Below are 57,671 nucleotides of genomic sequence, written 5' to 3' on the forward strand. Positions count from 1 at the left end.
ACGCTGAACTGCAGCTGGCGATCCAGCGAGTTGACCACGTTCTCAAGATGGGTGTGCTGAGTCGCGGCGTAGGCGTCTTCCAGCACCACAGCCTCGCGCCAGGTCAGTAACGTGGAGACGATGAGGACAGCAATAAAGCAAATATTTACAACCCGGCCCGGATGAAAACGATGACGTGCCGAAAAAACCTCTTTTCTTACAATATCGTCGGGCTGCACACACACTCCCTGAAAGCCACCTGCGCCATCCGCATGGGCGGGGACGGCAATGTTACTGCCTGTAAGCGATTATAGCGCACAAAAACGCCCGGCATTGCCGGGCGTAGCGTGACTTAAGCCTTGTCCTGTCGCCGGGTGCCGTCACCATGCTGAAGCTCTTCTTCACGAAACGCTTCCTGCTTGATGCCGTAACCGTCGTACCAGCGACACTCCACCATTCCGCTTGCATAGCCGGTGACGACCATACGTGGACCGCCGTTTTTTGGCTTAACTTCATCGCTGACCAGAAAGACCATAACCGCCTCCTTTATCAGTGTGAAACTGTATCAATTTAGTCGAGGAATAACAGTTATGCCTGGTATAGCCAGAAGTTATTAATGTGAGCGACCTCGCATTTTTTCCACGAGTTTCACCACCGCGACCACCACGAGGCCAATAATCAACCCGAGCACCAGATTCAGTAAGGTGGGTAAAACAGTTGCAATAACAGCACCTTGAGCCTCAGAAAAATGCTCGATGGCATGATGCAGCGGCGCAATGCCATGCACCACAATCCCGCCGCCGACGAGGAACATGGCCAGGGTGCCGATTACCGACAGGGACTTCATCAGCCAGGGGGCTACCACCAGCAGGGCTTTACCCGTCATCTTCGCCAGCGCGCTGGTTTTATCACTCAGCCAGTAGCCGACGTCATCCAGTTTGACGATGATGCCCACCAGGCCGTAGACGCCCAGGGTGACCACAAAGGCGATCCCGGACAGCACCAGCACCTGGTTCAGCAGCGGCGCATCCGCCACAATCCCCAGGGTAATAGCCACAATTTCCGCCGACAGGATAAAGTCGGTACGGATCGCGCCCTTGATTTTATCCCGCTCAAAGGTGACAGGATCTTGTGCGGCCAGCGCTTCCAGACGCTGTTGCCGCGCTTCCGGGCTCTCCTTCCCTTTATTTTTACGCGATTCGAGGGAGTGCAATATTTTCTCTGCCCCTTCAAAGCAGAGAAATGCCCCGCCAACCATCAGCAGCGGCGTAATGGCCCACGGAATAAAGGCGCTGATCAGCAACGCCAGCGGCACGAGGATCACTTTATTGAGCAGTGAACCCTTCGCCACGGCCCAGACTACGGGCAGCTCGCGATTGGCGCGCACGCCCGAGACCTGTTGGGCATTGAGAGAGAGATCGTCCCCCAGCACGCCCGCGGTTTTCTTGGCCGCCAGTTTTCCCATCAGCGAAATATCGTCCAGCAGCGTGGCAATATCATCCAGCAGTGTTAATAAGCTACTTCCCGCCAAAATAACGTTCCTTCTTTTTTGTTAATAACCTGAACAGTATGGAGTAAAACCCGGAACCCCGAAACTATCCCGTTTAAGTCAACAAATAATTCACTTATGTAACACAATTAAAGCGCTCGCCAGCGCGATAGTTTTCACGTTAACTCTATGCGACCGAATTATTTCATTGTGAGGGAGTATGCGTTTCAGGCACGTTTTACCATTAGCGGGCGCGCTGTTTGCGCTCTATATCATCTGGGGTTCCACCTATTTCGTGATCCGTATCGGCGTGGAGAGCTGGCCGCCCCTGATGATGGCCGGAGTGCGTTTTCTTTCTGCGGGCGTGCTGCTGCTGGCGTTTTTATTCCTGCGCGGCCATAAGCTGCCGCCGCTGCGCCCGCTTCTCAACGCCGCTCTGATCGGCGTCCTGCTGCTGGCTGTCGGGAACGGCTTTGTTACCGTCGCGGAACATCAAAACGTGCCCTCCGGGATCGCGGCGGTGGTGGTGGCGACCGTTCCGCTGTTCACCCTCTGCTTCAGCCGCCTGTTTGGCATCAAAACGCGCAAGCTGGAGTGGCTGGGGATCGCCATCGGGATGGCAGGCATTATTCTGCTCAACAACGGCGGAAACCTGAGCGGCAATCCGTGGGGTGCGCTGCTCATCCTGATCGGGTCGATGAGCTGGGCGTTTGGTTCGGTGTACGGCTCGCGCATTGAATTACCCACCGGGATGATGGCCGGGGCCATTGAGATGGTCACCGCGGGGATTGTGCTGCTGGTAGCGTCAATGCTTTCCGGCGAGAAGCTGACTGCCCTTCCCGACCTGTCAGGCTTCCTGGCGGTGGGCTATCTGGCGATATTCGGCTCGGTGATCGCGATTAATGCCTATATGTTCCTGATCCGCAATGTCTCTCCGGCGGTTGCCACCAGCTATGCCTACGTGAACCCGGTGGTCGCCGTGCTGCTGGGTACGGGTCTCGGTGGGGAATCGCTCTCCCCGGTTGAGTGGATGGCGCTGGGGATCATTATTATGGCGGTGGTGCTGGTGACCTTAGGCAAGTATCTGTTCCCGGCCAAACCGGTGGTTACGCCGTGTCAGGCGGAGAAACCCTAAGCGGGCGAATGCCCAGGGTGTCGATCTGCGCGGTCTCGCCGCCGCCGCAGATCCACTCTTCCAGACGCTCAGTAAGCGCCCTGTCATCCAGCTTCAGCCTGCCGCGCAGCGCGCATTCCCACACTACCAGCACCCGCCAGCCCTGCTGCTGTAACAGCGCGATATCGCGGTTGTCGCGAATAACGTTTTTACCAATCTTCTCCAGCCAGAAGTCGGTGCGGGTCGCCGGGACCTTAAACAGATAGCAGTCGTGGCGATGCCAGAAACAGCCATGCGTGAAGATCACGCACTGGTGGCTATCAATCACAAAATCAGGCCGTCCGGCAAGGCTGGTATCCTGCACGCGGAACTCAAAGCCGACCTGCGCCAGCAGACCAGCCAGCCGTTTTTCAATGGCCGTATCCCGCGTGCCGATGGCGCGCATGTTCTTGCTGCGGGTGGCCTTATTATGTACGTCCGCCATTGACAGTCTCAGCCTTACGTTGCGCTACCGCCTGCAGAATACGCGACTCCAGCAGTCGGGCGACGGCGGCAAACGCCGGTACCACTACCGAATTGCCAAACTGGCGGTAGGCCTGGGTGTCAGATACCGGGATGCGGAATTGGTAGCCCTGCGGGGTTTCAAAGCCCATCAGACGAGCACATTCGCGCGGCGTCAGACGGCGCGGCCGATGACGCTGGTTTTCAGGATCGTCGAAATCCCGCTCGCCAAGGGCTTTGTCCCAGCCCCGGTCGATAAGGATCTCCGCGCCATCTTTGTAATAGCGTGCCGACAGGGTGCGGGCGACGCTGTTCGGGTTCGTCGGATCGACCATCCCGAAGCCAAACCCGTTACCCTTCGCCTGATGCTTCTGCGCATAGCGATAGAGATACTTCCACAGCACCGGGGTGAGAATGAATTTTGCGTCCACGACGGGCTCGAGCAGATCGGCAATTGTGGGTCGCCGTGCCGGCCACAGCCCCGGGAGATCGCGCAGGGTGAAGTTGCCCCGCAGGTTGAGATCGCGACGAAAGCCCACCAGCACAATGCGCTCGCGGTGCTGGGGCAGGAAGTGTTTTCCATCGATAATCTTCGGATCGTCTGGCCCGCTCTCCGCGGCATCCGCCACGTCATACCCCAGGTCGTCCAGGGTCTGCATGATGATGCGGAACGTTTTACCGCCGTCATGGCTCTTCAGGTTTTTCACGTTCTCCAGCACAAAGATTGCCGGGCGGCGGGCGTCAATAATGCGCGCCACGTCAAAGAACAACGTGCCCTGAGTGTCACAGGCAAAACCGTGCGCGCGACCCAGAGCGTTCTTCTTTGATACGCCAGCCAGCGAAAACGGCTGGCATGGGAAGCCTGCGAGCAGCACGTCGTGCGCCGGAATGGCGTTGCGGATGTGCTGCGCCGCCTCGTCGTCCGTCACGCCGCTCTGGTGGCTGAGCGTCACTTCGCGGATGTCATCATTAAACTGGTGCGCATCCGGATCGCAGTACCAGTTGGCCTTGTAGGTGCGTACCGCATGTTTGTTCCACTCACTGGTAAATACGCACTGGCCGCCAATCGCCTCAAATCCATGACGGATGCCGCCGATCCCGGCGAACAGATCGACAAAGCGGAACGCATAGTGAGGATGACAGGCCGGAGGACGCGGCAGCAGGTTTTGCAGGAAGCGGTATTCACCGTCGCTAAGGCGATGTCCTGCCCGCTCGCTGGTCACCAGTCGTTTGAGGATCGCCGGACTCCAGTGGCTGTCACCCTGAGCAACCAGAAGATGAGCCAACGTTCTGGCATCGTAAATTTCCAGAAGCTGGCTCAATAACGCCTGAACTGACGCCGTTGATTTATCTGCCAGCACAAGCGCCGACTCCGTCACTGATACATTTTCCTGCATACATTTAACCGGGCCAAAAAAGACTTAAGAGAGAGTAACACAGAAAGGCATTACAGACTGTCGCGGAAACGCTGCACTACCGCGGCGTCAATACCCTCGTAATCGCCGCGTAGCTCGGCGCTGAGCCGGGCCATAAACTGAATCAGCACATCGGCACTCTGTCGCGCAAGCTGGCGACCGGCGGTGGTCTGCATCGTCCCGGGCAGGCGGAGCAGTTTGCTCTGGAAATGGTCCAGGGCGTACGCCCGGTCGTTCAGCTCGCGCGCATCAGCAAAGGGATCCTCCGGGTCGAACAGCGGAACCCCCAGCGCGCCGGACACGGCAAAGACGCGCGCCAGGCCAATCGCGCCCAGGGCCTCCAGCCGGTCGGCGTCCTGCACGATTTTGGCTTCATCGGTAAGCGGCGTAATGCCCGCGCTGAAGCTGTGCGCCTCGATGGCATGCTGGATCGCGGCATAGTGATGGGCAGGAAAATCGGCAAAGTCGTCGCGCAGGATGGCCATCGTTCTTTCGGCGGCCAACTGCGACGAGCGGCCGCGCTGCGGATGGTTTTTCGGCAGGCTGACGATATCGTGAAAATAACAGGCCGTCAGGATGACCAGGGGATCGACCGGCAAATCTTTCATCAACCGCTGTGCGGTATTCCAGACACGACGGAAATGGGAGATATCATGGGCGGTATCATCGGTGGCATGATGCGCCTTCAGCCAGTTTTCAAAACGTTGCTGCCACTGCACGAGTTCCATATCGGCTTTCCAGAAAGTGAAAAGCCGTACAATAGCAATTATTTACTCTTCTGACACATCACGCGGCCGGGTGTACCAGGCAATGGCGCCCAGGATTCCCCCCACCGCGCTTAAAAGCAGAAAACCGCACAGGGCACTAAGCCATTTCCCGGACGTTGAGCCGAGATCGTCCTCAATCAGCGGCCCTGATACCGAGGTGACTTTGCTGACGATCCACAAATAGCGCGCCATCGCCCAGATGAAATAGCCGCAAAAGGCGTAAAAAACCCACAGGGCCAGCTTGCCTCCCAGGCTGCGATCGTGTTTTTGTTCCATGTTGTCCTTTCCTTTTTCACGGCACGTTGGCCGTCGCATTCACATCGCCAATTCGAACCGGTAAATAAATCACATTTTCTGATGAAAAACACGCTACCTGTAAAACTTTCCCCTGTCGATTTGCGTTAAGTTGATCTTTCGCAATTTTGTATTGATTATAATTATAATTCCACAGTATTTATGCAGTCAGGGAAATGTCATAGCCTAAAACAAGGCTGTAAATGCGTTATTTCACTCTTATTATTCAAGGAACATATTTTCCAAAGCGGATAACTGTGCAATGATGACGGGGTTATGTGCTTTTTTATCGCTTCACTATTAAATACTCTTAAATTACCCCTTTATTTTTGCCCGATACTATTATCGGGCTTTTTATTGTCTTTTCCGCAGGACCCCTTCTTCATCAATAGATCCGTGAAAATAAATAACCACTTGAAATACATATCAATAAAAAGCAATAATACATTTTTCAGAACCATAAATATAAAATATAATGACACCGTAATTAATATTTTGAAATAATCTAAATGATTTAGTTACATTTATTTTTAAACAGTAAAAACCCACCCTGAAATAGTATTGAGCCCGTAACCCGGAGGGGGTTGCGTATATTCATTAAAAAAATACATTCAAGGGAATATATAATGAAAAGAAAAGTTCTGGCAGTTCTCGTCCCTGTTTTGTTGAGCGCTGGCGCGGTAAATGCGGCTGAAATCTACAACAAGGACGGCAATAAATTCGATCTTTACGGAAAAATGGTCGGAAAGCGCATCTGGAACAATACCGACGATAGCAACAGCGAAAACTTTGATGACTCTTACGCCCGTTTCGGCATTAAAGGCGAAACACAAATCAACAACGACCTGACCGGTTTCGGTCAGTTTGAGTACAACATGGGTGCCAGCGCCCCGGAAGGCGAACAGGATGAGAGCAGCCGTCTGGCATTCGCAGGTCTGAGATTCGGTGACTACGGTTCGTTTGACTATGGCCGCAACTACGGTGTGGCTTACGACGCCGGGGCGTACACCGATATGCTCGTGGAATGGGGTGGCGATTCCTGGGTTCACACCGATAACTTTATGACTGGCCGTACCACCGGCGTGGCGACTTATCGCAACACGGACTTCTTCGGCGCGGTTGAAGGGCTGGATTTTGCGCTGCAGTACCAGGGTAAAGACCACGATAGCCAGGTGAAAAAAGCCAACGGTGACGGTTACAGCACCTCCCTCGCCTACAACTTCGATGGCTTTGGCTTCGTCGGCGTCTACGGCAAGTCTGACCGTACCAACAAACAGTCCCTGGACGGCTTTGGCGATACCGCTGAAGTCTGGTCGCTGGCCGCGAAGTATGATGCCAACAATCTCTACGCTGCGGTGATGTACGGTGAAACCCGCAACATGACCTACGTGAGCAATAAAGGTTTTGCCAACAAAACGCAGAACGTTGAAGCCGTGGTGCAGTACCAGTTTGACTTTGGCCTGCGTCCTTCCCTGGGCTACGTCTACTCCACAGGCAAAGATCTGGGTGAACGCAACGGCGTTCGCGGCGTGAATGCCGACCTCGTGAACTATGTTGAACTGGGTACCTGGTACTACTTCAACAAGAACATGAATGTCTACACTGCGTATAAATTCAACCTGCTGGATGATGATGACGCGGCCCGTACCGGCATGCCTGCTGACGACCAGTTCGCGCTGGGTATCGTTTACCAGTTCTGATTGTCCGGCAAGACTCTGTTAAGCCCGCTACGAAGCGGGCTTTTTGCTTTTTAACCGCCACCAGATTTACATAGCTTTAACAAATTAGCGCCATCAGCCATAATGCCCACTTTCTGTATGTCCTGGAGTTTCAATGCGCGATTTGCCGCCCCTCCCCCCTACGCGCAAGCGCCCAATGAAACTGAACACCCTGGTCACGCTGATGGTCTACAGCGTGACGGGCGCGATTCTGCTGGTGATTTTTGTCCTCTATTTTGCGCAAATCACCCGGGCTACGCGCGATGGCGTGCGGGATACCGCCCTGGCGGTCGCCAGAACCCTGGCTGATAGCCCGGAGGTGACCCGCGGCTTGTCCCTGCCCCCGGACAGTAACATCATCCAGCCTGTCGCCCGGGCGGTGATGCAGCGCAACAACCTGCTGTTTGCCGTTGTCACCGACATGCGGGGGATCCGCTATTCGCATCCCAACAGCGCCCTGCTCGGCAAAGCCTTTATTGGGGACGACCTTCGGCCTGCGCTGGAAGATAAAGAGAATGTTGCTGTCAACCACGGGGTACTCGACGAGGCGCTGCGGGTGTTTACGCCTGTCTATAACGCACAGCATCAGCAGATTGGCGTGGTTGCGGTGGGGATCTCCCTGATTAAAGTAGAGCAGCAGATCGCCCGCAACCGCTGGGATGCCATCTGGCTGGTGCTGTTCAGCGCCCTGATGGGCGCGCTCGGCGCATGGGGGCTGGTGCGGATGCTGAAGCGCGTGCTGTTTGGCCTCGAACCGTATCAAATATCAGCCTTGCTGGAGCAGCGCCAGGCGATGCTGCAATCCCTGCGCGAGGGGGTGATCGCGGTGGATCAGCAGGGGCATGTGACGATGATAAACCATGCTGCCCGGCAGATCCTGAATGCCAGCGCCAGCAGTCATACCCTGCACGAGGCGCCGCTGCTGGCGAACCTGCGCGAGGTATTACAAACCGGGCTGCCGCGTCAGGATCAGGAGATCAACTGTCACGGCCGGCTGTTGCTCTGCAACACCCTGCCCGTCAAAAGCGAGAATCAGCTGATGGGCGCCATCACCACCTTCCGTGATAAGACCGAGATCAGCCAGCTGTTGCAGAGGCTGGACGGGATGGTGAGTTATCTGGATGTGCTGCGCAGCCATTCCCATGAGTTTATGAACAAGCTGCATGTGATCCTCGGGCTACTGCATATGAAGCACTATGCCAAACTGGAAGAGTACGTCCTGTTGACCGCCAATGCCTGGCAGAGCGACGTCGGCACGCTGCAGCGCAACGTGAAATCGCCGGTGGTGGCCGGTTTTCTGCTGAGTAAGATCAGCCGCGCCAGAGAGCTGGGATTTAGCCTGACGCTTTCGGATGCCAGCCTGGTGCCGGATAACCCAAATGAACAGCAGGTCGCGGGGCTGATCACCGTGCTCGGTAATCTGATCGAGAATGCGCTGGATGCGATGGCCGCGCAGTCCGAGGGGGAAATCAGCCTCCTCCTGCACTATCAGCAGGGCTGGCTGAGTGCCGAAGTGAGTGACGACGGGCCGGGCATCGCCCCCGACCATCTGCAGGCCATTTTTAACAAAGGATTTTCCACCAAAGGGGAAAACCGGGGGGTGGGGCTATTCCTCGCCCGCCAGCAAATCGAAAACCTGGGCGGGGAGATCGCCGTAGAATCTGAGCCGGGCGTATTTACCCAGTTTTTTGTTCAGCTCCCCTGGGACAGTGAAAGGAAAAGCGCGTGATACATGTTTTGATTGTTGATGATGATGCCATGGTGGCCGATCTTAACCGCCTGTACGTAAACCGGGTCGACGGTTTTTGCTGCTGCGGCATTGCCACGTCGCTGGCAGAGGCCGGGGCCGTGCTGAACGCCCCCGCCCGGCAGGTCGATCTGATCCTGCTGGATGTCTACATGCAGCGTGATAATGGCCTGAGCCTGCTGCCGGTTATCCGGGCATCCGGCCGTGACACCGATGTCATCATGATCACCTCGGCTTCCGATGCCGCGACTATTCAGACCGCCATGCATTACGGGGTGGTGGACTATTTGATCAAACCGTTCCAGTTCCCGCGCTTCGAAGAGGCGTTGAACGGCTGGCGTGAGAAAAAAGCCCTGATGGGATCGCATCAGTATCATGACCAGGCCGATGTTGACCGGCTGCTGCGCGGCGGCGCGCCAGGGCTGGCGGACAGTCGACGCCTGCCGAAAGGGCTCACCCCGCAGACGCTGCGCACGCTGTGCCTGTGGATTGACGCCCATCCGGGGACGGAATTTTCGACCGACGATCTGGCTAGCGCAGTCAATATTTCCCGGGTGTCCTGCCGCAAATACCTGATTTGGCTGGCCCAGGTCAACATTCTGCACACCAGCATTCACTATGGTGCCACCGGCCGGCCCGTGTATCGCTATCGTCTGCGCCCCGAGCAGGTTGCCCTGCTTCGGCAATATTGCCACCAGGAGTAACGCCCGCAATACAACCTCTTCAGGTAAACATCCTGATTTAGTTCACATATATTGTTTTGAAGCGGTAAAGGGCTGTTACTACCCGTAAGTGGAATGATAAGGTACCCAGCGCACAGGATGTCTGACGAGAAAGCTAGCAGGAAGACTGACTGAAGAGATGAAGTGGCGGAGAGAGGGGGATTTGAACCCCCGGTAGAGTTGCCCCTACTCTGGTTTTCGAGACCAGTCCGTTCAGCCGCTCCGGCATCTCTCCGTTTTGATGGTTGCCATCATGCCGGGTAATTTGGCATTTTAACAGACCATAACCGGTCAATTTTGTTCAAGTGACGAGTTTGCGAGCAAAGCGATGATTAAGTGGCCCTGGAAATCGAATGAATCCGCCCGAAGCGCGGCGCTGCCGTGGGAAGAGGCGCTGGCGATCCCCGTCCTGTCCACTTTATCGGATGAGGATAAATCGCGTCTGGTGCAGCTTGCCGTGCGATTCCTACAGCAAAAACGCCTGGTCCCGCTGCAGGGTTTTGAACTCGACGATCGCAAGAGCACCCGCATTGCCCTGCTCTTCTGCCTGCCGGTTCTGGAACTGGGTATCGAATGGCTGGACGGTTTCCATGAAGTGCTGATCTACCCGGCGCCGTTTGTGGTGGACGACGAATGGGAGGACGACATTGGGCTGGTGCACAGTCAGCGAATGGTGCAGTCCGGTCAAAGCTGGCAACAGGGACCGATCATTCTTAACTGGCTGGACATTCAGGACTCGTTCGACGCCTCCGGTTTTAACCTCATCATTCATGAAGTGGCGCATAAACTGGACACCCGCAACGGCGATCGCGCCAGCGGCGTGCCGTTTATCCCCCTGCGTGAAGTGGCGGGCTGGGAACACGATTTGCACGCTGCGATGAACAACATCCAGGATGAGATCGATCTGGTGGGCGAAAGCGCTGCCAGCATTGATGCCTATGCTGCCACCGATCCTGCTGAGTGCTTTGCGGTGTTATCAGAATATTTCTTCAGCGCACCCGAGCTTTTCGCCCCCCGCTTCCCGGCGCTTTGGCAGCGTTTTTGTCAGTTTTACCAGCAGGACCCGCTGCAGCGGTTACGTGAAAATGACGGCCAGGGCGATGATCCTGCCACGCAAGTACACTAAATCAGCACTCTGAAGCTTAATTAATCAATTGAATCAGCGCGTTGAATTTAGTGTTGACACAAACTAGCGGGGCCATTAACATGCGCCTCGTTCACACGATTCCTCTGTAGTTCAGTCGGTAGAACGGCGGACTGTTAATCCGTATGTCACTGGTTCGAGTCCAGTCAGAGGAGCCATATTTAAGAAGCCCGCTCAAGGAAACTTAAGCGGGCTTTTTGCTATTCTGGATATTTCTAAGCACGACATCAGGTTAACAAAGCACCCAACTTCGCAAGTACCTCATTCATTACGCTATCCGGCACACGCTCCAACTTTATGCCATGCCGTGCTCCCATATCTATGGTACGAGGCTGATCGCAGCGAATCACGCCCCTGGTTTTTGAGCCCGCTTCATCCAGGGATACGGCAAAACCCGCAGTACGGGCAAACTTGCCGCCAGTGGTGACAGGAACCACAACAGGCAGGCGGGTGAGATGATTGAACGCAGCCTTCGATACGATAAGCACCGGACGTTTTCCGCTTCGCTCATGCCCGGCAATAGGATCAAGTGAAACGAGCCAGATTTCCCCTCTATCCATTTACAGGATCTCCTTGCCTGCAGCTGGCGCATCAACCCATTCTCGATCTTCTTCACTGAGTTCGGCCTGCGGATCGCACTGCGCCAGCAGTTCAGCAAGTGAATAATGCGGGCGTTTTTGCGGTTCAACTATCAGGCAGCCGTTGTCGATAGTGACGCCGACCTCGCTGTCTGGTTGCAGGTCGAGCGTTTTCAAAATCGCTGGAGGGACTGCCAGCATGACAGAGCCGCCCACTTTTTTCAGACGTGTTATGTACATAGAACTCCTCCAGATATTATATTTAAATATAACATTGGAATTTAATGATGTACATTTTCCAGGCAGAATCAGGTTTTACAAGAAATGCGAAGACGCTTCAGAGAAAAAACCCCGCGATGCGGGGTTGGTTGGCCTAAATCTGGTAGTCAATCGCCACTTCTTCCGGCTCCATGACCTGGCGTTTGATCTCATCCACCGAGAGCCCGGCGTTGCACAGTTCGATAAAGCGCCAGACATAGTTGCGCTGCAGCTGGCCGCGCTTAAGCCCGAGCCAGACGGTGTTGGCATCAAACAGATGACGGGTATCAAGGCGCACCAGGCTCCCCTGTTCGCGCTCGCCGCCGGACTGTTCCGCCACCAGCCCAATCCCCAGTCCCAGCTCGACGTAGGTGCGGATCACGTCGGAATCCTGCGCGCTGAGCACCACATCCGGCGTCAGGCCTTTACGGTTAAAGGCCTCATCAATACGGGAACGCCCGGTAATGCCCTGACGATAGGTAATGAGCGGCCATTTGGCGATAGCCTCCAGCGTCAGCGGGGAGACCTGGGTCAGCGGATGTTCGACCGGCAGCAACAGGCTGTGATGCCAGCGGAACCACGGGAACGCGGCCAGCAGCGGGTCGTTGCTTAAGCGCTCACTGGCGATGCCGATATCCGCCCCGCCGTTTTGCAGCAGGACTTCAATCTCCTGGGGCGTACCCTGGATCAGCTCCAGACGCACGTCCGGGAACAGCTCGCGGAACGCCTTGATCACCGGCGGCAGGCTGTAGCGGGCCTGAGTGTGAGTGGTGGCGATGGTCAATACACCGGAGGCATCATTGGTAAAGAGATCGGCCAGCCGACGCACGTTGCTGGCTTCATTGAGAATGCGTTCGGCAATGGTCAACAGCGCCTTGCCGGGCTCGGTCATCCCCAGCAGGCGCTTGCCACGACGAATGAAGATCTCAATGCCCAGCTCTTCCTCCAGCTCGCGGATATGACGGCTGACGCCCGACTGGGAGGTATAGAGCATGTTGGCGACCTCGGTCAGGTTGTAATCCCGACGGGCCGCCTCACGAATAATTTTAAGTTGCTGGAAATTCACGGTTCACTCCGGCGCATCTGACATAACGCTATTGTTAGAGTGTGCTCGTCGTGAGAACAAATAATAAAAACCCGCAACTTATACCTTTATGGAATATCAGCTGACCAGTTGTAGCTCACGGTTCTCCAGCGATGGACGACTTACCAGCGACATCAGGATCTCTTTTACCGCCTGCGCCTGCGGTGACAGCGCGCCGCGTGCAGAGACGTTCAGCGACAGCGGCAGGCTCATCGACGGCGAGGAGATCCTTGCCATCCAGCCGTTTGCGGCGCTGGAGAGCGATCGGGCTGCCGATTCAGGCAGGACAGTCACGCCCATCCCGCTGGCGATAGCGGCGGTCAGCGTGGAGATAGAGTCAATCTCACCAATGATTTTGGCCGTCAGACGGCGCAGGGAGAAAGCTTCATCGACGCGTAACCGCACGGCGCTGTAATCGCGAGGCAGAAACAGATTCATCTCGGCCACCGCGGTCAAATCCACGCTCTGCCCCGGGCAGTCGCGCGTTCCCACCAGGAAGAGATCTTCCTTCAGCAGCGGCTGGCTGGTGATCCCCGCCACGGGCGAGCGATCGTAGAGCACCGCCATATCCAGTTGCCCACCGAGCAATTTATCGTTCAGCGCCGAACCGCTGTTTTCGTGCAGATAGACCAGCACCTCCGGCAGCTCCGCGCGCACCGCCTGCAGCAGCGGCATGGTGACTGACGAGGCTGCCGTGCCCGGTGCCAGTCCGATCGACACCTGCCCGCTCAGCGTCTGCCCGACATTACCCACCGCCAGCTGCGCCTGTTCGCACTGGCGCAGAATGGTACGTGCGTGGGTGTAGAGGATCTTGCCCGCTTCGGTAGGAGTCACGCCGCGTTTCGTGCGGATCAACAGCTGCTGATCCAGCTCACCTTCCAGAGTGGCCACCTGCTGGCTCAGTGCCGGCTGTGCGATATGCAACACCTCAGCGGCCTGGGTCAGGCTGCCGATATCGACGATTTTTACGAAGTATTTCAGTCGTCTTAAGTTCATTTTGCCCCCTGTACGAAATGCGTTGCCGGTTCCGGCGCGAATGTACTGAGGGTTTTGCAAGATGCTTGCCAGTTTTGCGAAGAGGTCCGATATGTGCGCTAAGCGGCGGAAAATAAGGAAATCTAATCACTGCCGTCGGTTTCAAACATGAAACAACGGTTTATGATCTGCCCCATTCGGGGTATAGGCGCACCAAAAACGTGCAATTCGTTGCTGAAACCGCCACCTTGCTGATTTTGTCAGCAAACGATCCACCCAGGCGGGATCACCCTTTGACAAGTGCAGGTGACGCCGCTAATATTCGCCCCGTTCACACGATTCCTCTGTAGTTCAGTCGGTAGAACGGCGGACTGTTAATCCGTATGTCACTGGTTCGAGTCCAGTCAGAGGAGCCATATTTAAGAAGCCCGCTTAAGGAAACTTAAGCGGGCTTTTTGCTTTTACATTACGCGTTTACCCATCCTTTAATCTTGTCCCCTGATTGTGATGCAAGAGTCAGACACCGCTCTTTGGATAGGGAAAGGCCGCAGGTTCAGGCAATTCGGGATCAACATAAGTGCGTAATGCAGCATCGGTGATGGCGTAGCCCCAATTAATTAACCTCTCCTGCAGTTCATCATCCAGTTTCTTTAAACGCGTCGCGATAGTAGCCAGCTCCTGAATACGTTCCGGCGTACAATGCAGGTTCAGCGCTCGCCTGGCATAATGATCATATTCCGCACCGATCCCCCAGTAAGCCCCTTTGCGTTTTGCGGGATCGTCAGGCAGGGCCTGATAGCTTGCAATGAGCGTGCGTTTTCGCAAGCTACGTACCTGATTATCAATGATATCAAGAATACGATAAGCATGACGTGCCCAGTCTTTTTTAGGCTCTTCCTCCGGTTTTATTTTGGCCCCCGCATCACTGACCAGTACCGTCTCGTAACGTTTCCAGACCGTCTCCAGGCCCAGGTTGTCATAAACGCCGCCATCTGCCAGTACGACATCAGATGTATAGGGGAACCGCTGCAAATCATCGCCCGAACCGGATTTAAAGGAGGCTGGAGAAAGTCCAATAGTAAGCGGTGATAACACAGGCGGAAATGCGGAGGAAGCGGCAACTGCGCTGGCTAGCGAGAATTCAGGATTCTCAATACGGCCAACCCGATAGTCTCCCATATAGGGCCTGGAAAAACGCCACAGTATGCCGGATTGCACATTCGTTGCATTAATAATAAAACGCGGCGTAACGGGCAGGTTCTGCAATGTTGCACCATGAAACAGGTACTTGTCGTACGCAGCAGCGATTTGCTCGCCAATGGTACCAGGCAGCAGCAGTCCCGTCAGGATTGCTTCAGCATCGAGGGTCCGTCGGGCAAGATCTCTTATCGGAATAATTATTCGGGCTTCGAATGACGCTCGTTCGCCATCAAACGGGAGATGCCTCCAGGCCAGCGCCAGAACTGCACTGGTGATTGATCCCCCTGAAACGCTAGAAATACGTTGCAGGGAGTAAAGATGACCCGTTTCATAAAGCCGAAGCAAACTTCCCGCATGAAAAAGCATGGCCCGGTAGCCACCACCTGACAGGCACAGACCGCCGCCGGGTTGTATTAAAAGCGGCACCTGTTCCGGCTGTTTGTGCACGGCAGCATTAACGGGTTCGACAGTGTCCGTATTCGCATCGCCAACGTCCGCATGATCGTCCATGATCGCGAACGCTGCGTCGCCGTCCATCGCGATCGGTTGCTGCTCCAGAGCGAGTACGGCGGGATCCTGCGCATTGATGAGTTTCCCGGCAGCGTCAAATCTTGCGGCCATCAGATAAGCGGCTTCAGTCTTCGTATAGGCAGGATCCCAGTGCGTATTTTCAGGCACATGGCAATGACCAAAATGCCCGCCTTTTGCCCATGCCTCGGTGCTACGCACATGTCCCCCCGGATCTTTGCCATTCCGGGCTGGTTTGGGGAGGCCAGCAGGCCAAACTAAAGGAATATGATGCGTTTCTTCGAGCCAACGGCACAGACGAGCAAGATTCTTCATCGTCGCCTTGTTCTTTGTCTTCCCGGCAAAACCTACAACTTCAATCTGTAATGCACGATCCCGGTTGGTCTCTACCCCACCGGCCGCATTTCGTAATGAGCGCGCCGCCACGTCAGTATCAATGTGCTGATAGATTTTGTTGGCATCAACGGTGAAGTGCGGATCGGATCGATGAGCCTTAAACGCAGCAAATGCACCTTCAGCGCTTCCGCCTTCTGTCGTGTGATGAACAATTTTGAATATACCTCCCGTATATTTTCCACTGCTACCGGTGATGGTATGCTGTTCAGCAAATGGGCAAATTGCCATGATCTTTCTCCTCTCAAAGAGTGCCAAGTTCAACATTAGCTATATACGCGCTGCGATATGCTCCCAATTTCGCTTTCAGTTGTGATTGCAGCGTTTTCATTGCGTAAGCATCAATAGAAAGCACGCCTGTGCGTTGGCGCAATGAGGCCTGACCTTTTTGCAGTTTAAAAAACAGAACCTGCGTCAAGGTATTATTCGCTCGAAGAGAAAAAGCCATTGCACTTGCTGTGAGACCTTGATTCGGCCTGGAATATATACAGGTGAACTGGAAACGGCCAATATTGTCATGTCGACTTTGTTGATTAAAAAGGGTGATGAATGGCGCATGGTTGGTCATGCTACGCAATCCATTCAATACAGCGAGAACAGCTTCTACTGCTCCGGCTACAGGGCTTAAAAAAGAAGTAATCACGCCAATTATCGCCTGATGAACGTCGAGCGTATCTCCCTCATAATGAAGCTCCATACTTTCTTTTTCCTCAATAACCCAGCCAAGTACCGCCAGATTGGTGAAATAGGCATCAAAGAACTTCAGCGGATCAGGATCCGCGTTAACGCTTTTCGCCGCGGCGAGCTGTGCAAAAAGGGACGAGTCTGTAATGGCCTGCCGCAATTCCGCCTCTACCCCAGCCATGAAAGAAACAACATTTGAGCCGACAACCAGCGACTGTTTGCTGGATGTTTTTAAATCCGGCATTCCCATTCCTTTATCAATACCGAACAGCTCGGGTTTTGAGGGTAAAGAGGCATTCACAATAAAACGCTGTGCATACTCTTGATCGAAGACCATGATGTCTACTCCGTTGCGTTATACACGGTGTACTCAAGGTAGAGTTCGCAGGAACTCAGCCGATTATCGAAATGCGGGTAAAGCGTATCTGTTGGGTCATCGTTACGAAAAACTCGCCCTTTCGTTGCTGCCAGAAGAGCATCATTTAACCGCGCGTCTGGCATATGCCATCCCTTAACACCCTGTTGCTTGCCAAAAGCCTCATCCGTAGAGATTGCCGCGACCAGATCGGGGTGAGTCATCAGGCCAAGGCCTCTCTCCTTGATCGTGGCGTTATCGCTGCCATGATGCGAAACCTTGTAAAATCGCACGCGGCCAAGAATGTCAGCCGCAGTAAGCTCCTGATGTCCATATAGGTATGATTGGTCGTGCCACGATAACCAGTTACCTACCTGAGCATCCCCCGGGAAAAGCATAAACGTTCCGTCAGGAAGCTCAAAAGCCAGGACAAGGCTGGTATTATTGGTATCAGCGTCGAGCTTGAGGGCCAGTTGACCCGCTGCGCCCATCCAGTCCGAATCAATCGTTCGGCGCGACAGATCGCATCCGTCTTCGGATGTCTGAGCGAAATAGTGTTCTTTGAACCAGAGAAAGGTACTCCAGTCGCTGCCTGCAGATGCCTCATTCGACGCATGCACCTGCTCAACATGGAAACAATTGAAACGTTTGGCGAAAGGCTGGTCGTTATCCGGATCGAGAGGCGTATTGTCAACAATTCGGAACAGCCTTTCCTCTAACGCCTGATTATCGAAATAGGTCTCTTTTGCTGTACCTGACGGCTTGTCCTTTTTCAGTCGAGAAATATTACGTGGTGGCCCCAGCACATAGGTTTTCATTCCTCCCGGTGCGGTAACCACCTGACCGGGCGACAGGAATGCCTTACTTACCGCCTCGGTTTTTAATTTAGCGATAATCTCCCGGCTTTGAAGGCGTCGTGGTGCGGTAGTTCTGGCGGCCAGCCCGTTATCCGCCCTTTCTTGCTCAACCGGTTCTACCAAAGGACCTAAAAAGGCATCAAGCCCGGAAAGCGCAATCTGCCTGTCAGCCGCCAGTGGTGAGGGATTCAGACCCTCCGCAACCTTTTGGATCATTTCAGAAAGAGCGGCTAATGAAAGTGTGCGTCGGTCCCGCTCCTGACGTAACTGATTGGCTAAGGCATCATTATCATCCTCGGTCCAGGCCATCCAGAGTTGCTGGATCGCCAGACCGCTAAAAATAATATCCTGCGCCTGTGAAAAGCCTGAGAGATGATCCCAGTGTTCATGGGTTATCACTAACAGATCCAAAGTCCCTTTTTGGGTTATCTTGCCCTCATCATCGAATTTTCCCCCGGTCATAATGACGATATCAGTCGCGATTTTCCGCATTCGCTCATGGGCTTGTGTCGTGCCCATCAGAACGCCAAAATCGATCAATATATGCGCAGGGGGATTACGTTCGTTCGCCACCCTAATGAGAAAGCAATCGCCCAGATAACCGCGATAATCACTACCCTCACCGCCTAATGCGCGGTACATGCGAACCGTTATTGTTGGTTGCGTCATCATAGCCCCCTGTGCAGGAAGGCGAATGGCTCGCAGTTCGCATGTGAATATAACCCTGGTGCCAGCCCCAGGGTTTGCCCCGTCCTGAATGCCCGCTGAACCGCTAACCTTTTGTTGTCGCAAACATTCTTTCTAATGATGCGGATTAATTTTCCATCTCGCAGGTCGATGTGGATCGTCGCACCGCCGCGGAACCAGAAATCAGGATCCCGAGTTAAAAGTGCGATATTCCCCGCATCCGCTTTCTCCTGATCGGCCGGATCATCAAATCCACGCCGTTTCTGGGTGATCTGTATGATAAGTTGATGCGTCTCTTGACCTTCCGGCCCAACACGACGCGCAATACGTGCAGAATGAACCTCGAAAGTGGGGACGTTAGAAAATTCACCATTCTGTGTTGCTCTCCCCGTCCACAGGGTAGCAACAAGGGGGACGGGCGACTTACGTATAGGATTATCGAAAGCAATGAGCCGCATACCCAACAGCTTTTCCCATCCTTCGTCAAACGGGCTATCCTGCTCGAACCAGGCGTGAATGCGTGCCTGATTGCGCTGGATTGATAACATTGCGGCTTCCCGGAGATTACGTCTCCCGCCGCCCGTCGCTCCCGGCTCCCCTGGCTTGATCGAACCTGATAATTCGAGTGTATTCAGCAGCCCGGAGAAAACATTACTCAACCCCTCTTCAGGGCTACGACCCCTGGAACCAAATTCGGGAGCTTCCGTAAGATCAGGTTCATCCCATAACAGACTCTCAGGTGCCATCGAAATGCAGCCAGGCACAGTTATGCCTCGTTTTTTAAAGGCTTCAACGAAAGCAATGCGATAGCGCATTGGATCATGCGCCACCAGATCGGTATCAGCCGTAATAATTGCGCGTAAATATTCGCCAAAATGTAAATCGACGGGCGGAATATAGTCCAGGGCTCGCACACACATACGTAGCACTTGATCCGCAGCTTTTGCTGCTTCAATGGCAAGGCGATTAACCAATTCCGTTGGGAGATAATCCTGGTTTGAGGCGGCCCCAGAGAACGCCAGGCGAAAAAGGTCGGCGGTCCTTTGCTCATAAATCGTGACGAAGGCATCGAAGATAGCAGCAACGAGAAACCCGCCCCGCTCATGCGACTCAAAGGTTTCAGACAATTTTTTGGGCGGGCTGAGAGCGTTATGCTCTCCTCCTTCAGGAGCTGTCGCAGAGGTACTCAAGTATTGCAGCGCATAACGTAAAGCACCGTGGCAACCCGTTGCATGACCGAACTGAAGCGCAAGTCCGTTTAATAATCCAGGTTCACGCAGCGAACCTTTATTCTGCGCCAACTGGTGCCGGACGACGTTTGTCATGCTGAAATGCTGTAGTAATGCGATGATATCTGCGAAGGCTTCATGAAAAGCCAGAGAGTCCAGATTGGAGGCTTCAATCGAACGCTGTTGCATGCCATGGAGAATGGCATGTGTGGTCTCATGGGCAATGATATCCTGCGAAAGGCAGGTAAAAACCCAGGAGCAGAAGGCGACATCGCCTTCCGGGTGCTTAAAGTATCCAAATAATAAAGCCCGCTTAGTGGGGCTGTAATAGGCATTCATTTCACGCAGAGCATGGGGATAAATACGTAGCCGTCGCGTAAAATTACGTTCCGGTGAGGATTTCGGTGCGTTACGATCGCCCGCCCACAAAACAAGGCGTCCTAGCGCACGCTCGAAATTACGTATAGTTCGCATTGCAACGGCGAATACCATCTGCTGATGGTACTGCGGGTTGCCTTCGGAAGGGGGTAATCCATCCTGTGCCAGCAAAAAAGGATCATTGAGATCGGTTGGAGTGTAAAAGAGTCCTGAGCTGGGATCGTAATCAATTACTTCAAGATAATCATTGATGGGGCCGGTTTCTAACTGATCCTCCCAACGGGTTTCCCAGGGAAGCTCAATAACCGTATTGTTAATAACCGCGGTTTTAAGCTCCACGGAAGATTGTGGATCGAAAGCATAAACATTGAGTCGCCGCACAGGGGGTTTTGGCAGCGGGGAGATCGGCTGGTAACTTTTCATCGTATCTCTTCTCACTGATGTGGTAGAGGAATACTTGCGATGCCGTCAGTTCCAACAGCTGACAAACAACCTGCAATATCTCAACGCTAAAAATGACGTAATGAGAGTGGCCCACCGATTTAAGGTGAGAAAGAGGAGCCAACGGTAATTCTGAATAATAGATATCCGTCAACTATACGCCGTAATCAATATGTATGAATTCTTAATCGTGCCTGGAAATAGGCAATCGTGGGTACAAGCGCGGCATGAGTCGCCTGAATTCAGGCGACGACTCAGCGAGTACTCCTATAGCAGTGGCGCACTCCGGGCACCCCAACTGATATTCACCGGCATTCCCGACCGGCGCTCCAGCGCCTCGCTAACGCGCACGGCGTCCACATCCCCACCGTTAATCTGCGCGCGTAATCCTGGCGTCATCGGCAGCGGCACTTTATTCGTCGATTCAAACTCTGCACGATTACGCGACAGCGGTTCGTGGACTTCCACCCAGCGACTGCCATCCGGCTCGGTGGTGACTTTCACCGGCTGATCGATCAGCTGGACACGGGTTCCGACCGGGACATTATCGAACAGATACTTAATATCGTCGTTCCGCAGACGAATACAGCCCTGGCTGACGCGCAGCCCGATGCCAAAGTTCGCATTGGTGCCATGAATGGCATACAGCCTGCCGATATAGAGAGCATACAGCCCCATCGGGTTGTCCGGGCCCGCGGGAACAAATGCGGGCAGGGTCTTGCCCTCTTTGGCGTAGGCGCGACGGGTGTTTGGCGTTGGCGACCAGGTTGGCCCGTCCTGCTTACGCTCGACGGCAGTGACCCAGTTACGCGGCGTTTCCCGTCCGGCCTCGCCTATGCCGATAGGGAAGATTTCAACGGTATTGCCCTCTTTGGGGTAGTAGTACAGGCGCATTTCCGCCACGTTCACCACAATCCCCTCCCGCACGGTCGGCGGTAAGATGATCTGCTGTGGGACGATCAGCTGCGAGCCTGATTTAGGTAAAAACGGATCGGCTCCCGGGTTGGCCTCCAGCATATTGCTCAGCCCCTGCCCGTACTGCGCCGCAAAGGCTTCGAGCGGCAACCTGTTGTCAGCCGGAACGGTGATCGTTTGTGGGCTTCCCACCAGACGACTGCCTTCAGGCGGCAACGGGTAGCTCACCGCCAGCGCGCTCTGACTGACCAGTAATGCTGCAAAACAGCCCAAAATAGTACTACGACGCATCATTCCCTTCCTCTGTCGCTCCACGTATCAGACAAGCATAGCCTTGTTGCTGCGTTTATCGCCAGATAACAAATCATCATGTTGATAAATATCACCCGTTTAGCTCACTCGGGGATAAAAACGTTTTCACCTGCCCGCTGTCGGGGTAGTCTCATACCCGTCGCTATTTTCAGGCGACCGCATTGTGAGTGATCTTCTTCCTATACCAATAAAAAAATAACGTCAGACAGGACCACTATGGACACCACCCTCGCATCCTCGTCCCCCGACGGGGCAACACCATCGCTAAATCGTGCGCGCCGCGCGGCCCTCGGCAGTTTTGCCGGTGCGGTAGTCGACTGGTACGATTTTCTGCTGTACGGCATTACCGCCGCGCTGGTCTTTAACCGCGAATTTTTCCCGCAGATTAGCCCGGCAATGGGTACGCTCGCTGCCTTTGCCACCTTTGGCGTCGGCTTTCTGTTCCGCCCGCTCGGCGGGGTGATCTTTGGCCATTTTGGCGACAAGCTGGGGCGCAAACGGATGCTGATGCTGACGGTGTGGATGATGGGCATCGCCACCGCGCTGATTGGTATCCTGCCCTCCTTTGCTACGATTGGCTGGTGGGCACCGGTTCTGCTGGTCACCCTGCGCGCCGTTCAGGGCTTCGCCGTCGGCGGCGAATGGGGCGGCGCAGCGCTGCTGTCGGTGGAAAGCGCCCCGGCACGAAAAAAAGCGTTCTACAGCAGCGGCGTGCAGGTGGGATATGGCGTTGGCCTGCTGCTCTCCACCGGGCTGGTGTCGCTGATCAGCACGCTCACCACCGACGAGCAGTTCCTGAGCTGGGGCTGGCGGATCCCGTTCCTGTTCAGCATCGTGCTGGTGCTGGGTGCTTTATGGGTGCGTAAGGGGATGGACGAGTCCGCCGAATTCGAGCAGCAGCGTCAGCAGCCCGCTGAGAAGCGCCGCCTGCCGGTGATGGATGCGTTGATCCGCCATCCGGGCGCCTTTTTAAAAATCATCGCCCTGCGCCTGTGCGAGCTGCTGACCATGTACATCGTCACGGCCTTTGCCCTGAGCTACTCCACCCAGAATCTCGGCCTGCCCCGCGAGCTGTTCCTCAATATTGGTCTGCTGGTGGGCGGTATCAGCTGCCTGACCATCCCCTGTTTCGCCTGGCTGGCGGACCGCTTTGGCCGCCGCCGGGTCTATATCACCGGTGCGCTCACCGGCGCCCTGAGCACTTTCCCGTTCTTTATGGCGCTCGAAGCCCAGTCGGTAGTCTGGATTGTGGTATTCGCTATCCTGCTGGCGAATATCGCCCATGACATGGTGGTCTGCGTCCAGCAGCCGATGTTCACCGAGATGTTTGGCGCGAGCTACCGCTACAGCGGCGCGGGCGTTGGCTATCAGGTAGCGAGCGTGGTGGGTGGCGGGTTTACGCCATTTATCGCCGCCGCGCTGGTGACCTTCTCCGGCGGCGACTGGCACAGCGTGGCGATCTATCTGCTGGCCGGTTGTCTGCTCTCTGCCGCCACGGCCCTGCTGATGAAACAGGCTTCATCCTGATACTTTAGTTTCACATCCAGGTGACATACTATCGGTGAAAGCCGTACACCTGTGGAACAAGGAGACAGATATGAATAATAAGGGCTCCAGCCTGACCCCGGCTCAGGCACTGGAAACGCTGGATGCGCTGTACGACCAGGCGGTCAACGCCCTGCGCAGCGCCATCAGCGACTATATTAAAGACGGAACGCTCCCCGATGCAGAGGCCAGAATCAATGGCCTCTTTGTTTATCCATCGCTTTCAGTGACCTGGGATGGTAGCGCCACCAATACGCCAAAGACCCGCGCCTATGCGCGATTCACCCACGCGGGATGCTACTCCACCACCATTACCCGCCCGACGCTGTTTCGCCCGTATCTGGAAGAGCAGCTGACGCTGCTGTATCAGGATTACGGCGCCCATATCACCGTGGAGCCGTCGCGCCATGAGATCCCCTATCCGTATGTTATCGACGGCTCAGAGCTGACGCTGGACCGCTCCATGAGCGCGGGCCTGACGCGCCACTTCCCGACCACCGAGCTGTCGCAGATCGGGGATGAGACCGCCGACGGGATCTACCATCCGGCGGAGTTTTCCCCGCTTTCGCACTTTGACGCCCGCCGCGTCGATTTTTCCCTGGCGCGCCTGCGTCACTACACCGGCACCCCGGCGGAACATTTCCAGCCGTTCGTGCTGTTCACCAACTACACCCGCTATGTGGATGAGTTTGTGCGCTGGGGTTGCAGCCAGATCCTCGATCCTGACAGCCCGTACATCGCCCTCTCCTGCGCGGGTGGGATCTGGATCACCGCTGAAACCGAAGCCCCGGAGCAGGCCATCTCCGACCTGGCGTGGAAAAAGCATCAGATGCCGGCCTGGCACCTGGTGACCGCCGATGGTCAGGGCATTACCCTGATCAACATCGGCGTTGGCCCCTCGAACGCCAAAACCATCTGCGATCATCTCGCGGTGCTGCGCCCGGACGTCTGGCTGATGATTGGCCACTGCGGCGGGCTGCGTGAAAGCCAGCTGATTGGCGATTACGTGCTGGCCCACGCCTACCTGCGTGACGATCATGTCCTGGATGCGGTACTGCCGCCGGACATTCCGATCCCGAGCATTGCCGAAGTGCAGCGGGCGCTGTACGACGCCACCAAAGAGGTGAGCGGCATGCCGGGCGAAGAAGTTAAGCAGCGACTGCGCACCGGAACGGTGGTCACGACCGACGACCGGAACTGGGAGCTGCGCTACTCGGCCTCGGCGCTACGCTTTAACTTAAGCCGCGCGGTGGCTATCGACATGGAGAGCGCCACCATCGCCGCCCAGGGCTACCGCTTCCGTGTGCCTTACGGCACCCTGCTGTGCGTCTCTGATAAGCCGCTGCACGGTGAAATTAAACTCCCCGGCCAGGCGAACCGTTTTTACGAGGGGGCGATCTCTGAGCATCTGCAGATTGGCATTCGCGCCATCGACCTGCTGCGTGCCGAAGGCGATAAGTTGCACTCGCGCAAACTGCGCACCTTTAACGAGCCGCCGTTCCGCTAATCATAAAAAAGGAAAGTTATGCAAACCACATCCCCGCTCTCTGCCCTGCGCCAGTGGCTGGAAACCCAGGCGCTGGATGGCATTATCGTTCCGCGTACCGATGCCTTTCAGAGCGAATATTGCCACCCGCATGACGATGTTCTCGCCTGGCTGACCAGCTTTGACGGCTCGGCGGGCCACGCCCTGATCCTGCGCGATCGCGCCCTGCTGTTTGTCGACGGACGCTATCAGGTACAGGCCCGCGAACAGGTGGATCTGGCTGAGATTGAGATCCTGCATCTGCACAACGATCCGCTCGCGGAGTGGCTGGATCGACATGTTGAAGCAGGCTCCCGTATTGCCTTTGAAGCGCTGCTGATGACCAATGCCCAGTATGAGGCGCTGAACGCCAGCCATTGCGAATTGATTGCCCTGAATGATTCGCCGTTCGACTGCCTGTGGCAGGATCGCCCGGCCCCGCCCGTCGGCGCGATCCGCGAGATGCCGGTGGAAATCAGCGGCGAGAGCAGCGCTGACAAGCGCCAGCGCGTCGCCGCCATTCTCGCCGGGCAGAATGCTGATTATCTGGCCATCACCCAGCCGGACAACATTGCCTGGCTGCTGAACGTGCGCGGCAGCGATATTCCGACCAGTCCGGTGCCTAACTCGTTTGCCCTGCTGAGCCGCGAGGGCGCGGTGGAGTGGTTTGTCATCCCGGGGAAAACTCAGGGTCTGTCAGCATCGCTGCTGGAGAGCCTGGTGCTGGCTCCTGAAGCCGATTTTCTGCCGCGCAGCCAGCTGCTGTGTGCGGGGAAACGCGTAATGGTGGACGCCGATTCAGCGCCTGTGGCCCTGCGTTTTGCCGTCGAACCGCAGGGAGAGATCGTCTGGCACGCCGACCCGATCACCGCCATGAAAGCCCATAAAAACCCGACCGAGCTGGCGGGCTACCGCGACAGCCATCAGCAGGACGGCGTGGCGTGGGTCAACTTCCTGGCTTGGCTGGCGCACGAGGTGCCCCGCCGCGAGGCCGCGGGCAATCCCCTTACGGAGCTGGAAGCGCAGGCCCAGCAGCTGGCATTCCGCCAGCAGAGACCAGGCTTTATCGAGCAGAGTTTTGCCACCATTTCCGCCTCGGCCAGCAATGCGGCGATGTGTCATTACCACTCCAGCGAGCAGACCAATGCCGCCATTACCCGCGACCACTTTTATCTGAACGATTCCGGCGGCCAGTACCATAACGGCACCACCGATGCCACGCGAACGCTGGCCTTCGGTCCGCTGAGCGCCCAGTGTCGTCTGCACTACACCGCGGTGCTGAAAGGCTTTTTATCGCTCATCTCCCTGCAGTTCCCGTCCGGGACCTGCGGACATCAGATAGATGCCTTCGCACGGCGTGGGCTGTGGGAGCTGGGGCTCGATTTTGATCATGGCACCGGACACGGCGTAGGCCATCAGCTGCTGATCCATGAGAATCCACAGCGTATTGCTAAGAAGGTCAATCCGTGGCCGCTGGTGGCAGGCAATATCATCACCATCGAGCCGGGCTATTATCTGGCCGATGCGTATGGGATCCGCATTGAAAATCAGGTGGAGATTGTGGAGAGCCTGCCGGGCTTCTGCCGCTTCGCGTCCCTGACGCTGGCGCCGATTGACCTGAGCCAGGTGGAGCTGCATCTGCTGAGCGAAAAAGAGATCCAGTGGCTGGATGCGTATCACCAGCAGGTACGCGAGACGCTCTCGCCGCACGTTAACAGCGATGCGCTACCGTGGCTGGTTGCGGCGACGGCACCGGTACAGAGGTAGTCTGGCTGACGCCCTCACCCACCGGGTGAGGGCGAACCTTCAAAAGCAAAAAGCCCGCTTAAGTTTCCTTAAGCGGGCTTCTTAAATATGGCTCCTCTGACTGGACTCGAACCAGTGACATACGGATTAACAGTCCGCCGTTCTACCGACTGAACTACAGAGGAATCGTGTGAACGGGGCGAATATTAGCGATGCCACCTGGCGTTGTCAAAGGCAGAATGCAGATTTTGCATCGTTTGCCGATTTATTCCCCACTTTGCGCATTTACCACCCGTTCTGACGCTACAACCGCCACATTGTCACGCTGCGGTCGTGGGTATTTCTTCAGCCAGCGGCCGCTGACCATTCGCCAGTAGAACAGCGCTCCGCGTACCGCCCAGTCGAGGAACATCCCCAGCCAGACCCCGACAACGCCCATCCCCAGCATGATCCCCAGGGTATAACCCGCCACAACGCGGCAGCCCCACATCCCAAGCATCGAGACCCACATCGCAAAGCGGGCATCGCGCGCCCCTTTCAGCCCGGCAGGCAATACCCACGAGGCGGCCCAGATCGGCATAAAGGCGGCGTTCAGCCAGATGAGGATCACCACCACATCCTTAACGTCTTGCTCATGGGTGTAGAACGAGGCCATCAGGCTGGCGAACGGCGCGGTTCCCCACGCAATGGCGGTCAGGCCGATCGTCGAGAGCCAGAAGACGTGGCGCAGCTGACGCTCCGCCTGGCCGATCTGGCCCTTCCCAAGTCGTTTACCGGTGATAATGGTGGAGGCCGAGCCGAGGGCGTTGCCCGGCAGGTTGATCAGTGCCGCGATGGAGAAGGCGATAAAGTTACCGGCAATCACGTCGGTACCCATTCCTGCTACGAACATCTGGGTCAGCAGTTTGCCGCCGTTAAACAGCACAGATTCAATGCTGGCAGGCACGCCGATGCCCATCACTTCCCAGATAATGGCGAAGTTGAGCGGTTTGAAATAGCTCTTAATGCTGATGCGCAGCGACGGGTTAAAACCGACCGCCAGCACTACGATGATGGCGATGGCACCGATATAGCGCGAGATTGTCAGCCCCAGACCCGCCCCGACAAAGCCGAGCCCGTCCCAGGAGAAGAGGCCGTAAATCAGCACGCTGCTGATGATAATGTTCAGGATGTTCATCCCGCCGTTAATCAGCAGCGGAATCTTGGTGTTCCCCGCTCCGCGCAGTGCCCCGCTGCCAATCAGCGCAATTGCCGCGGCCGGATAGCTCAACACCGTCATCTCGAGATACGACAGCGCCAGCGCTTTCACCTCGCCGGTGGCCTCGCCAGCCACCACGTTGATGATCTCTTCACCGAAATAGTGGATCACCGCCGCCAGCACAATGGAGAACAGGGTCATGATCACCAGTGACTGCCTGGCAGCAGCCCTCGCCCGACGCGGATCGCGTTTCCCCAGGCTAAAGGCCACCACCACCGTGGTTCCGAGATCGATCGCCGCAAAGAATGAAATGATCACCATGTTAAAGCTGTCGGCCAGCCCAACCCCCGCCATCGCCTCTTTGCCGAGCCAGCTGACAAGGAAGGTGCTAAGCACCCCCATCAGCAGGACGCAGGTGTTTTCCAGGAAGATAGGCACGGCAAGGGGGGTGATTTCGCGCCAGAAGAGAACCTTGTAGCTCTTACGTTTGGTATACCAGGGCGTGCGCATCACGGCCTGGCGTAAAGCGGAGGTGACGTTCAAAATGGACCTTAGCGAGAAAAGTTGAAACTCCATTTCAAATGATGAGGGAGAAATGCAGATCCTGCAAAGTATTTCCCACAAAAATATGTTGGTAATTACGTCAAACTGACGACGGAATCAGCAGTTGATCGAAATCAGGTAAGATCAGGTTTGACAAAAGTTTTTTCGCCGCTAAGATAACGCTCCACAACGATTCCTCTGTAGTTCAGTCGGTAGAACGGCGGACTGTTAATCCGTATGTCACTGGTTCGAGTCCAGTCAGAGGAGCCACATTTAAGAAGCCTGCTTTCGAGCAGGCTTTTTGCTTTTCCGGGTTCGGCAAACCGCGGACAAAAAAAAGCCCCCCGACAGGTCGGAGGGCTTAGTTTGTTCAGCGACGCTTATTCGCCTTTGGCTTCAGCGTGCTTCATCTCGCCCATGACTTTCAGCTTTTTCGAGATTTCACGACGCTCTTTAGAGATCTCAGCATTTTTGATGATGTAGTCGTCTACGCGATCTTCGTAGTCGCTTTTCATGCTGGCGATAATGCCCTGGATAGCTTCAACGCTCATGCCTGGTTTGATGTAATCGCTCAGGTTGTCCAGCAGCAGAACACGCTTCTGGTTGTCACGGATCTTTTTCTCAACGTCCTGGATTTCACGTTGCAGTTTGTTCTTGCGGCGGAACAGGCGGACGAATTCCAGAACATCCTGGAAAGAAGGCTTGGTAGTTTCCATTTTTACACCCCTGATAATGTGAGATTCGGATTCGTTTAAACAACCGCGATGCCGTTAACCTTACTGACAGCGATTGCTGATGACAATAATTTTTCCTTTGTCCCTATCATAACCTCAATTTCTGCTGAATCGAAGCAGCAGGCAACACAACCACGCATAGCCGCTTTTTATTTGCGCAATGCCCGGCAGATAAGATGTGACAACAGTTCCAGCTGACGCGCAAGCTCCATGCTCAACCATACATAGCCGTGAATGGGCGTTTCCGCCACGTTTTCACTGGACTGATCTTTGATCAGCTGGCGCAGCTCGGCAACGATTTCGTTCAGCCGCTCGGTATTGGCCAGAATCGGCTGCGGATTACCTTCGTAGAGCGCATGAGCGATGGTGAGCAGCGTCTGCTGCGTCATCTGCTGGGTCTCTTTTAAAGTCCGGGCATTCAGCATCACAAAATGGCTGGCCCGGGAGGCCCAGTGGGCGTTGATTTGCAGCTCCAGCATGCAGACCAGGTTGCGGCTGACGGTCTGGATAGCTTCGAAAATGGATTTCTGGATATGGGTTTCTTTGCTGGCAGGAGTAATCAGTCCGCGCATTTTGACCACGTCGTTGAGGATGGATTGCAGATGTTTTTCCAGCCGCGGACGTTCCACCAGGTTAGGGGAAAAGCCCGCCTGATAGACCCGATTGAAGGCGGTGACATAGTTCGCCATCTGGATACGCCAGTGCAGGAACGCCCGCTGCGGCCAGATACCGGTAAACAGCATCGCCAGCAGGGAACCGAGGATCACGTCGCCGCTTCGCCACAGGGCGGTATGCATATCCCCGGTGGGCGCGCCTATTACCACCGCAAGGGTGATCCCGATAAGCAACGACTGATAGGGCCGCTTACCCAGCGCCAGCCAGCCGCAGAGGAACATCGCCGCCGCGCACCACAGCAGCATCAGCGGCAGGGAGATTAGCTCCAGCTTCAGGGCAATCAATCCCAGTGCCGAACCCAGAATGGTGCCGCCAATGCGCTCAAACGCGCGCGGCACCACGTTGCCCCAGAAGGAGATGGGCCCCATGATGACCACCAGGGTAATCAGCGGCCATGTCCCTTCCGGCACGTCCAGCAGACGCACCAGTAAAAAGGTAAGGACAAACGCCAGCGCGATACGGCACCCGTGTACGGTGCGGTAATGGCGATACAGTCGAATTTCAAAAGGCGTCAGAGTCTTGTCGGGGCGCACACGCTCTCCAGCATTACGGCAAACCCTGATTGTACTGCGTTTTCTGCCGGAGTGGTGGCACCCGGCAGAAAAACCCTGTGAAGACTGAGCATACCTGCAGCGTTACGCGACCCGGTTTTGTACCGGAATAAACATCTCGATATCCCAGTAGCCGTCGGCGTTACCGTCGTTCAGGTAACGTTCGAAGCAGGGTTTCGGTGCGATCTGGTAATCGCCATCTTCAAGCAGGCTGTCGAAAAACAGGTTCCAGGGGGTGGCGAAGTCATAATTCTCAACGCGGGCGGTGGCTACCGCGTACTCGCCTTCGGCCACTTCAGTGAGGATCACCCCTTCACTGTTGGTGGGGATGACAAAATCGTCCGGCACGGTGACCACCGTGTCGCAGCGTAACTTTTCAGCGGGCACTTCATCCGGATTATCATAATAGACGGCCACCCACTCCAGCGGCTGAATATGCTTGCCGTCTACCCACATCACCAGTTGCTCAAAACCCTGCTTAACCGTTTGCTCCCAAGGGCCAACCATATGAAAACCGGCGATTTTGCGTTTATTCTGGTGCTTGATGCTGTAGTCCATGCTGCCTCCGATTGGTTACTGTATATACATACACTGTAATGCAGAGAAAAGCGGTTTAACAATGATGATCTGTCTATTATGCGAGCAGGCTCGCACAGTCGCCAGCCTGCTCATCCTGCCGTCAGGCTTTGTGGTGCAGATAGTCGCTCAGGCGTGAGAACATCCCACCTTTACCCACCCCTTCCAGGGTCACCAGCGGCCAGTGGGCGACCACTTTATCGCGATCGTACAGCTCGATCTCCCCGACCCGCTGATGCGCGGCAATCGGCGCTTCCAGCTCTTTTTTATCCAGCACATATTTGGCTTTAATGTTCGGCAGCTCCGCCTTCGGCAGCGCCAGCCAGAAGTCCTGATCGGTGCCCAGCGAAATCTGCTCTTTATCGCCGTACCAGATACGCTCGATGCCTACCTGCTTACCGTTACGCAGGATCTGCACGGTATCGAAGTTCTGCTGTCCCCAGTGCAGGAGCTTGCGCGCCTGATCCTCACGACCTTTTGGACTCTCGGCCCCCATAATGACGGCAATCAGGCGGCGCTGACCGTCCACGGCAGAGGCGATCAGATTAAAGCCGGCACCGGAAGTGTGACCGGTTTTCAGGCCATCAACGCTGAGGGACTTATCCCACAGCAGGCCGTTACGGTTCTGCTGGGTGATGCCGTTCCAGGTCAGGCTCTTCTCGCTGTACATGTGATAAAACGCCGGCTCACCGTGAATGATGGCACGGGAAAGCACCGCCAGGTCGTACGCCGAGCTGTGCTGGCCCGGGGCGTCCAGACCGTGAACCGTTTCAAAATGGGTATCGCGCAGATTCAGCTTTTTAACGTAGTCGTTCATCATGGTGACGAACTGAGGCTGTCCGCCCGCCACGTAATCGGCCAGCGCCACGCAGGCGTCGTTGCCGGAGTCGACAATCAAACCGCGGCTAAGATCGCGCACCGACACCTGCTCGCCCGCCTTCAGGAACATCAGCGAGGAGCCGTCAAACACCGGATTGCCTTTGGCCCAGGCATCCTGTCCAACCGTGACCATATCGTCCGGGGTGATGCGATGGCTGTCGATGGCGCGATCCACCACATAGCCGGTCATGAGCTTGGTCAGGCTGGCCGGATTACGCTGCTGATGTTCGTTGCCCGCCGTTAAAATCTGCCCCGTCGTATAATCCATCAGCACCCAAGAGCCTGCCTGGACGGCTGGCGGCTGCGGCGCATAATTAATCGGATCGGCAGCCAGCGCGGAAGAAATGCTCAAAGTGAGTAAAGAAACAGCAATAAACAGACGGCGTTTCAACGGTATATCCTCAGGTCATTTAAAATCGTTGCCCTTTTTACGGAAGTTTTCCGCTGGATACCTGGAATAATTGCAAAAAAATGTGACAGCACGCAGGTTTTTCCCGGACGATGCCTCGCAAATTTGCAGGCTGAGGGCGCTTTTCCTTCGGCGTGCCAGGCCGGATGGTTTACCATAGTGGTGTCACTCATAAACAGGATGGTATTACTGGTGTCTGACTCCGCCGCGCTGCCTACATTTTTATTCCACGATTACGAAACCTTTGGCACCAGCCCCTCGCTGGATCGCCCTGCTCAGTTTGCCGCGATCCGCACCGATGCCGATTTCAATATCATCGGCGAGCCGGAGGTGTTCTTTTGCAAACCCGCAGATGACTATCTGCCCCAGCCCGGTGCGGTGATGGTCACCGGCATTACGCCGCAGGAAGCCCGGGAGAAAGGGGTGAATGAAGCGGAGTTTGCCCGTCGCATTCACGACCTGTTTACCGTGCCCAACACCTGCGTGGTGGGCTACAACAACGTGCGCTTCGATGACGAAGTGACCCGGCATATTTTTTACCGCAACTTCTACGATCCCTATGCCTGGAGCTGGCAAAATAAGAACTCACGCTGGGATCTGTTGGACGTGATGCGCGCCTGCTATGCCCTGCGCCCGGAGGGGATCGTCTGGCCTGATAATGAAGACGGGCTACCCAGCTTCCGCCTGGAACATCTGACCCGCGCGAACGGTATTGAACACAGCAACGCCCATGACGCGATGGCGGACGTCTACGCCACTATCGCCATGGCGAAGCTGGTGAAGACCCGGCAGCCGAAGCTGTTCGAGTACCTGCTCAGCCATCGCAGTAAACAGAAACTCACCACCCTGATAGACGTGCCGCAGATGAAGCCGCTGATGCACATCTCCGGGATGTTTGGCGCCTGGCGCGGGAATACCAGCTGGGTGGCCCCGCTGGCCTGGCACCCGGAAAACCGCAACGCGGTGATTATGGTTGATTTGGCCGGGGATATTACCCCCCTGCTGACGCTTGAAAGCGACGCCCTGCGCGAGCGGCTGTACACGCCGAAAGAGACGCTGGGCGACGATGCTGCCGTGCCGGTGAAGCTGGTGCATATTAACAAGTGCCCGGTATTGGCCCCCGCTAACACCCTGCGTCCGGACGATGCCGAACGGCTGGGAATCGACCGTCAGCACTGCCTGGACAACCTGAAACGGCTGCGTGAGAACCCGCAGGTGCGCGAAAAGGTGGTGGCGATTTTTGCCGAGGCGGAGCCGTTTGTCCCGTCAGAGAACGTTGATGCCCAGCTCTATAACGGCTTTTTCAGCGATGCTGACCGCTCTGCCATGAATATCGTTTTGCAGACCGATCCCCGTAACCTGCCCGCACTGGATATCACCTTTGCCGACCAGCGCATCAACAAGCTGATCTTTAACTACCGGGCGCGTAATTTCCCCGGCACGCTGGATGAGGCCGAGCAGGAACGGTGGTTGCAGCATCGCCGCAATGTGTTTACGCCGGAGTATTTGCAGGCTTACGCCCAGGAGCTGGAGATGCTCTACGGCGAGTATGAAGGCAATGCTGAAAAGCAGGCGCTGTTGAAGGCGCTGTATCAATATGCGCAGGAGATTGTGTAAGCGCAGGATATAAAAAAACCGGAGGCGATGTTCTCCGGTTTTTTTTGCTTTGCCCGGCGGCGCTACGCTTGCCGGGCCTGGAGGTTTGTTATGCTACGTCTTCGTACTGAGGAACCGGGTTGCGGAAGCTTTTGGTTACGCATGCCAGGTAAATCAGGCCGATACCACCCCAGATCAGACCCAGAACCATTGAGCTCTCTTCCAGGTTGATCCACAGCGCACCTACAGTCAGCGCGCCACATACCGGCAGCAGCAGGTAGTTGAAGTGGTCTTTCAGCGTTTTGTTGCGCTTCTCACGGATCCAGAACTGAGAGATCACGGAGAGGTTAACAAAGGTAAAGGCAACCAGCGCACCGAAGTTGATCAGCGCAGTCGCGGTAACCAGGTCGAAGTTAATCGCCAGCAGCGCAATGGCACCCACCAGCAGCACGTTCCATGCCGGGGTACGCCATTTCGGATGAACATAACCGAAGAAGCGAGTCGGGAACACCCCATCACGGCCCATCACGTACATCAGACGGGAAACGCCAGCGTGTGCCGCCATACCGGATGCCAGTACGGTGACGCTGGAGAAGATCAGCACGCCCCACTGGAAGGTTTTACCGGCAACATACAGCATGATTTCTGGCTGTGACGCGTCCGGATCTTTGAAGCGAGAGATATCCGGGAAGTACAGCTGCAGGAAGTAAGAAGCACCGATAAAGATGATGCCGCCAATCAATGCCGTCAGGAAGATAGCGCGCGGAATCACACGCTCAGCGTCTTTGGTCTCTTCAGACAGAGAAGAGATGCCGTCGAAGCCGAGGAACGAGAAGCACAGGATAGTCGCACCGGTGATCATTGGCACCACATGCGCGCCTTCAGACCAGAACGGACGGGTGCTGGTCAGCGTACCTGCGCCTTCACCGTGAGAAACGCCGTAAATGATCAGACCCACGATCACCGCAACAATCCCCATCTGCAGGATAACAATCAGGGTGTTGAAGTTGGCAACGGTCTTGATGCTGCGCAGGTTAGAGATGGTCATAAAGGCCACCAGCGCCACAACAAAGATCCAAGACGGTACGGAAGGCACCAGCGCTTCGAAGTAAATTTTGGCCAGAAGGATGTTGATCATCGGCATGAACAGGTAGTCCAGCAGGGATGACCAGCCCACCATAAAGCCGACAGCCGGGCTAATGGACTTCTGAGCATAGGTGTACGCAGAGCCTGCGGACGGGAAGCGGCGAACCAGCTTGCCGTAGCTCAGCGCGGTAAAGAGGATAGCGATCAGCGCAAAGGCATATGCCGTTGCAACGTGACCGTCAGTGAGGCCTGAGACGATACCAAACGTATCGAACAGCGTCATCGGCTGCATATAGGCAAGGCCCATCATAACAACCGGAATCAACGTAAGCGTTTTACGTAATTCCACGCGAGAGGTTTTTGGAGTTGCGTTATGCGACATAGTTATTCTCCTTTACGGTGAATACCGCCACGTAAGCGAATGATTGCCCCATTTCTTTCTTCCTCAGCGACAACAACTGTCGGATTTTAGTAAATATCTATCCGGTACGAAGCCCGGCCTCTTGGATTTAATGGTTTTCTTACATGCAAAAAAAAATAACCGACGCCTTTTATATCGTCGATTATTCCATGTTTGCTGCGGCGCATTTTCCCTAAATGATAGTGAAAATGCAAGAGATCGAAAGGCATCCTAAAGTTAAATTTTTATTTAATCGCCTGATTTCTCAGCGGCGCCCTGTGCATAAACGGCAGCGATAGCACTATTTGCTAAAATTTCTTGTCGCCACCATGCACTGGCAAGCCCCGCGGTCTGCTCATTCCAGCCAATCCATACGGAATCATAGCTGGATTGCGCGATGACCTGTTTCTCTACCAGCGCACCGCTTTCAATAAAGCGCTGGGCTAAATAACGTGGCAGATAGCCGCAGCCTAAGCCGCTAATTTGCAGCTCCAGCTTGGTTTTATAATCAAATACGGTAATAGCTTCCTGATCGTCCAGTAGCTGGGAAGAGACCGCGCAGCCGGGTAAGGAACTGTCACCCACCACGATAGCGCGATAATTTTTGATCGTCCGGCGATTCACCGGCTCCGGCTCCTGGGCCAGCGGATGGTGTGGAGCGATGACAAATACCTGTTCCAGTTGCCCGAGACAGGCAAAGCCAAAATCGCTGAGCTGCGGCGGCTCATGCAGTGCGCCGACGACAATATCCGCCCGCCCCTGCACCAGCGACTCCCAGGAGCCGGCCAGCACGCCATTGATAAACTTGAGACGGGTAACGCTGTGTTGCTCGTAGAAGGCCTCGATAAGCGGTGCCAGCAGGGAAAACGGAAAGGTATCATCGACTCCGATAATCAGCTCGTTTTCCCAGCCCTGATGCAGTTTAACGGCCTGCTTTTCCAGCTCACGTACCGTATGCAGTACGTCCCGCCCTTTCTCCAGCAGCATTTGCCCGGTGCGGGTAAAGCGCGCCCGGTGGCCGGAGCGGTCCAGGATCTGAATATTAAGATCGCTTTCGAGCTTGTGAACGGTGTAGCTGAGCGCTGAGGGGGTTTTAAAGAGCTTCGCCGAGGCCGCAGCAAAGCTCCCCTCCTTTTCCAGTGCATCAAGGATAATAAGGACATCCAGCAGCGGTTTCATGCTCACCCCCTTGTGGTGCGCTTACGCTCCGCCAGCGGCGTTACTCCATAGGCATAACCAGCGGATCGGGAAAGAGATACTCAAATCCCAGTTCATGACAGATGCGGTTCCCATCAATCAATTTGCCCTTCCCCTCTCCGGGGGCATCGTGGAAGTGCGGCGGTGCCAGGCCGAGCTGACGCGACATCACCGGATAAAATGTACTGCGTGTTGGATGAGAGGGCGCACATATATTATAGATGTGCCCGCCCTTCGGGGCCTGTAATAGCAGGGTAATTGCGCCGATCACGTCTTCAAGATGCACCAGATTGACGCCATGTTGTCCATCAGGCGCTGATTTTCCGGCAAAAAAACGACCGGGGTGACGACCGGGCCCCACCAGCCCCGCCAGGCGTAATATATCCACCTGGGTGCCGGGTAAATTATGCAGCCAGTCTTCCAGCTCTTTTAATACCCGTCCGCTGGCCGTCACCGGCTGGCGCGGCATATTCTCTTTCACCGCGCCTTCCACATCGCCATATACCGACGTGGAGCTGGTGAAAATAATGCGGGGAATATGGTACGCCAGGGCGCTGTCGACAATTTCCTGGACTGCCTGCAGATAATAAGACTCCCCCGGCCCGGTGCGACGCGCCGGCAGCGTGATCACCAGCGCATCCACATCACTCATCAGCGTATCCAGATCGTCGGTGTTGCACACCAGCTCTGGCTCCAGGCGCAATTCAACGCTTTCGATGCCGCACATTCGCGCCGCTTCGACCCCATCCGCTGTGGTTTTACTGCCGGTGACCTCCCAGCCCCGCGCCAGTAGCGACATGGCCAGCGGCATTCCAAGCCATCCCAGACCGACAATTGCGACCTTTTTCATGCGTTTTCTCCTGACGTTTACGCCTCTGCTTTAAGGCTACGCCAGCCATACGCAACTGACAATTGATAGCACCAATATGAAATCATTTAATGATTAAAAAAAGCCCTTGCTTTATGTAGCGCAAGTGGTTTAGGTTAAACGACATCACATGAATAAGCATTCATCGAGAATTTTATGACACGCGTTCAATTTAAACACCACCATCATCACCATCATCCTGACTAGTCTTTCAGGCGATGTGTGCTGGAAGACAGTTAGATCTTCCAGCGGTGCATGAACGCAAGAAAAAGCCCCCGGAAGATCATCTTCCGGGGGCTTTTTTTTGGACCGTATTCAGGCAAGTTACAACAGGATCACGAGGAACCGACAATGTTAGATAATTCACGTTTACGCATAGCTATGCAGAAATCAGGTCGTCTTAGCGACGATTCCCGCGAACTGCTGGCCCGCTGCGGCATTAAAATTAACCTGCACACTCAGCGTCTGATTGCGCTGGCAGAGAACATGCCGATTGATATTCTGCGCGTGCGTGACGACGACATTCCGGGCCTGGTCATGGACGGCGTAGTGGATCTGGGCATTATTGGCGAAAACGTGCTGGAAGAAGAGCTCCTGACCCGCCGCGCGCAGGGAGAAGACCCGCGCTACTTTACCCTGCGTCGCCTGGACTTTGGCGGCTGCCGCCTGTCGCTGGCGACCGCGGCAGACGAACCCTGGGACGGTCCGGCTTCCCTGAACGGCAAGCGTATCGCGACTTCCTACCCTCACCTGCTGAAGCGTTACCTCGATCAGAAAGGGGTGCAGTTCAAATCCTGTCTGCTGAACGGCTCTGTCGAAGTGGCCCCGCGTGCCGGCCTGGCTGACGCGATTTGTGACCTGGTCTCCACTGGCGCCACCCTGGAAGCCAACGGCCTGCGCGAAGTGGAAGTGATCTACCGCTCCAAAGCCTGCCTGATCCAGCGCGACGGCGAGATGCCGGAAGCCAAACAGCAGCTGATTGACCGCCTGCTGACCCGTATTCAGGGGGTGATCCAGGCCCGCGAATCGAAATACATCATGATGCACGCCCCGACCGAGCGTCTGGATGAAGTCATTGCCCTGTTGCCGGGCGCTGAACGCCCAACCATTCTGCCGCTGGCAGGGGATCAGCAGCGCGTGGCGATGCATATGGTCAGCAGCGAAACCCTGTTCTGGGAAACCATGGAAAAACTGAAAGCGCTGGGCGCCAGCTCAATCCTGGTGTTGCCGATTGAGAAGATGATGGAGTAACAACCATGACCTTTAACACCGTTATCGACTGGAACACCTATAGCGCAGAACAGCAGCGTGAATTGCTGATGCGCCCGGCCATCTCTGCGTCGGAAAGCATTACCCGCACCGTGGCGGAAATTCTGGAAAATGTGAAAACCCGTGGCGACGATGCCCTGCGGGAGTACAGCGCGAAATTCGACAAAACCGAGGTCGGCGCGCTGAAGGTGAGCGAGCAGACGATTGCCGAAGCCGCCGCGCGTCTCAGCGATGAGTTAAAGCAGGCGATGGCCGTCGCGGTGCAGAACATTGATACCTTCCACACCGCGCAGAAGCTGCAAACCGTCGATGTGGAAACCCTGCCCGGCGTGCGCTGTCAGCAGGTAACTCGTCCGGTCGACTCGGTGGGCTTGTATATTCCGGGTGGCTCCGCCCCCCTCTTCTCAACCGTATTGATGCTGGCGACGCCTGCCCGTATCGCCGGCTGTCGCAAAGTGGTGCTCTGCTCTCCGCCGCCGATTGCCGATGAAATTCTGTATGCCGCGCAACTGTGCGGCGTGCAGGAGATTTTCAACGTCGGCGGGGCGCAGGCTATCGCGGCGCTGGCGCTGGGCACCGAATCTGTGCCGCGGGTGGATAAAATCTTCGGGCCGGGCAACGCCTTTGTGACCGAAGCCAAGCGTCAGGTCAGCCAGCGGCTGGACGGCGCGGCCATCGATATGCCGGCCGGCCCGTCGGAAGTGCTGGTCATCGCCGACAGCGGCGCGACGCCTGATTTCGTGGCCTCCGATTTGCTCTCCCAGGCAGAGCACGGCCCGGACTCGCAGGTGATCCTGCTGACGCCGGATGCCGGTATGGCAAAACGCGTGGGCGAAGCGGTTGAACGTCAGCTGGCCGATCTGCCGCGTGCAGAAACCGCCCGCCAGGCGCTCTCCGCCAGCCGCCTGATCGTGGCCCGGGATCTGGCCCAGTGCATCGCTATCTCCAACCTCTACGGCCCTGAGCACCTGATCATTCAGACCCGCAACGCCCGTGAGCTGGTGGACAGCATCACCAGCGCCGGTTCGGTGTTCCTTGGTGACTGGTCCCCGGAATCCGCAGGCGATTACGCCTCCGGAACCAACCACGTGCTGCCGACCTACGGCTATACCGCCACCTGTTCCAGCCTGGGACTGGCGGATTTCCAGAAGCGCATGACCGTGCAGGAGCTTTCCCGCGAGGGCTTTGCCTCACTGGCCTCTACCATCGAAACGCTGGCCGCCGCCGAACGTCTGACCGCCCACAAAAATGCCGTGACGCTGCGCGTTGCCGCCCTGAAGGAGCAAGCATGAGTATTGAAGAGTTAGCCCGCGACAACGTTCGCGCCCTGACCCCATATCAGTCTGCCCGCCGTCTGGGTGGTAATGGCGATGTCTGGCTGAACGCCAATGAATTCCCCACTGCCGTCAGCTTCGAGCTGACCCAGCAGACGCTGAACCGCTATCCGGAGTGTCAGCCGAAAGCGGTAATTGAAAACTATGCCGCCTATGCCGGGGTACAACCGGAGCAGGTGCTGGTCAGCCGCGGCGCTGACGAAGGCATCGAACTTCTGATCCGCGCCTTCTGCGAGCCGGGTAAAGACGCGGTGCTCTACTGCCCGCCGACCTACGGGATGTACAGCGTCAGCGCCGAAACCTTTAACGTTGAGCTGCGTAAAGTGCCTGCTCTGGAAAACTGGCAGCTCGATTTACAGGGCATTGCCGACAATCTCGATGGCGTGAAGGTGGTGTTTGTCTGCAGCCCGAACAACCCTACCGGCCAGCTGATTAACCCCCAGGATATCCGCACGCTGCTGGAGATGACCCGGGATAAAGCCCTGGTGGTGGCCGACGAAGCCTATATTGAGTTTTGCCCGCAGGCGACGCTTGCCGGCTGGCTGGCGGAGTATCCGCACCTGGTGATCCTGCGTACCCTGTCAAAAGCCTTTGCTCTTGCCGGGCTGCGCTGCGGTTTTACGCTGGCGAATAAAGAGGTGATTGATCTGCTGATGAAGGTGATTGCGCCTTATCCGCTCTCGACGCCGGTAGCGGATATCGCCGCCCAGGCGCTGTCGCCAGACGGCATCACCGCCATGCGGCGTCGTGTGGCGCAGATCGTCGACGAGCGTACGTATCTTGTCAGCCAGTTAAAAACTATCCCCTGCGTGGAGCAGGTTTTCGACTCGGAAACCAACTATATTCTGGCGCGTTTTACCGCCTCGAGTGCAGTGTTTAAATCTTTATGGGATCAGGGCATTATCTTACGAGACCAGAACAAACAACCCTCTTTGAGTGGCTGCTTACGCATTACCGTGGGCACCCGGGAAGAGAGCCAGCGCGTTATCGACGCCCTGAATGCGGAGAAAGTATGAGCCAGAAGTACCTCTTTATCGATCGTGACGGCACTATCATTTCGGAACCACCCAGTGATTATCAGGTCGATCGTTTCGACAAGCTGGCCTTTGAAGCCGACGTTATTCCGGTGCTGCTGAAACTGCAGAAAGCCGGTTTTAAGCTGGTGATGATCACTAATCAGGACGGCCTCGGCACAGATAGCTTCCCGCAGGCTGATTTTGACGGCCCGCACGACCTGATGATGCAGATCCTCACCTCTCAGGGCGTGGTGTTTGATGAGGTGTTGATTTGTCCGCATCTGCCTGCCGACAACTGCGACTGCCGTAAGCCGAAAGTGAAGCTGGTTGAGCAGTACCTGGCAGACACGGCGCTGGATAAAGCCAACAGCTATGTCATCGGCGATCGCGCCACGGATATCGAGCTGGCGACCAACATGGGCATCACCGGCCTGCGCTATCAGCGTGAGGGTCTGAACTGGGCGATGATTGGCGATCAGCTGACCAAACGGGACCGCTACTCCCACGTGGAGCGCAATACCAAAGAGACGCAGATTGACGTCAAGGTGTGGCTGGATCGCGAAGGCGGCAGCAAGATCCACACCGGCGTGGGCTTCTTCGATCATATGCTGGATCAGATCGCCACCCACGGGGGCTTCCGCATGGAGATCGGCGTTAAGGGCGATCTCTACATTGACGATCACCACACCGTGGAAGATACCGGCCTGGCGCTGGGCGAAGCGCTGAAGCTGGCGCTGGGTGACAAGCGCGGCATCAGCCGTTTTGGCTTTGTACTGCCGATGGATGAGTGCCTGGCTCGCTGTGCGCTGGATATCTCCGGCCGCCCGCACCTGGAATATAAAGCCGACTTTACCTATCAGCGCGTGGGCGACCTGAGCACCGAGATGGTTGAGCACTTTTTCCGCTCCCTCTCCTACACCATGGGCCTGACGCTGCACCTGAAAACCAAAGGTAAGAACGATCACCACCGCGTGGAGAGCCTGTTTAAGGCCTTCGGCCGCACCCTGCGCCAGGCCATTCGCGTGGAAGGCGATACCCTGCCGTCGTCGAAAGGAGTGCTGTAATGAACGTGGTGATCCTCGATACCGGCTGCGCCAACCTCAATTCGGTGAAATCCGCGATTGCCCGCCACGGTTACGACCCGCTGGTCAGCCGCGATCCGGATGTGGTGCTGCACGCAAGCAAACTCTTTTTACCGGGCGTCGGTACGGCGCAGGCGGCGATGGATCAGATCCACCAGCGTGAGCTGGTGGATCTAATTAAAGCCTGTACCCAGCCGGTGCTGGGTATCTGTCTGGGCATGCAGCTGCTGGGGCGTCGCAGTGAAGAGTCCAACGGCGTGGATCTGCTGGGCATCATCGACGAGGACGTGCCGAAAATGACCGACCACGGCCTGCCGCTGCCGCACATGGGCTGGAACCAGGTCTATCCCAAAGCGGGCGATCGACTGTTCCGCGGTATTGAGGACGGAGCGTATTTCTATTTCGTGCACAGCTACGCGATGCCGGTAAACGCGAATACCATCGCCCAGTGCCATTACGGCGAGCCCTTCACCGCCGCCGTGCAGAAAGACAATTTCTACGGCGTGCAGTTTCACCCGGAGCGTTCCGGGGCCGCTGGCGCGCAGTTGCTGAAAAACTTCCTGGAGATGTAATGATTATTCCCGCTTTAGATTTAATTGACGGCACGGTTGTTCGTCTGCACCAGGGCGATTACGGTCAGCAACGCGACTACGGCAACGATCCGCTGCCGCGTCTGCAGGACTATGCCGCGCAGGGAGCCGAGGTGCTGCACCTGGTTGACCTGACCGGCGCGAAAGATCCGGCCAAACGCCAGATCCCACTGCTGAAAAAACTGGTCGCGGGCGTGAACGTTCCGGTCCAGGTTGGCGGCGGCGTGCGCACCGAAGAGGACGTAGCGGCGCTGCTGGAAGCCGGCGTGGCGCGCGTGGTGGTGGGCTCTACGGCGGTAAAAGATCCTGAGACGGTACAGGGCTGGTTCAGGCGCTTTGGCGCCGACGCGCTGGTGCTGGCGCTGGACGTGCGTATCGACGAACAGGGTAACAAACAGGTCGCGGTCAGCGGCTGGCAGGAGAACTCCGGCGTGACCCTGGAAGCGCTGGTGGAGCGCTATCTGCCGGTGGGTCTGAAGCATGTTTTGTGCACTGATATCTCCCGCGACGGCACGCTGGCCGGTTCTAACGTGTCGCTGTATGAAGAGGTCTGTGCCCGTTATCCTCAGGTGGCGTTTCAGTCATCCGGCGGCATTGGTGATTTGAACGATATTGCCGCCCTGCGCGGGACTGGTGTACGTGGGGTCATCGTTGGGCGCGCCCTGCTGGAAGAAAAATTTACGGTTAAGGAGGCGATTCAATGCTGGCAAAACGGATAATTCCTTGTCTCGACGTGCGTGATGGTCAGGTCGTAAAAGGTGTGCAGTTTCGCAACCACGAGATTATCGGCGATATCGTTCCCCTGGCAAAACGCTATGCGGAGGAAGGTGCGGATGAGCTGGTCTTCTACGATATCACCGCCTCAAGCGATGGCCGTGTGGTGGATAAAAGCTGGGTCGCGCGCGTTGCGGAAGTGATTGATATTCCTTTCTGCGTAGCGGGTGGGATTAAATCGGCAGACGACGCGTCAAAGATCCTCTCCTTCGGCGCCGACAAAATTTCCATTAACTCCCCTGCCCTGGCCGATCCTGAGCTCATCACCCGTCTGGCCGATCGTTTTGGCGTACAGTGTATCGTGGTCGGGATTGATACCTGGTTTGACGACGCCACCGGCAAATATCACGTCAATCAGTATACCGGCGATGAAAGCCGTACCCGCGTCACCCAGTGGGAGACGCTGGACTGGGTGCAGGAAGTGCAGAAGCGCGGCGCGGGTGAGATCGTGCTGAACATGATGAACCAGGACGGCGTACGTAACGGCTATGATCTGGCGCAGCTGAAAAAAGTGCGCGAGGTATGCCATGTGCCGCTGATCGCCTCTGGCGGCGCGGGTACGATGGAGCACTTCCTTGAAGCCTTCCGCGATGCCGACGTTGACGGCGCGCTGGCGGCCTCGGTGTTCCACAAGCAGATTATTAATATTGGTGAGTTAAAAACGTACCTGGCAAATCAGGGCGTGGAGATCAGGGTATGTTAACAGAGCAACAACGTGCGCAGCTGGACTGGGAAAAAACTGACGGCTTAATGCCGGTGGTCGTGCAGCACGCAGTATCCGGTGAAGTGCTGATGCTGGGTTATATGAATCAGGACGCGCTGGCGAAGACCATCGACAGCGGTAAAGTGACCTTTTTCTCGCGCACTAAGCAGCGTCTGTGGACCAAGGGCGAAACCTCCGGCCATTTTCTGAACGTGGTCAGCATCACCCCGGACTGCGATAACGATACCTTGCTGGTACTGGTGAACCCAATCGGACCGACCTGCCATCTGGGCACCAGCAGCTGCTTTGGCGATGCCAGCCACCAGTGGCTGTTCCTGTATCAGCTGGAACAACTGCTGGCCGAGCGTAAAACTGCCGACCCGCAAAGCTCCTACACTGCGAAGCTCTATGCCAGCGGCACCAAGCGCATTGCGCAGAAAGTGGGCGAAGAAGGCGTAGAGACAGCCCTGGCCGCGACCGTTAACGACCGGGCTGAGCTGACGAATGAAGCCTCTGACCTGATGTATCACCTGCTGGTGCTGCTGCAGGATCAGGAGTTAGATTTGACCGCCGTAATTGAGAATCTGCGTCAGCGACACAAATAAAAAAACCGGGGAAACCCGGTTTTTTTTCAGCTTGCAGGCCTGTATCAGGCTCTGGTCTGGTAGTTGCGCAGAGCGTTACGACCTAAGACGACGCCAGAGCCAATAATCCCACCCAACAGTACCGCGAGGATCAGTACGATTGAACGTTTCGGGCTGTCACGGCGAATCGGCAGATCTGGCTTCATTACGTAACGATACGCATGGATGGTGGTCGGATCGATTTTCAGTTTCTGAATATCGAGCAGTTTCTGTTTGTTTTGATAGTAGCTGTCGGACAGCGTCAGCGGACGTGAAGATTCATGAGCAATCATGGATTGCAACGCTTCGGTACCTAACAGAAACATTGATTCTTGCGTAACATCTTGTGTCTGCTGAATTTTTGGGGTTGTAACGTTTGCTGCCTCAGCATATTTCAATGCTTCCGTGATCTGTTTGATCCGCAGATCTTTTTGCTCCTGAGCGATGGTTTCCTGGTTACTCAGCACATCCTTCAAGCTGATGATCTGCTGCTTAATGTTATCGTTAAGATCAACTTGAAGCTCTTTCTGAATCAGCTCATCTACCTGCTGAATATATTGCGCCATCTGCTTTTGAGCCGCTTCTGCCGAGCCACTTACATATTTGATACTTAAAGGGAAATCCTGACCTCTTACTGCAGGCTCGATAGTCAGCTTTTCTGCGTCAGTCTTGTTTTCCAGCGTCTGGGAAAGCGCAGAGAAAGAGGCGTTATAGCGCGTGATTACGCTTTCTTGAATTTCGGTTAATTTCGGCGCATTACTACCATAAAGGATATTTAGCGCGTTGCTGTAACTGCCTATTTGAGCTGCATCAGGTTGAGCGATAATCGCGGTAGATGTCCACTTCTCTTTGGCAAAAGCCAGGTATGCACCGGCAACCACTAGAGCGATAACGACAAACGCAGCGATTAACCATTTCCCACGCCACAGCTGTACCAAAAGATCAATCAAATCAATCTGCTCAGGGTCACTGCTTCGCGTGACCACGTTATTGTTGTTCTGCGTCATATAATCCTTAGAAGGCCAAAAAGCGCAAATAATAAAGTTTCAGATATAGTTTATCGATTGTTGACGGATTTTCTATAGGAATCCGATTAGCCATATCGAAAATATGATGTTTGGGAACCCTGCGCATCGCGTTATCATACCTTAAATCCGGTATTTAACGCACCGGGCATGGTAAGTAACAGATGAGGACAGTTATGAAATTTCTGGTCACTGGCGCAGCGGGTTTTATCGGCGCTTATGTCAGCAAACGGCTCCTGAATGCCGGGCATCAGGTTGTGGGTATCGACAACCTCAATGACTATTACGATGTGAGCCTGAAGCAGGCGCGTCTTGATCTGCTAACATCCGCGAACTTTACTTTCCATAAGCTTGATCTGGCAGATCGAGAAGGTATGGCTGCTCTCTTCGCTGCGGAAAAATTTGATCGCGTGATCCATCTCGCCGCTCAGGCGGGCGTACGTTATTCCCTGGACAACCCACATGCCTATGCCGAAGCAAATCTGGTAGGTCATCTGAACGTGCTGGAAGGCTGTCGTCATAATAAAGTGCAACACTTGCTTTATGCATCTTCAAGCTCCGTTTACGGACTAAACCGTAAGATGCCTTTCTCTACCGACGATTCCGTTGATCATCCGGTATCGCTGTATGCCGCGACTAAAAAAGCTAACGAACTGATGTCGCACACCTACTCGCATCTGTATGGACTGCCAACGACCGGCCTGCGCTTCTTTACCGTATATGGCCCCTGGGGCCGTCCCGACATGGCGCTGTTTAAATTCACCAAAGCCATGGTGGAAGGAAAAAGCATTGACGTTTATAACTTCGGTAAGATGAAGCGCGACTTTACCTATATCGATGATATTGCCGAAGCGATTGTTCGCCTGCAGGATGTGATCCCACAGGCTGACAGCGAGTGGACCGTTGAATCAGGCTCCCCGGCCACCAGTTCCGCCCCTTATCGTGTCTATAACATCGGTAACAGCTCGCCTGTCGAACTGATGGATTACATCACGGCGCTGGAAGAGGCGTTAGGCATTGAAGCGGACAAAAACCTGATGCCGATTCAGCCAGGTGATGTACTGGAGACCAGCGCGGATACCACGGCACTGTATGAGGTTATCGGGTTTAAGCCGCAGACCTCGGTTAAAGAAGGCGTGAAGAACTTCGTTGACTGGTATCGCGAATTTTACAAAGTCTAAAAAAAAGCCCGGCGATTACGCCGGGCTTTTTCATGCTACAGAGCAATCAGTCACTGCCAAAAAGATCGCGGGTATAGACCTTATCCGCCACGTCAGACAGCTCTTCCGCCATCCGGTTGGAGATGATCACGTCCGCTTCTTTCTTGAAGGCATCCAGATCGCGAACCACACGTGAATGGAAAAATTCATCTTCTTTCATTACCGGTTCATAAATGATGACCTGAACGCCCTTCGCCTTAATACGCTTCATGATCCCCTGAATGGATGAAGCACGGAAGTTATCCGACCCGCTCTTCATAATCAGACGGTACACGCCCACGACTTTGGGCTGTCGTGCCAGGATAGAGTCGGAGATGAAGTCCTTACGCGTGCGGTTAGCATCTACAATCGCAGAGATTATGTTGTTCGGTACGGACTGGTAGTTGGCCAGCAGCTGCTTGGTATCTTTCGGCAAACAGTAGCCACCGTAACCAAAGGAAGGGTTGTTATAGTGGTTGCCAATACGCGGATCAAGGCAGACGCCCTCGATGATTTGACGGGTGTTCAACCCCAGGCTCTCAGCGTAGCTGTCCAGCTCGTTAAAGTAGGCGACACGCATTGCCAGATAAGTATTGGCAAAGAGTTTGATAGCTTCAGCTTCTGTCGCATCGGTAAACAGGACATTGATGTCTTTTTTAATGGCGCCTTCCTGCAGCAGAGCAGCAAAACGTTCCGCACGCTCTGAGCGTTCACCAATGACGATTCGTGACGGGTGCAGGTTATCGTACAATGCCCTGCCCTCACGCAGAAACTCCGGTGAGAAAATGACATTATCGATGCCCAGCTCTTCTTTAATCGATTGGGTAAAGCCGACAGGAATGGTCGATTTGATGATCATCACGGCATTCGGGTTAATTGCCGTCACGTCCTTGATCACCGCCTCTACGCTTGAAGTGTTGAAATAGTTTGTTTTTGGATCGTAGTCGGTTGGCGTCGCAATGATCACATAATCCGCACCGCTATAGGCGTCAACTTTGTCGGTGGTTGCGCGGAAATTTAGCGGTTTATTGGTCAGATAATCCTGGATTTCTTTATCCACAATCGGCGAGATCTTCTGGTTAAGCATATCAACCTTGGCCTGCACGATATCCAGAGCCACCACTTCATGGTGCTGTGCAATCAGGATCCCGTTAGAGAGACCCACATAACCTGTTCCTGAGATTGTTATTTTCATTGATTTAACTTCTTTGAGATTAAGTGTCCGGGGACGACTGCCGCCCCACCGCAATGAGCAACTTTTGGGGTTTGTACCTCGTATGCTGAGTTGATGTCAAGGCGAATGGCTGGCTGCAGAATGGGACGATTGCAGTGGTTTATGCTGCATTATAGCCCTTCGGGTAAACCAGGTTAGGCAACACGGGGATTGTATAGATAAAAAACCCAGCTGAGCTTAACCAGGTATTGCTACATGACTGAGTTAAATCAGATTAATCCAGCTAACTTGAGGTGAAAAACGGTAGTTTAACCAGTTCCTTCATTTCAGAATATTGTGATAAGGGAATGCTACTTCTTTCACGCATAGAGCTACGTTTTTAAATGCACTTTTCACCAAATTTATTTTTTGCTAAAATGTAAAAATAATTCATCAAACTCATCAGGAATAAAATGCAAATTCATCCATTAAGTGATGTAAAATCGAAGAACATTGGTTCTGGTACGACTGTTTGGCAATATGCAGTGATATTTGAAAATGCTGTAATTGGTGAGAACTGCAATATTTGTGCACATACACTTATAGAAAATAAAGTACTCATTGGCAATAATGTAACAATAAAATCAGGTGTATATTTATGGGATGGAATTACATTAGAGGATAATGTATTTATTGGTCCTTGCGCTGCATTTACCAATGATATGTACCCACGTTCCAAACATTATTCAGCTGAATATCCAAAGACTCTTATAAAAAAAGGTGCATCAGTTGGCGCGAACGCAACAATCTTGCCAGGAATAACAATAGGCTACAATAGTATCGTTGGAGCCGGGTCTGTTGTAACAAAAGATATCCCTGACAATGTTATTGTTGCAGGTAATCCGGCTAAAATTATTCGCTCTATTATGGGTGAATAATATATCTACATTAGCCTCGCACTCGCATTAAATTTCATTTACTTTATGCCGAGAGGCAAAGTAATTAATGTGATAGATAGTAAGCCAAAAATTGTTTTACCATTGCTTCATACTATTTCATTTGTTATAGCAGATAGCTTCCTTAATGTTTTAGATTAAGCGCGTTAGAAAATAATCACAAATCTTTAAACAAAAAAGCCTGAGTCCGCAAATTAACGAACTCAGGCTCTAAAGCCTTTTAGGTTGAACTAATCAGCTTTAAAATATTAACTACTCATCGCAACAAGATTTACGTGCTGCCAGGAGAGTTAAAAAATTATTCCAGCCACTCGGTATGGAACACGCCTTCTTTATCGGTACGTTTATAGGTATGTGCACCGAAGTAGTCGCGCTGCGCCTGAATCAGGTTTGCAGGCAGAACAGCAGCACGATAGCTGTCGTAATAAGCGACTGCAGCAGAGAAGGTTGGCACCGGAATACCGTTCTGTACCGCATAAGCCACAACGTCACGCAGCGCCTGCTGGTAATCATCAGCAATCTGCTTGAAGTATGGAGCCAGCAGCAGGTTAGCAATGTTCGCATTTTCAGCGTACGCATCGGTAATTTTCTGCAGGAACTGCGCACGGATGATGCAACCGGCACGGAAAATCTTCGCGATTTCACCGTAGTTCAGATCCCAGTTGTTCTCATCAGACGCGGCACGCAGCTGAGAGAAGCCCTGCGCATAGGAGACGATTTTACCCAAGTACAGTGCGCGACGGACTTTCTCGATAAATTCTGCTTTATCACCTGCCAGCTTCGCCTGTGGACCGGTCAGCACTTTAGATGCTGCAACACGCTGCTCTTTCAGAGAAGAGATGTAACGTGCAAAGACCGATTCGGTGATCAGTGACAGTGGCTCGCCCAGATCCAGTGAACTCTGGCTGGTCCATTTACCGGTACCTTTGTTCGCCGCTTCATCCAGAATCACATCGACCAGGTATTTACCCTCTTCATCTTTCTTAGTGAAGATATCTTTGGTGATGTCGATCAGGTAGCTGCTCAGCTCGCCGTTGTTCCAGTCGGTGAAGGTTTGCGCCAGCTGTTCATTGGAGAGGTTCAGGCCGCCCTTTAGCAGAGAATAGGCTTCAGCGATCAGCTGCATGTCTCCGTATTCGATACCGTTGTGAACCATCTTCACATAGTGACCTGCTCCATCCGGACCGATATAGGTTACGCACGGTTCACCGTCTTCAGCAACCGCAGCGATTTTGGTCAGGATTGGAGCGACCAGCTCATAGGCATCCTTCTGACCGCCAGGCATGATGGACGGGCCCTTTAGCGCGCCCTCTTCACCGCCGGATACACCGGTACCTATGAAGTTGAAGCCTTCTGCAGAAAGTTCACGGTTACGACGAATGGTGTCATGGAAGAAGGTGTTACCGCCATCGATAATGATATCGCCTTTTTCCAGATACGGTTTCAAGGAGTCGATGGCCGCATCTGTGCCAGCGCCTGCTTTCACCATTAACAGGATACGACGAGGCGTTTCCAGAGATTCAACGAACTCCTGAACCGTATAGAAAGGAACCAGTTTTTTCCCTGAATTCTCGGCAATCACTTCTTCGGTTTTATCACGGGAGCGGTTGAAAACGGAGACGGTATAACCACGGCTTTCAATGTTCAGCGCCAGGTTGCGCCCCATCACTGCCATACCGACGACGCCGATCTGTTGTTTGGACATTACTTACTCCTGTCAGGTGTGTTTCTCAGCAATTATGTGCGCTAAGTATATTAATGTACACTGTATCTTAGCGGATAGGTGTCTTAGAATAAATATTTATTATGATTTTAATTGGTTAAGAGCATTTTCCGAAAAGTGTAAATATAACTTACTTACGTAAAATGGTTGAGTATAGAATTGATAATAGTCGTACGGGAATAAGCCTTAACGGTAATCTAATTGAAAGATTCCTGACCAATTCAATTAAAGTCAAATGCCCTGTCTTGTAGAAATTTACTTGTGCTGTATATTCTGATTTGGCATACTTAATTCCTGAACGCCTTGCTGCCATACCATTACCTGTTCTGGCATAAACCAATACATCAGGTAGATTTGCAGTAATCACGCCATTCTGAATCATTCTTACCCATAAAGCATAATCCTCGTATAAATATTCACGTTTATAGCCCCCCGCAAGTAAAACCAAATCTTTTTTGAAAGCTACAGCCATGTGATTGAAAGGATTTCTTTTTTTAGCATAGCGAATGATTTCATTATGCGTTAGTGGCAATCTACGAAATGCATAAACATCATCAAGAGTTTCTTTAAACTCTCCAACAGAAGAGCTTAAAAGCCCTACTGTAGGGTTATGTTCAAAATAGGACAGTTGTTTTAAAAAACGATCTTTGTGACATACATCATCAGTATCCATCCTGAATACAAGGTTATGGCTACATGATTTAAGTCCGATGTTAAGTGCTTCACCAAGTCCTACATTATTGTCTAATCGAATAATAATGATAGGTAATTTGTGGGACCACTTAACTACACAATCATTCAACTCAGGCGTGACAGGCCCATCGAAAACAATCACTATTTCATCTGGCGCAAGAGTTTGCTCATGCAAACTTGTCAGGCAGATATTTAGGAATTCTGGCGATTCTTTAATATATAAAGATAGTAATACACTAATTTTCATGGCCAATCCTGAAAGAGAATTCTCAACGTCATTTATTATGCGGTGTAGCATGCAACCATTCTATAAATTGCGCAATTCCAGAGCTAAGATTTGTATAAGTAAAGTTACCTATTTCATCAAGAACACGCTTGTTACAAAGTATATTTGATTTTATTATTTGATCATTCGCAATATACTTGATTTGTATTTCATGCTTAGGCAATTGGAGACGAACCGCATCTAAAATAGATAATGTCGACTCGCCAGCACATGAGCCTATGTTATAGACATTATATTTAGGTGTTTCAATGCAATATAAGCTATAAAATATCCCAACAAAGTCTTTAATATAAATATAATCTCTTACTTCAAGCCCACTTCCCCATACCTCAATAGGTTCCCCAGTTAATATCCGACCAATTAATACAGCTATCAACCCTTGGTTTCCAGTAAGTTTCTGGTGAGGACCATAAGGATTAGAAGGTCTTATAATAAGGTGTTTTTTATTTTTATGATTAGCGCAAGACGAAACAAATTGCTCTAATGCAATTTTGCTTTTCCCATAATCACAAATCGCTGTAAGCTTTTCATTTTCATGATGAGGGCGATTGCTACTTTTGTAAACCCGGCCACCTGAAGAGATAAAGATGAAACGTTCAACGACATCAAAAATGTTATTAATAAGATTTTTATTCTGTTCTAATAAGAATTGATAATCAGAAACATTTGAATTTACGGGAAAGGTATTAATTAAGTAAATTGCCGAGTCGATTTTAAGGTTTCGAAGATAATCTTTTTTTTCAGAAACATCAGATAATCCGGCCTCAATAAATATTATCTTACCTTCAAATCCTAAAGGTAGTGTTCTACCATATACAACTACATCATAATTTTTGTTTAAGAAATGTTCAATTAGGTTTACCCCAATAAAACCAGCACCTCCTAAAATTAGAATTTTCTTTTTCACACAACCCTCTTATACACATCAGCATAAATAGATTCTGAATATTTAACGAGTGCAGACCAATCATGTTGATTAATAATATACTCCCGTGATTTTGTAGTCATATTATTCAGAACTTCTTCGTCTATGTTCATTACATAGAGAATTAGTTCAGCAACACTTTGTGGAGTAGTTTGACACTCCCAGCCAACATGATGATTATTAATAATACTCGTCATATTAACGCCTTGCGTAACCAGACATGGTAAACCTGAGTCTAATGCCTCAAGAATAGCCATCGGGAAACCTTCGTATCGAGAAGTTAATATAAAAATATCTTTCTCATAAAACATATCATTTTTTTGCTGACCAAATATTGGTCCTTTAAACGATACATCTTTGAAATTCAATTGATTGATGCGTCTCACTAATTCATTTTCTTCCTCTGGAGAACCCTTTCCATATATTGCAAGATCAAGATTATCGATTTTATTGCTTTCTTTCAACAACATCAAAGCATCTAAAAGGATATCCGTTCCTTTATGTGAAAAATCTATGCGAGAAAGATATACAAATTTATATGGTGAATTTTTTTTCCTGAGTCTCACCTCTTTTGTTTGGATACTTTGCAAGCCGTTACCTTCATACAAAATATTGTCATTCCATTGTACAGAATTTTTAGCCTCATCTTCATTTGTAAATATTACAGCGTTTGCATGTTTCACAAATCCCTTGAAAAATAATAGATTCGCTAAATATTTCTTAATTAAGGATTTTTTCTGAGCGTGAGTTATTAAGCTAGAGTGAGGTTTTATGAGATAAGGTTTATTTCTTGAGCGAATCTTTTTTGCAAATGTGATATAACGGTAAAAGTAAAGGCCATGAAAAATAAATATGTCGAAATTATCGATGAGGCTATCATTCATTTCATTATAATTGATGACCTCGAAGGATGCATTTTCGTAGGTGTCATTGATACAGTAAAGCGAAGACTCCATGTCTGAACTGTAATTATTCTGCATCACAATCATCTCAGGTAATAGCCGTCCAATGCCATTTGAAGATTCAATCTTATTCCCAACAATATGCAGTACTTTCATCATAGTTTTCAAAAGTTAATCAATAGTAGGTTGATTAGTGAGGAAGAAACATAATGAGCAATTAAGATATAGTATTTGTTCTTACCTTAATGCTCAACTCAATCATTTTAGAAGTAATAATATAAAATAGCATCAGTACAAGCATGCAGAACCAAGATTTAAAGAACAAGAAATACGAAAAATCATTTACAATGGGTAATGTCAAAATGGAAACAATATAAACACAACTTGCATATGCCCTATCAATTTTACTGAACATCTCTTTTAAGAAGTATAGACCAATAATATTCAGACTGACAATTAAAGGTCCGAGCAATAGCGAAATATCTCCAAATATTGACCATGCATGCGCCTGGAAGTAACTGTTAGAGTTAATCCATGCGTCACCAGCAGTTGGAAAGAATATTGTAATTATTTCCGCTGCAGGATCCACTGCATATATACCAAAAAGGCCCCCCAGAGGCATACCATATGCGATACGAGAAATATCAGGTTTCAATGCCTGATATATCATGAAAGAACCTTCAGTTTGACCGATAAATAGCCTTGCTAAAACAGAATCAAAAACCTCTCCTAACGGAATATTATGTAACAACATAAAGAAAGCACAGAGAAGCACAATACTAACTGCAGGAATTATAGTGACAAGCACATAGTTGACGCGTTTGGAAAACTTTAAATAAAGTATAAATAACATGAAAAGCACAACTACAAACTTTGACTTTTGCATATCATAAATACTATATATGGTTATGAGTAGTAAGTTAACTCTGAATATGAAATTACCAAACTGGTATCGCTTTTTATGGCAATAAGCATAAACCATTGAAATGTATGGGAAGTAGACAAAAATATAACCAATAAACAAACCACCGAAGCCTACTTCGTTTCTGAGTATTTGTGCTTTAGCCAAAGCAGCTCCGTCAAAGTCACCTCTTAGTGCCATCAGGAATGGAATATTTCCAACCGATAGGATTTTGATAGCAATTACTGCAAATGAAAAAAACGTCAGCAATTTGGCGCGAATATGATGTGTTTCCAGTTTCTCAAGATCAACATCAAAACGGCAAATATAAGAAAATACAAAAATGATGAATAATAAAACTGAAATTGAGATTATAGTATAACGGAATGTTTCAATTTTGCTTTCTGCTGTGATAACAGTATCAACGCCAAATGACATTGGATAATTGTAAAATGCAACTAAAATTGTACCCGGTACAATCTGCACAAACAAAGCCAGTAAAAAAATGGCCCCTAACACCGTTGGTTTGAAACTAAACATTCTCAAACGCACATTTGCCAATATAGTTACAATCGCAAATATTAATATTATTAATGCATTTATAGCCATCATCTTGTCTCTATTTGTTCATTAATTTTTTTGCGAATGAATATAAACGGTATGGTCTAATTAGAAATAATGATTTTTGCAATATGAGATATGGTAATGTCACCTTATTACCAAAGAAACGAATCCAAAGTATTCTTTGTTTAAAAAGCAAATAATCGTCCCATTTTTTTAAAATTTTGCTTAATGGTAATTTAGGCCATATTTTTTCTTTTTGGAAATTATAAAAAGACTCAAGGTAAGAGGCATTTCCAATTCGCGTACCTTGCTGTGATAGAGAGTCACCTTTTCGATAAAGTACAGTAGTCTCTTCAAGATATGAAAGCAAATAACCATTACTAAGACATTTGAACCATAGGGGGTAATCCTCAATCATCGGATAGGATTCATCAGCATACCCAACCTCTTTCAGAACCTCATTGTTGATAAAAGCTGTAGGTGCAAGCAGATAACATTCTGAGAGTATATTATTAAATTGTTGTTGCTGGTTGCATAATATTTTATTTTTATCATGCACAATCGGTGCTTGATATACATTGCCAGTGAAGGGAATCATATCAGAGAAAACAATCTTTGCTCCTGGATTATTTGAAACAAAGCACGCATTATGTTTTAAACAGTCTGGCAATAGTAGATCATCCGCGGCAATAGTTTTAATCCACTTTCCACTCGCTAGCCGCCATCCTTGATTGCAATTAGCCGCAACCCCTTTATTTTTTTTATGCGATATAATGATGATTTCTTTGAAAAAAGCTTGATTTTGTTTTTTCCATTCTTGCGCAACAAGCAATGTATCGTCTTGAGAACCATCATCAGAGATAATTACTTCAATATTTTTCTTATCATAAGTCTGTTCAAGAATGCTATGTAATGTTTCAGCAATAGTATTCCCAGAATTATAAGAGATTACGACAACAGTTATTAACATTTCCATTTCTGACATGTAAACCTTATATTTACTTAATTTTTGTTAGTACGCCGTTTTTACTAACATAGATGCCTGAAGAGGATATAGATTTATTTACTAGAGAGTTGGCACCAATAATGACATTATCCGCTATACTTACTCCTTTTAATATTACGACGTTAGAACCAATCCAACAGTTGGAACCTATACTAACAGGGCAAGTAACAAATTCGTTTTTGCTAACAAAATATCCATCATTGATTAGATGATCATGATCATATACTTTCACACTTTCACCAAAAATTGTATTTTCTCCAATTTCAATTTTATTAAGGCAATTAAAAGAGCAATTATTATTTACGAAGCAACCTTTCTGAAAAGACAAGCAACCTTGACTTACCAGCAGATTTAAATTATTTCTTGAAACTAAATTTTCAATTTCAATCTTTGCTCGGCCGTATACTGAAACACTTAATCCTTTTCCGAGCTTGGGGGATTTAAATTTAATTGAACCTCGTGTACTAATATTGATAATCACGAGGTACATAATACTCAACACCGTATAATAAAGTTTACTAAGATAGTTCAATTTAAAAGTCCTATGCTGCGAAAGTTCTAATTTTTGTTATAACAATAACACCATAAATTATATAACTAAGAAGATAGGCGTAATTGGCACCGTGCAACATGAAAATAGGAATAAGAATGAATGAAAGTGAAATAAAAACCACACCAAAAAAGAGTTCGGTTAATAAATACCACTTAACAGCACCTCGCGACAACATAGGGAATGCAAATAGCCAAGCTACAATCTTTATTACATCCCCAACTAATTGAATGGCAAAGAGATTCCTTGCCTCACGAAACTCATTAGTAAACAAGATACTAATTAATAAATCACGGAATAAAAAAACCGTGACGGCGATTAGGGATATAATTGGTATTATAACTTTAGTAGTTGATATTATTTCTTTTAATATATTATCTATATCTGATAGTTGAGATAATTTAGGTAAGTAATAGGTGCTGAGCGCTATGGTTATTACACCCAAATAAACTTCAGAAATTTTCCAGACAGCTTGCCATAACCCAGTTCCTTGCCATCCGGTATACTGCACCAATAGATTACGTACAATAAGTAATGATATAGGCATAACTAAAGCACTCGTCATAGCCATAAGTACATATTTACCGATGCCTTTGAACTCAGCAAAGTGAACCGTGCCAATAAAATATTTAATCCCTAACCATTGTTGACCAATATTAGATAGTAAAATAATGACACCAATCAATGCTGTTTGAATGGCGGCCGCAATTATCGCTCCAGTAATATTATACTTGATAATTAAAAAAATCATAACAATGCTTGAAGTTAGCACTGAGACAAAGTTTAAAATAATGAATCTTCTGAAGTTTTGTAACCCATTGATGATTGAAAGGAGAAGCGTTCCAAATGCTGAAATGGGTAGTAAAAAGACAACTAAATTAATTACCCATGAATACTTAATATCACCAAAAAAGTAAGTTGCAATACTTCTTGATGCCAATAATGAGAAGGGCAGCATAACCAGGAAAATAGTTAAAACCCAAAGTATTGAAGCTCGCCACCAAGGCGAGCATTCAGTGAAGCCATTTTTTTTTTGTTCTGACGTATATCTTATGATTCCATTACTTACTGGTGCGTTAATAATCCCTGTTAAAGAAGTAATAAA

General features: G+C 52.4%; 54 protein-coding genes, 5 tRNA genes, 1 pseudogene and 1 other annotated feature (2 of these 61 running past the window's edge). Of the genes and pseudogenes, 23 read left to right on the top strand and 37 right to left on the bottom strand.

Features of this window, described 5'->3' with window-relative positions:
* The 3 genes from dgcQ to ACP4QI_RS14100 form a co-directional block, all read right to left on the bottom strand.
* A protein-coding gene (gene dgcQ / locus ACP4QI_RS14090; protein ID WP_426495295.1) for a cellulose biosynthesis regulator diguanylate cyclase DgcQ crosses the window boundary here: on the bottom strand, positions 1-218 show its beginning. It extends 1,453 nt beyond the left edge of the window; 218 of the gene's 1,671 nt are visible here — the first part of the coding sequence; it begins with the start codon at positions 216-218; its stop codon lies beyond the left edge, outside the window.
* Between the two features lie 113 nt (positions 219-331).
* A complete protein-coding gene (locus ACP4QI_RS14095) occupies positions 332-514 on the bottom strand; it encodes a YodC family protein (RefSeq protein ID WP_156264151.1) in 183 nt (60 codons plus the stop codon).
* Positions 515-592: 78 nt separating this feature from the next.
* Entirely contained in the window at positions 593-1,510 is a 918-nt protein-coding gene (locus ACP4QI_RS14100; protein WP_142486321.1) for a DUF808 family protein, read from the bottom strand.
* A 178-nt stretch (positions 1,511-1,688) separates the two neighbouring features.
* On the opposite strand from ACP4QI_RS14100, the gene yedA reads away from it, so the two are divergent.
* Positions 1,689-2,603 carry a drug/metabolite exporter YedA gene (yedA, locus tag ACP4QI_RS14105; protein WP_426495294.1) on the top strand — a complete coding sequence of 305 codons (915 nt, stop codon included), beginning with the start codon at positions 1,689-1,691 and terminating at the stop codon, positions 2,601-2,603.
* Here the strand turns inward: yedA and ACP4QI_RS14110 are convergent.
* From ACP4QI_RS14110 to drpB, 4 genes are read right to left on the bottom strand one after another with little or no spacing between them, the layout of a single operon-like run.
* The gene (locus tag ACP4QI_RS14110) at positions 2,575-3,066 is read right to left on the bottom strand and encodes a very short patch repair endonuclease (protein WP_426495293.1); all 492 of its coding nucleotides are present in this window, start codon (positions 3,064-3,066) and stop codon (positions 2,575-2,577) included. The two genes, yedA and ACP4QI_RS14110, sit on opposite strands and share 29 nt — an antisense overlap.
* Entirely contained in the window at positions 3,050-4,480 is a 1,431-nt protein-coding gene (locus ACP4QI_RS14115; protein WP_185902372.1) for a DNA cytosine methyltransferase, read from the bottom strand. Before ACP4QI_RS14115 ends, ACP4QI_RS14110 begins: the two co-directional genes overlap by 17 nt.
* Positions 4,481-4,530: 50 nt before the next feature.
* Positions 4,531-5,226, bottom strand: coding sequence for a phosphohydrolase (locus ACP4QI_RS14120; protein ID WP_426495292.1), 696 nt, complete (start codon positions 5,224-5,226; stop codon positions 4,531-4,533).
* 42 nt (positions 5,227-5,268) lie between these two features.
* On the bottom strand, positions 5,269-5,541 hold the full coding sequence (drpB, locus tag ACP4QI_RS14125; protein ID WP_142486325.1) for a cell division protein DrpB: 273 nt from the start codon (positions 5,539-5,541) through the stop codon (positions 5,269-5,271).
* A gap of 644 nt (positions 5,542-6,185) precedes the next feature.
* Here drpB and ACP4QI_RS14130 point away from each other — a divergent pair.
* The 3 genes from ACP4QI_RS14130 (at position 6,186) to dcuR (ending at position 9,728) form a co-directional block, all read left to right on the top strand.
* Entirely contained in the window at positions 6,186-7,259 is a 1,074-nt protein-coding gene (locus tag ACP4QI_RS14130; protein WP_426495291.1) for a porin, read from the top strand.
* Positions 7,260-7,392: 133 nt separating this feature from the next.
* A complete protein-coding gene (locus tag ACP4QI_RS14135) occupies positions 7,393-9,006 on the top strand; it encodes a sensor histidine kinase (protein WP_142486327.1) in 1,614 nt (537 codons plus the stop codon).
* Positions 9,003-9,728 (top strand): two-component system response regulator DcuR, encoded by a 726-nt coding sequence (dcuR, locus tag ACP4QI_RS14140; RefSeq protein ID WP_426495290.1) that lies wholly within the window; start codon positions 9,003-9,005, stop codon positions 9,726-9,728. Before ACP4QI_RS14135 ends, dcuR begins: the two co-directional genes overlap by 4 nt.
* Positions 9,729-9,891: 163 nt before the next feature.
* Here the strand turns inward: dcuR and ACP4QI_RS14145 are convergent.
* Positions 9,892-9,981, bottom strand: a tRNA-Ser gene (locus tag ACP4QI_RS14145).
* Between the two features lie 93 nt (positions 9,982-10,074).
* Between ACP4QI_RS14145 and mtfA the strand changes: the two genes are divergently transcribed.
* Both mtfA and ACP4QI_RS14155 read left to right on the top strand, forming a co-directional pair.
* The gene (gene mtfA, locus ACP4QI_RS14150; protein ID WP_156264165.1) at positions 10,075-10,872 is read left to right on the top strand and encodes a DgsA anti-repressor MtfA; all 798 of its coding nucleotides are present in this window, start codon (positions 10,075-10,077) and stop codon (positions 10,870-10,872) included.
* Between the two features lie 100 nt (positions 10,873-10,972).
* Positions 10,973-11,048 (top strand) — tRNA-Asn (locus ACP4QI_RS14155).
* A 69-nt stretch (positions 11,049-11,117) separates the two neighbouring features.
* Here the strand turns inward: ACP4QI_RS14155 and ACP4QI_RS14160 are convergent.
* The 4 genes from ACP4QI_RS14160 to nac all read right to left on the bottom strand — a co-directional run bounded on the left by ACP4QI_RS14160 (position 11,118) and on the right by nac (position 13,806).
* Entirely contained in the window at positions 11,118-11,450 is a 333-nt protein-coding gene (locus ACP4QI_RS14160) for a type II toxin-antitoxin system PemK/MazF family toxin (protein ID WP_426495289.1), read from the bottom strand.
* Positions 11,451-11,708 (bottom strand): AbrB/MazE/SpoVT family DNA-binding domain-containing protein, encoded by a 258-nt coding sequence (locus tag ACP4QI_RS14165; RefSeq protein ID WP_285111221.1) that lies wholly within the window; start codon positions 11,706-11,708, stop codon positions 11,451-11,453. It abuts the gene before it with no gap.
* 133 nt (positions 11,709-11,841) lie between these two features.
* A complete protein-coding gene (gene cbl, locus ACP4QI_RS14170) occupies positions 11,842-12,792 on the bottom strand; it encodes an HTH-type transcriptional regulator Cbl (protein ID WP_426495288.1) in 951 nt (316 codons plus the stop codon).
* Positions 12,793-12,888: 96 nt separating this feature from the next.
* The gene (gene nac / locus ACP4QI_RS14175; protein WP_142486333.1) at positions 12,889-13,806 is read right to left on the bottom strand and encodes a nitrogen assimilation transcriptional regulator NAC; all 918 of its coding nucleotides are present in this window, start codon (positions 13,804-13,806) and stop codon (positions 12,889-12,891) included.
* Positions 13,807-14,125: 319 nt separating this feature from the next.
* Between nac and ACP4QI_RS14180 the strand changes: the two genes are divergently transcribed.
* Positions 14,126-14,201, top strand: a tRNA-Asn gene (locus ACP4QI_RS14180).
* Between the two features lie 100 nt (positions 14,202-14,301).
* On the opposite strand, the gene ACP4QI_RS14185 is transcribed toward ACP4QI_RS14180, so the two are convergent.
* The 5 genes from ACP4QI_RS14185 to ldtA all read right to left on the bottom strand — a co-directional run bounded on the left by ACP4QI_RS14185 (position 14,302) and on the right by ldtA (position 21,746).
* Positions 14,302-16,137 carry a patatin-like phospholipase family protein gene (locus ACP4QI_RS14185; protein ID WP_426495287.1) on the bottom strand — a complete coding sequence of 612 codons (1,836 nt, stop codon included), beginning with the start codon at positions 16,135-16,137 and terminating at the stop codon, positions 14,302-14,304.
* 13 nt (positions 16,138-16,150) lie between these two features.
* On the bottom strand, positions 16,151-16,927 hold the full coding sequence (locus ACP4QI_RS14190) for a hypothetical protein (protein WP_426495286.1): 777 nt from the start codon (positions 16,925-16,927) through the stop codon (positions 16,151-16,153).
* Positions 16,928-16,932: 5 nt separating this feature from the next.
* Positions 16,933-18,474 (bottom strand): hypothetical protein, encoded by a 1,542-nt coding sequence (locus tag ACP4QI_RS14195; RefSeq protein ID WP_426495285.1) that lies wholly within the window; start codon positions 18,472-18,474, stop codon positions 16,933-16,935.
* Positions 18,471-20,519, bottom strand: coding sequence for a hypothetical protein (locus tag ACP4QI_RS14200; protein ID WP_426495284.1), 2,049 nt, complete (start codon positions 20,517-20,519; stop codon positions 18,471-18,473). The genes ACP4QI_RS14195 and ACP4QI_RS14200 overlap by 4 nt, the downstream gene beginning before the upstream one ends.
* Positions 20,520-20,804: 285 nt before the next feature.
* The gene (gene ldtA / locus ACP4QI_RS14205) at positions 20,805-21,746 is read right to left on the bottom strand and encodes a L,D-transpeptidase (protein WP_156264170.1); all 942 of its coding nucleotides are present in this window, start codon (positions 21,744-21,746) and stop codon (positions 20,805-20,807) included.
* Between the two features lie 234 nt (positions 21,747-21,980).
* On the opposite strand from ldtA, the gene shiA reads away from it, so the two are divergent.
* From shiA to ACP4QI_RS14220, 3 genes are all read left to right on the top strand, one after another.
* Complete coding sequence (shiA, locus tag ACP4QI_RS14210; RefSeq protein ID WP_285128064.1) at positions 21,981-23,291, top strand: shikimate transporter; 1,311 nt, start codon at positions 21,981-21,983, stop codon at positions 23,289-23,291.
* Positions 23,292-23,361: 70 nt separating this feature from the next.
* Positions 23,362-24,816 (top strand): AMP nucleosidase, encoded by a 1,455-nt coding sequence (locus tag ACP4QI_RS14215; RefSeq protein WP_156264171.1) that lies wholly within the window; start codon positions 23,362-23,364, stop codon positions 24,814-24,816.
* 18 nt (positions 24,817-24,834) lie between these two features.
* Positions 24,835-26,601: an aminopeptidase P family protein gene (locus ACP4QI_RS14220; protein WP_426495283.1), complete on the top strand. Its 1,767-nt coding sequence runs from the start codon at positions 24,835-24,837 to the stop codon at positions 26,599-26,601.
* Between the two features lie 88 nt (positions 26,602-26,689).
* Here ACP4QI_RS14220 and ACP4QI_RS14225 read toward each other — a convergent pair.
* Together ACP4QI_RS14225 and ACP4QI_RS14230 are read right to left on the bottom strand one after the other, a co-directional pair.
* Positions 26,690-26,765, bottom strand: a tRNA-Asn gene (locus ACP4QI_RS14225).
* Between the two features lie 80 nt (positions 26,766-26,845).
* A complete protein-coding gene (locus tag ACP4QI_RS14230) occupies positions 26,846-28,354 on the bottom strand; it encodes an EmmdR/YeeO family multidrug/toxin efflux MATE transporter (RefSeq protein WP_426495282.1) in 1,509 nt (502 codons plus the stop codon).
* A 161-nt stretch (positions 28,355-28,515) separates the two neighbouring features.
* Between ACP4QI_RS14230 and ACP4QI_RS14235 the strand changes: the two genes are divergently transcribed.
* Positions 28,516-28,591, top strand: a tRNA-Asn gene (locus ACP4QI_RS14235).
* A 110-nt stretch (positions 28,592-28,701) separates the two neighbouring features.
* Here the strand turns inward: ACP4QI_RS14235 and ACP4QI_RS14240 are convergent.
* From ACP4QI_RS14240 to dacD, 4 genes are all read right to left on the bottom strand, one after another.
* Complete coding sequence (locus tag ACP4QI_RS14240) at positions 28,702-29,037, bottom strand: DUF496 family protein (RefSeq protein WP_103180181.1); 336 nt, start codon at positions 29,035-29,037, stop codon at positions 28,702-28,704.
* 167 nt (positions 29,038-29,204) lie between these two features.
* Complete coding sequence (locus tag ACP4QI_RS14245; RefSeq protein WP_142486343.1) at positions 29,205-30,263, bottom strand: FUSC family protein; 1,059 nt, start codon at positions 30,261-30,263, stop codon at positions 29,205-29,207.
* 102 nt (positions 30,264-30,365) lie between these two features.
* Positions 30,366-30,839 carry a DNA gyrase inhibitor SbmC gene (gene sbmC, locus ACP4QI_RS14250; protein WP_142486344.1) on the bottom strand — a complete coding sequence of 158 codons (474 nt, stop codon included), beginning with the start codon at positions 30,837-30,839 and terminating at the stop codon, positions 30,366-30,368.
* Between the two features lie 121 nt (positions 30,840-30,960).
* Positions 30,961-32,133 carry a serine-type D-Ala-D-Ala carboxypeptidase DacD gene (gene dacD, locus ACP4QI_RS14255; RefSeq protein ID WP_426495387.1) on the bottom strand — a complete coding sequence of 391 codons (1,173 nt, stop codon included), beginning with the start codon at positions 32,131-32,133 and terminating at the stop codon, positions 30,961-30,963.
* 204 nt (positions 32,134-32,337) lie between these two features.
* Here dacD and sbcB point away from each other — a divergent pair, with 204 nt between their 5' ends.
* Positions 32,338-33,762: an exodeoxyribonuclease I gene (gene sbcB, locus ACP4QI_RS14260; protein WP_426495281.1), complete on the top strand. Its 1,425-nt coding sequence runs from the start codon at positions 32,338-32,340 to the stop codon at positions 33,760-33,762.
* A gap of 88 nt (positions 33,763-33,850) precedes the next feature.
* On the opposite strand, the gene ACP4QI_RS14265 is transcribed toward sbcB, so the two are convergent.
* The 4 genes and pseudogenes from ACP4QI_RS14265 to ACP4QI_RS14280 form a co-directional block, all read right to left on the bottom strand.
* Positions 33,851-35,209: an APC family permease gene (locus tag ACP4QI_RS14265; RefSeq protein ID WP_185902373.1), complete on the bottom strand. Its 1,359-nt coding sequence runs from the start codon at positions 35,207-35,209 to the stop codon at positions 33,851-33,853.
* Complete coding sequence (yoeI, locus tag ACP4QI_RS14270) at positions 35,199-35,261, bottom strand: membrane protein YoeI (RefSeq protein ID WP_138370007.1); 63 nt, start codon at positions 35,259-35,261, stop codon at positions 35,199-35,201. Before yoeI ends, ACP4QI_RS14265 begins: the two co-directional genes overlap by 11 nt.
* A gap of 159 nt (positions 35,262-35,420) precedes the next feature.
* A pseudogene (locus tag ACP4QI_RS14275) lies at positions 35,421-36,406 on the bottom strand (LysR family transcriptional regulator).
* 40 nt (positions 36,407-36,446) lie between these two features.
* The gene (locus ACP4QI_RS14280; RefSeq protein WP_142486349.1) at positions 36,447-37,274 is read right to left on the bottom strand and encodes an SDR family oxidoreductase; all 828 of its coding nucleotides are present in this window, start codon (positions 37,272-37,274) and stop codon (positions 36,447-36,449) included.
* Positions 37,275-37,448: 174 nt separating this feature from the next.
* Between ACP4QI_RS14280 and hisL the strand changes: the two genes are divergently transcribed.
* The 9 genes from hisL (at position 37,449) to hisIE (ending at position 44,665) form a co-directional block, all read left to right on the top strand.
* Complete coding sequence (hisL, locus tag ACP4QI_RS14285) at positions 37,449-37,499, top strand: his operon leader peptide (RefSeq protein WP_001364200.1); 51 nt, start codon at positions 37,449-37,451, stop codon at positions 37,497-37,499.
* Positions 37,475-37,598: a sequence feature (His leader region), on the top strand. (Overlaps the previous gene by 25 nt.)
* A gap of 45 nt (positions 37,599-37,643) precedes the next feature.
* Positions 37,644-38,543: an ATP phosphoribosyltransferase gene (gene hisG, locus ACP4QI_RS14290; RefSeq protein ID WP_103180189.1), complete on the top strand. Its 900-nt coding sequence runs from the start codon at positions 37,644-37,646 to the stop codon at positions 38,541-38,543.
* Positions 38,544-38,548: 5 nt separating this feature from the next.
* A complete protein-coding gene (gene hisD / locus ACP4QI_RS14295) occupies positions 38,549-39,853 on the top strand; it encodes a histidinol dehydrogenase (protein ID WP_426495280.1) in 1,305 nt (434 codons plus the stop codon).
* Positions 39,850-40,911, top strand: coding sequence for a histidinol-phosphate transaminase (gene hisC / locus ACP4QI_RS14300; RefSeq protein WP_426495279.1), 1,062 nt, complete (start codon positions 39,850-39,852; stop codon positions 40,909-40,911). Before hisD ends, hisC begins: the two co-directional genes overlap by 4 nt.
* The gene (gene hisB / locus ACP4QI_RS14305; protein ID WP_231311944.1) at positions 40,908-41,975 is read left to right on the top strand and encodes a bifunctional histidinol-phosphatase/imidazoleglycerol-phosphate dehydratase HisB; all 1,068 of its coding nucleotides are present in this window, start codon (positions 40,908-40,910) and stop codon (positions 41,973-41,975) included. Before hisC ends, hisB begins: the two co-directional genes overlap by 4 nt.
* A complete protein-coding gene (gene hisH / locus ACP4QI_RS14310; RefSeq protein ID WP_156264181.1) occupies positions 41,975-42,565 on the top strand; it encodes an imidazole glycerol phosphate synthase subunit HisH in 591 nt (196 codons plus the stop codon). Before hisB ends, hisH begins: the two co-directional genes overlap by 1 nt.
* A complete protein-coding gene (gene hisA, locus ACP4QI_RS14315; RefSeq protein WP_130588531.1) occupies positions 42,565-43,302 on the top strand; it encodes a 1-(5-phosphoribosyl)-5-[(5-phosphoribosylamino)methylideneamino]imidazole-4-carboxamide isomerase in 738 nt (245 codons plus the stop codon). The genes hisH and hisA overlap by 1 nt, the downstream gene beginning before the upstream one ends.
* Positions 43,284-44,060: an imidazole glycerol phosphate synthase subunit HisF gene (hisF, locus tag ACP4QI_RS14320; RefSeq protein ID WP_285128073.1), complete on the top strand. Its 777-nt coding sequence runs from the start codon at positions 43,284-43,286 to the stop codon at positions 44,058-44,060. The genes hisA and hisF overlap by 19 nt, the downstream gene beginning before the upstream one ends.
* Positions 44,054-44,665 (top strand): bifunctional phosphoribosyl-AMP cyclohydrolase/phosphoribosyl-ATP diphosphatase HisIE, encoded by a 612-nt coding sequence (hisIE, locus tag ACP4QI_RS14325; protein ID WP_231311941.1) that lies wholly within the window; start codon positions 44,054-44,056, stop codon positions 44,663-44,665. The genes hisF and hisIE overlap by 7 nt, the downstream gene beginning before the upstream one ends.
* Positions 44,666-44,709: 44 nt before the next feature.
* On the opposite strand, the gene wzzB is transcribed toward hisIE, so the two are convergent.
* Positions 44,710-45,690, bottom strand: coding sequence for an LPS O-antigen chain length determinant protein WzzB (wzzB, locus tag ACP4QI_RS14330; protein WP_426495278.1), 981 nt, complete (start codon positions 45,688-45,690; stop codon positions 44,710-44,712).
* Between the two features lie 194 nt (positions 45,691-45,884).
* Between wzzB and ACP4QI_RS14335 the strand changes: the two genes are divergently transcribed.
* Positions 45,885-46,889, top strand: a complete 1,005-nt coding sequence (locus ACP4QI_RS14335) for an NAD-dependent epimerase (RefSeq protein WP_426495277.1) — start codon at positions 45,885-45,887, stop codon at positions 46,887-46,889.
* A 46-nt stretch (positions 46,890-46,935) separates the two neighbouring features.
* Here the strand turns inward: ACP4QI_RS14335 and ugd are convergent, their stop codons facing one another.
* Entirely contained in the window at positions 46,936-48,102 is a 1,167-nt protein-coding gene (ugd, locus tag ACP4QI_RS14340) for a UDP-glucose 6-dehydrogenase (protein WP_426495276.1), read from the bottom strand.
* A 431-nt stretch (positions 48,103-48,533) separates the two neighbouring features.
* Here ugd and ACP4QI_RS14345 point away from each other — a divergent pair, with 431 nt between their 5' ends.
* Positions 48,534-48,998: an acyltransferase gene (locus ACP4QI_RS14345; RefSeq protein WP_426495275.1), complete on the top strand. Its 465-nt coding sequence runs from the start codon at positions 48,534-48,536 to the stop codon at positions 48,996-48,998.
* A gap of 316 nt (positions 48,999-49,314) precedes the next feature.
* On the opposite strand, the gene gndA is transcribed toward ACP4QI_RS14345, so the two are convergent.
* From gndA to ACP4QI_RS14385, 8 genes are all read right to left on the bottom strand, one after another.
* Positions 49,315-50,721: an NADP-dependent phosphogluconate dehydrogenase gene (gndA, locus tag ACP4QI_RS14350; protein WP_426495274.1), complete on the bottom strand. Its 1,407-nt coding sequence runs from the start codon at positions 50,719-50,721 to the stop codon at positions 49,315-49,317.
* Between the two features lie 148 nt (positions 50,722-50,869).
* Positions 50,870-51,679 (bottom strand): glycosyltransferase, encoded by an 810-nt coding sequence (locus tag ACP4QI_RS14355; RefSeq protein ID WP_426495273.1) that lies wholly within the window; start codon positions 51,677-51,679, stop codon positions 50,870-50,872.
* A gap of 28 nt (positions 51,680-51,707) precedes the next feature.
* Positions 51,708-52,625, bottom strand: a complete 918-nt coding sequence (locus ACP4QI_RS14360) for an NAD-dependent epimerase/dehydratase family protein (protein ID WP_426495272.1) — start codon at positions 52,623-52,625, stop codon at positions 51,708-51,710.
* Positions 52,622-53,704, bottom strand: a complete 1,083-nt coding sequence (locus tag ACP4QI_RS14365) for a glycosyltransferase (RefSeq protein WP_285130280.1) — start codon at positions 53,702-53,704, stop codon at positions 52,622-52,624. The genes ACP4QI_RS14360 and ACP4QI_RS14365 overlap by 4 nt, the downstream gene beginning before the upstream one ends.
* Before the next feature lie 58 nt (positions 53,705-53,762).
* Positions 53,763-55,058, bottom strand: coding sequence for a hypothetical protein (locus ACP4QI_RS14370; protein ID WP_426495271.1), 1,296 nt, complete (start codon positions 55,056-55,058; stop codon positions 53,763-53,765).
* A 7-nt stretch (positions 55,059-55,065) separates the two neighbouring features.
* Positions 55,066-55,995 carry a glycosyltransferase family 2 protein gene (locus ACP4QI_RS14375; RefSeq protein ID WP_426495270.1) on the bottom strand — a complete coding sequence of 310 codons (930 nt, stop codon included), beginning with the start codon at positions 55,993-55,995 and terminating at the stop codon, positions 55,066-55,068.
* Between the two features lie 13 nt (positions 55,996-56,008).
* Positions 56,009-56,506, bottom strand: a complete 498-nt coding sequence (locus ACP4QI_RS14380) for an acyltransferase (protein ID WP_426495269.1) — start codon at positions 56,504-56,506, stop codon at positions 56,009-56,011.
* A 52-nt stretch (positions 56,507-56,558) separates the two neighbouring features.
* Positions 56,559-57,671, bottom strand: partial view of an O-antigen translocase gene (locus ACP4QI_RS14385; RefSeq protein WP_426495268.1) — the 3' portion only. It continues 138 nt past the right edge of the window; 1,113 of the gene's 1,251 nt are visible here — the last part of the coding sequence; its start codon lies beyond the right edge, outside the window — the gene reads right to left on this strand; its stop codon occupies positions 56,559-56,561.

Origin of the sequence: Leclercia sp. TB492 (assembly GCF_049974505.2) — a bacterium.
GTDB classification, from domain to species: domain Bacteria; phylum Pseudomonadota; class Gammaproteobacteria; order Enterobacterales; family Enterobacteriaceae; genus Enterobacter; species Enterobacter adecarboxylatus_C.

Bases quoted from the DNA above. Each gene is read 5' to 3' on its own strand.
- ACP4QI_RS14230 (WP_426495282.1), bottom strand. From the start codon at position 28,354: ATGGAGTTTCAACTTTTCTCGCTAAGGTCCATTTTGAACGTCACCTCC.
- ACP4QI_RS14190 (WP_426495286.1), bottom strand. From the start codon at position 16,927: ATGGTCTTCGATCAAGAGTATGCACAGCGTTTTATTGTGAATGCCTCT.
- ACP4QI_RS14355 (WP_426495273.1), bottom strand. From the start codon at position 51,679: ATGAAAATTAGTGTATTACTATCTTTATATATTAAAGAATCGCCAGAA.
- mtfA (WP_156264165.1), top strand. From the start codon at position 10,075: ATGATTAAGTGGCCCTGGAAATCGAATGAATCCGCCCGAAGCGCGGCG.
- ugd (WP_426495276.1), bottom strand. From the start codon at position 48,102: ATGAAAATAACAATCTCAGGAACAGGTTATGTGGGTCTCTCTAACGGG.
- gndA (WP_426495274.1), bottom strand. From the start codon at position 50,721: ATGTCCAAACAACAGATCGGCGTCGTCGGTATGGCAGTGATGGGGCGC.
- ACP4QI_RS14120 (WP_426495292.1), bottom strand. From the start codon at position 5,226: ATGGAACTCGTGCAGTGGCAGCAACGTTTTGAAAACTGGCTGAAGGCG.
- hisH (WP_156264181.1), top strand. From the start codon at position 41,975: ATGAACGTGGTGATCCTCGATACCGGCTGCGCCAACCTCAATTCGGTG.
- sbmC (WP_142486344.1), bottom strand. From the start codon at position 30,839: ATGGACTACAGCATCAAGCACCAGAATAAACGCAAAATCGCCGGTTTT.
- ACP4QI_RS14200 (WP_426495284.1), bottom strand. From the start codon at position 20,519: ATGAAAAGTTACCAGCCGATCTCCCCGCTGCCAAAACCCCCTGTGCGG.
- ACP4QI_RS14130 (WP_426495291.1), top strand. From the start codon at position 6,186: ATGAAAAGAAAAGTTCTGGCAGTTCTCGTCCCTGTTTTGTTGAGCGCT.
- hisA (WP_130588531.1), top strand. From the start codon at position 42,565: ATGATTATTCCCGCTTTAGATTTAATTGACGGCACGGTTGTTCGTCTG.
- ACP4QI_RS14380 (WP_426495269.1), bottom strand. From the start codon at position 56,506: ATGTACCTCGTGATTATCAATATTAGTACACGAGGTTCAATTAAATTT.
- ACP4QI_RS14215 (WP_156264171.1), top strand. From the start codon at position 23,362: ATGAATAATAAGGGCTCCAGCCTGACCCCGGCTCAGGCACTGGAAACG.
- ACP4QI_RS14185 (WP_426495287.1), bottom strand. From the start codon at position 16,137: ATGGCAATTTGCCCATTTGCTGAACAGCATACCATCACCGGTAGCAGT.
- ACP4QI_RS14165 (WP_285111221.1), bottom strand. From the start codon at position 11,708: ATGTACATAACACGTCTGAAAAAAGTGGGCGGCTCTGTCATGCTGGCA.
- ACP4QI_RS14115 (WP_185902372.1), bottom strand. From the start codon at position 4,480: ATGCAGGAAAATGTATCAGTGACGGAGTCGGCGCTTGTGCTGGCAGAT.
- ACP4QI_RS14220 (WP_426495283.1), top strand. From the start codon at position 24,835: ATGCAAACCACATCCCCGCTCTCTGCCCTGCGCCAGTGGCTGGAAACC.
- ACP4QI_RS14335 (WP_426495277.1), top strand. From the start codon at position 45,885: ATGAAATTTCTGGTCACTGGCGCAGCGGGTTTTATCGGCGCTTATGTC.
- hisF (WP_285128073.1), top strand. From the start codon at position 43,284: ATGCTGGCAAAACGGATAATTCCTTGTCTCGACGTGCGTGATGGTCAG.
- ACP4QI_RS14280 (WP_142486349.1), bottom strand. From the start codon at position 37,274: ATGAAAAAGGTCGCAATTGTCGGTCTGGGATGGCTTGGAATGCCGCTG.
- ACP4QI_RS14375 (WP_426495270.1), bottom strand. From the start codon at position 55,995: ATGTCAGAAATGGAAATGTTAATAACTGTTGTCGTAATCTCTTATAAT.
- yedA (WP_426495294.1), top strand. From the start codon at position 1,689: ATGCGTTTCAGGCACGTTTTACCATTAGCGGGCGCGCTGTTTGCGCTC.
- hisG (WP_103180189.1), top strand. From the start codon at position 37,644: ATGTTAGATAATTCACGTTTACGCATAGCTATGCAGAAATCAGGTCGT.
- ACP4QI_RS14160 (WP_426495289.1), bottom strand. From the start codon at position 11,450: ATGGATAGAGGGGAAATCTGGCTCGTTTCACTTGATCCTATTGCCGGG.
- ldtA (WP_156264170.1), bottom strand. From the start codon at position 21,746: ATGATGCGTCGTAGTACTATTTTGGGCTGTTTTGCAGCATTACTGGTC.
- ACP4QI_RS14345 (WP_426495275.1), top strand. From the start codon at position 48,534: ATGCAAATTCATCCATTAAGTGATGTAAAATCGAAGAACATTGGTTCT.
- ACP4QI_RS14110 (WP_426495293.1), bottom strand. From the start codon at position 3,066: ATGGCGGACGTACATAATAAGGCCACCCGCAGCAAGAACATGCGCGCC.
- hisD (WP_426495280.1), top strand. From the start codon at position 38,549: ATGACCTTTAACACCGTTATCGACTGGAACACCTATAGCGCAGAACAG.
- hisC (WP_426495279.1), top strand. From the start codon at position 39,850: ATGAGTATTGAAGAGTTAGCCCGCGACAACGTTCGCGCCCTGACCCCA.
- ACP4QI_RS14135 (WP_142486327.1), top strand. From the start codon at position 7,393: ATGCGCGATTTGCCGCCCCTCCCCCCTACGCGCAAGCGCCCAATGAAA.
- shiA (WP_285128064.1), top strand. From the start codon at position 21,981: ATGGACACCACCCTCGCATCCTCGTCCCCCGACGGGGCAACACCATCG.
- ACP4QI_RS14195 (WP_426495285.1), bottom strand. From the start codon at position 18,474: ATGATGACGCAACCAACAATAACGGTTCGCATGTACCGCGCATTAGGC.
- ACP4QI_RS14265 (WP_185902373.1), bottom strand. From the start codon at position 35,209: ATGTCGCATAACGCAACTCCAAAAACCTCTCGCGTGGAATTACGTAAA.
- drpB (WP_142486325.1), bottom strand. From the start codon at position 5,541: ATGGAACAAAAACACGATCGCAGCCTGGGAGGCAAGCTGGCCCTGTGG.
- ACP4QI_RS14095 (WP_156264151.1), bottom strand. From the start codon at position 514: ATGGTCTTTCTGGTCAGCGATGAAGTTAAGCCAAAAAACGGCGGTCCA.
- nac (WP_142486333.1), bottom strand. From the start codon at position 13,806: ATGAACTTAAGACGACTGAAATACTTCGTAAAAATCGTCGATATCGGC.
- ACP4QI_RS14370 (WP_426495271.1), bottom strand. From the start codon at position 55,058: ATGATGGCTATAAATGCATTAATAATATTAATATTTGCGATTGTAACT.
- wzzB (WP_426495278.1), bottom strand. From the start codon at position 45,690: ATGACGCAGAACAACAATAACGTGGTCACGCGAAGCAGTGACCCTGAG.
- ACP4QI_RS14365 (WP_285130280.1), bottom strand. From the start codon at position 53,704: ATGATGAAAGTACTGCATATTGTTGGGAATAAGATTGAATCTTCAAAT.
- ACP4QI_RS14240 (WP_103180181.1), bottom strand. From the start codon at position 29,037: ATGGAAACTACCAAGCCTTCTTTCCAGGATGTTCTGGAATTCGTCCGC.
- hisB (WP_231311944.1), top strand. From the start codon at position 40,908: ATGAGCCAGAAGTACCTCTTTATCGATCGTGACGGCACTATCATTTCG.
- hisIE (WP_231311941.1), top strand. From the start codon at position 44,054: ATGTTAACAGAGCAACAACGTGCGCAGCTGGACTGGGAAAAAACTGAC.